The following is a 56,626-nucleotide window of genomic DNA, read 5'->3' on the forward strand; positions in this document are numbered from 1 at the left end:
AATCCGCGGTTGTCGCGGGCGTATTTGGTTTCGTCACAAATTCTGAATCATGCCCCGACAACCGCTCTGAACTGCGCAAACACGCCGCAGCATTCTCACCAACCGCGATCTACGGCTGTAGTACTAGCGGCTCGCTCCTACTCGACCAGCGGTAGAAGGGAGCGCGGCCGGGCGGTGAGAGGAGTGCGGCCGGTCGACCAATGGAATGGATTAGTCAGCCCCGGATGGGTGCCTGCCGGCGGTAGGGACTCACGGCCGCGCGCATGCGCGTGACGATGAGGTCGACGATGCGACGGTCCGCGCCGAGCGGGTCGGCGACGGCGTCGGCGCCGTAGGTGTGCAGTCGCTGATGAAACAGCCCGGGCGCCAACAGGTAGCTGGCGATCACCACCCGGCGGCCGCGGCGCGCGGCACGTTCCACCGCCTCCGGAACCGTCGGGGTAGCCGTCGTGATGAACCCCACCTCGACCCGCCCACCGATGATCGACTCGAGCTGCCGCGCAGCGAGATGAACCTGGCCACAAGCACTCTCGTCGGAGGAACCGGCAGCGGCGAGTACGACGGAGTCACCGGGTTCCCATCCCGCCTCGACCAACCGCAGTCGCGCGACGTCGGCGATCGCCGGGTCCGGCCCGAGCGCACGCGTCACCACCGTGTCGGTACGCCCGGCGGCCTCGACATGGTGCGGGAGATCTTTGCGCACATGGTATCCCGAGGCGAGGAACGCCGGCACCAGCACCGCGGGTCGGTCGACGTCGCCGATGACCTCCGCCGGCGTGGGGCCGAGGACGTCGACGAACGCGGTCCGGGTGGTCCCGACGCGCTCGCCGACCTTCTCGGCGATCTCCGCGATGACGTTGACGCCATGGGGATTCCGGGTCCCGTGTGCAACGAGGACCGGGCTGATGTCACGCAGCCGGTCACCGAACGGCAGGTATTGACGGGCATGACGATGTCTCACTCGCCGTCCTCCTCTCCCTCGTACTCCAGGTCGACCGCGAGCCGGTATCCCCGCTTGACCACGGTCTGGATCATCTTCGGATCACCCAGCGCGTTGCGCAGTCGGGCCACCGCCACTTCCACGGCATGGGTGTCGGAACTGTCGCCGGGCAGTCCGGCCAGCAGTTCCTGGCGCGAGACCACTCGGCCGGGCGACGCCGCCAACGCCTTGAGCATGATCAGGCTGGTCGCCGACAACTCGCGCAGCTCCCCGTCGACGATCACCGCCTGTCCTCGAATCGCGGTGTCGTGGCCGTGGACTCGCAAGTTGTGGCTTCTCCGGGGCAGCTCGTCGGTGATCAGCCGCGCAAGCGCGCCGAGCCGAAACCGTTTCGGGTAGGTGGTGGGGATCTGCAGCGCCTCGAGCGGACCGGCGGTCACCGAGCCCACACACATCACCGGCACCGCGGTACGCATGGCGTGCAGGAACTGCTGCAATTTCCCGAGCTCCTTGGCACGCGTGAGGATCGATGCGGCGGCCGGCGCGCTGGTGAAGGTGATGGCGTCGATGTCACCACGGATCACGGCGCCGATCATCCGGTCGATGCGATCCACGTCGGGATGCATGTTCCAGCGGTACACCGGGATCGGCAGCACCTCGGCGCCTGCGGCGCGCAGCACGGCGCAGAAGTCGGGCAGCGGCTCCCATTCGGTCGTCGCTCCGTGCAACTGCACCGCGATACGCACACCGTCGACTCCCTCTTCCAGGAGACGGTCGAGGACCTCCGACGACGATTCGCTCTCCGGCGACCACTCCTCGCGGAGTCCGGCCGCACGGATCGCGCCCTTCGCCTTGGGCCCGCGCGCGATGAGCCGGCTCTTGCCCAACGCGGTGATCAGCGGCTCGGCACTCCCCCACCCGTCGGCGGCCTCGACCCAACCGCGGAAGCCGATCCCGGTGGTGGCCACCATCAGATCCGGCGGGTCGCCGATGATCGTCTCGGTGACCTCTTCCAGTTCGGTGTCGTCCACCAGCGGCAGGATGCGGATCGTGGGTGCCGCCAGCACCTCTGCGCCGCGGCGGGTGAGCAATGCCGCGAACTCTTCGGCGCGGCGCGCCGCGGTGATCCCGATCGTGAATCCGGCAAGGGGCAGCGTCTCGGCGTCGTCGGCGAGGGCCGAATCTCTCCTGTTGTTCATCGGCGCTGGAAGTACACCTCGACGATGTCGTCGACGACACGTACGGCGTAGCTGGGCACCGACATCGACTCGTCGTCGAGGCAGATACCGGTACGCAGGGAGAACACCTGCTTGCCCAGCGGACTCGCGACGGTCGGTTCGCCGCCGCGATCACCGGCCACCCCGCGCGACAGGACCGCGGCACGGGAGAACGGGTCGATGTTGCCGACGGCGTAGAGCCGGGTCCGTCCGACGACGGCCTCACGGTCGGTCTCCACCGCGGGGATGCGGAACAACGCTGCCTGCTCGAAGTCCGGGCCGAGAACACCCGCCCCTCGCCCGATCGCCAGGTCCGCGATCGCGCACGCGCGCACCCAAGTGCCGGGCACCGCATCGGGGGAGGTCGTCGGGTCTGCGGGCTCGTTCGCCGCCGACTGCTCAGCGACTGTCATGTCGGCACTCCTTCTCGTTCGGTGGCCTCGCGGACGTCGAGCTCCCCGTCGGCGCGGGTGGGCATCGACGGCATGTCGAGCAGGACCGGGATCTTGCGTTCGGTGTCGGCGTCGGTGAACTGGATCGTCGGGTCGACCACCTCCGGTGCGTTCACGAACGAGACGAAGCGCTTGAGCTTCTCCTCGTCCTCGAGTACCGCTGCCCACTCGTCGCGGTAGCCGTCGACATGGCGTTCCATGGCCGCTTCCAGATCGGCCGCGAGACCCAGGCTGTCGTCGCAGACCACCGCCTTCAGATGATCGAGTCCGCCCTCCATCGCCTCCAGCCACGGCGCGGTGCGCTGCAGGCGATCAGCGGTGCGGATGTAGAACATCAGGTACCGATCAATGTAGGCGACCAGCGTCTGGTCATCCACTCCACTGGCCAGCAGCTGGGCGTGCTTCGGGCTCTGCCCACCGTTGCCGGCGACGTAGAGATTCCACCCGTTCTCGGTGGCGATGACACCGACGTCCTTGCCGCGAGCCTCGGCGCATTCGCGGGCGCAGCCCGATACGCCGAACTTCAGTTTGTGCGGCGACCGCAGTCCGCGATACCGCTTCTCCAACAGGACGGCCATGCCCACCGAATCCTGGACGCCGTAGCGGCACCAGGTGGACCCGACGCAGCTCTTCACGGTACGCAGGCTCTTGCCGTAGGCGTGCCCGGATTCCATGCCGGCGTCCACGAGGCGACGCCAGATCTCCGGGAGCTGGTCGACGCGGGCCCCGAACAGGTCGATGCGCTGACCACCGGTGATCTTGGTGTACAGACCGAAGTCGCGGGCGATCTCGCCGATCACGATGAGCTGTTCGGGAGTGACCTCCCCGCCCGGCATGCGCGGGACGACCGAGTAGGAGCCGTTCTTCTGCATGTTGGCGAGGAAGTGGTCGTTGGTGTCCTGCAGGGACGCCTGCTCGCCGTCGAGGATGTGGTCGCTCGACGTGGAGGCCAGGATGGACGCCACCGTCGGCTTGCAGATGTCGCAGCCCTGTCCGGTTCCGTACCGCTCGATGATCTCGGAGAACGTACGGATGCCGGTCACCGACACGATTTCGAACAACTCCGCGCGGGACTGCTCGAAGTGCTCGCACAGGGCCTTGGACAGCTCCACACCCGACGCCGCGAGCAGCGACTTGATGCTCGGCAGGCAGCCGCCGCAGGTGGTGCCGGCGCAGGTGGTCTTCTTGATGTCGGCGATCTCGCAGGCGCCGTCGGCGATGGCCGAGCAGATGGTGCCTTTGGAAACCCCGTTGCACGAGCAGATCTCGGCCTCGTCGGGCAGCGCGTCGACGCCCACCGCGGGACCCGAGGCGGGCGCGATGAGTGCCGCCGGGTCGCCGGGGATCTCGCTACCGACCATCGGCTTGAGCAGTGCGTACGCCGACGCGTCGCCCACCAGGATGCCGCCGAGCAGCGTCTTCGCATCGTCGGAGACGACGACCTTGGCGTACTTGCCGGCGACCGGGTCGTGGTAGACGATCTCCAGCGCGTTCTCGGTGGTCGCCATCGCGTCACCGAAGCTGGCGACGTCCACACCCAGCAACTTCAGCTTCGTCGACATGTCGGCGCCGGGGAACGTGGTCTGCTGGCCGAGGAGTTGGTCGGCGACGACCTCGGCCGTGCTGTATCCCGGCGCGACGAGGCCGTAGCAGCGGCCCTCCACCGCGGCCACCTCGCCGATCGCGTACACGTCGGGATCGTCGGTGCGGCACGAGGTGTCGACAAGCACGCCGCCCCGCTCGGCGACCGCGAGACCCGCATCGCGGGCGACCTGGTCACGCGGACGCACACCCGCCGAGAACACCACCACCGCGGCGTCGAGTTCGGTGTCGTCGGACAGGGTCACGGTGAGACCGCCCGACTCCGAGTCGGCGATGTCCGCCGTGCCGACCCCGGTGTGCACCGTGAGGCCGAGGTCGGTGACGAGGTTCTCGAGCACCGAGCCGCCGCCGTCATCGACCTGCATCGGCATCAGTCGCGGCGCGAACTCCACGACGTGCGGCGACATACCCATCAGCTTCAGGGCGTTCGCCGCCTCCAGACCGAGCAGACCACCGCCGACGACGATGCCGGGTGCGCCCGGGCCGGCGGCGTCGGCCGCCGCCCGGATCGCATCCAGGTCGTCGAGAGTCCGGTACACGAAGCACTTCTCGTTGTCGTGCCCCGGCACCGGCGGGACGAAGGCGTACGAACCGGTCGCGAGCACGAGTGCGTCGTACCCGATCTCGCGGCCGGTCGACGTGATCACCCGACGACCGGCGCGGTCGACATCGGTGACAGCCTCCCCCAGGTGGGTGATCACCTGAGGGTCGCCGACGTAGGTGTTGCCGTCGAGTGCCAGCGAATCCCGCTGCCAGGAACCGACGTACGAGGACAGCCCGACCCGGTCATAGGCGGGATCGGCCTCTTCCGAGACCACCTCGATTCGCCAGGTGTTGTCGGTGTCTCGGGTACGGAGGGTCTGTACGAAACGGTGACCCACCATGCCGTGGCCGACCACGACGACTGTCTTGGATGCGTTGGTCACTGGTAACTCCTTGATGTTTCCGGTCTGGGGCGGCGGTAGCTCAGGCCATCGCCTTGTCGGCGGGTCCCGAACCGTCCTTGGTCTCGGAGGCCGCCGTGTTCTCCGCGGCCACCTGCAGGTCGGTGGTCTCGCTGATGACCATCGGGCGGCGGACGTAGAACAGGTAGGTGATCACACCGGCGAGGACGTAGAAGCCCATGAAGATCCAGAACGCCACGGTGGCCGACTGATTCGACTGATAGCTGGCACGCAGCACCAGGTTGATGCCCACACCGCCGAGTCCACCTGCGGCACCGGCGATTCCGATGAGGGCGCCGGACATGCTGCGTGACCACTTGGTCTTGCCGAGGGCGTTGAGACCGCTCAGCTCCTTGGACTTGTTCTCCCAGATGGTCGGGATGATCTTGTAGACCGAGCCGTTGGAGATGCCGGAGAGCAGGAACAGCAGGATGAAGCCGATGACGAACGCGGTGAGCGTCCCACCGCTGATGGCGCCGTTGCTGTCGGCGATGGTGCCGGCGATCACGAGGATCGACGCAGACAGGGTCATCGCGGCGAAGCACCACAAGGTCACCTTGCCGCCGCCGATGCGGTCGGCGAGCTTGCCTCCGTAGGGCCGGGAGATGGAACCCAGCAGCGGTCCGATCCAGGCGATCTGAGCGGCGGCCAGGGCGGGCTTTTCTGCGCCTGCCTCGGTGAAGCTGATGTTGAGCACCTGGGCGAATGCGAATCCGAAGCCGATGAACGAGCCGAAGGTGCCGATGTAGAGCAGGCAGATCAGCCAGGTGTCCTTGTGCTTCAGGCAGTCGATCATCGCGCGGCCGCTGGAGGTCTGGTGATCCAGGTTGTCCATGTAGATCGCGGCGCCGACGCCGGCGACGGCGAGCGCGACGAGGTAGATGGCACAGACGATCTCGGGCTGGTCGGCGAAGAGCCAGATCACGGCCAGACCGATCAGCTGGACGACCGGCACGCCGATGTTGCCGCCACCCGCGTTGAGGCCCAGGGCCCATCCCTTGAGACGCTGCGGATAGAACGCGTTGATGTTGGTCATCGAGCTGGCGAAGTTGCCGCCACCGAAGCCGGTCATCGCGGCGACGGCCAGGAACCACCCGAAGCCGAACTCGCCCGGATTCATCATCAGCATCATCGTCAGCCCGGTCGGGATGAGCAGCACGATGGCACTGAAGATCGCCCAGTTACGTCCGCCGAAGATCGCGGTCGCCTGGGTATAGGGAATCCGCAGGCAGGAACCGACGAAGGTGGCGGTGGCCGCGATGATGAACTTCTGATCCAGGGAGATGCCGTACTCGGGTCCCATGAACAGGGCCATCACCGAGAACAGCGACCACACCGAGAATCCGACGTGTTCGCAGATGACCGACCAGATCAGGTTGCGCTTGGCGATGGCAGCGTTGCCGTTGTCCCAGGCTTCGCGGTCCTCCGGGTCCCAGTCGGTGATCCGGTGGTCGCGCGCCAACGCGGTCCGCACGGAGGCGGGCAGTACGGGCATGAGTCATCCAATCGTTTGAGTGAGGCTGATTGACCGACGACTCTGTCGGACGATTGGTGACAAAGTTAGGGAGGCTGTGTTGCCGGGATTTTCCCTCGCGTGACCTGAGAGTCACGTTGTGCTCACATCCGGAGCGATCCGATGTGAGAAGGAAGTGGTGGACGCTGACCTGCGACTACAGCATCAGACGGACGAGATCGACCACTCGTTGCAGGCCCGGAAGTGCGCCTGAGGTGGCACGGGGATGTAACGCGTGGACGGCCAGACGAAACATGACGGCGCGCAGCATCATCTGCGACCACTCGGGCTGATCGGCCCAGCGTCGCACGAGATCGTCGTCGGCGCCACCCCATGCCAGGGAGTCGACAACGACCACCGCGGCCGCCCACGAGGCCGGCCGCCAGTACGGAACGATGTCAGTGATCCCGGGCGCCGCGGCCCCGGCGAACAGCACGGTGCCGAACAGGTCTCCGTGCACCACCTGCGACTCGAGAGAGACGTTCTTACGAAGGGTGGCAAGGGTTTTCAGAATCTGAACGCTGTCCTGGCCGTCCGGAGTGGTCGGCTCGCCCAGACCGGCCGCCCGCGCGGTGCGCAGCGGGACGTCCTCCCAGGCCGCCCGGTCCGCGGCGGTGAACACGTCGACGTCGGTGTGCGGCGGCGCCGGCGATTGCAGCAGGAATCGGGGCCGTTCCAGGCCCGCGGTGGCCGCGTGCAGTCGGTCGGCGACGAGGACGACCTCGTCGTGGCGCGGCTCGGGAGCACCGGCGATGTAGGTGTCCGCCCGCCAGCCGGACACCACATAGCGGCCGTCGGTGGCGCGGAAGGGTCGCGCGATGCGCAGGCCTTCGACGTACAGGTTCTCGCGGACCGTCGCCGACCAGGCGGCCCGGGCGTGATCGGGGACCAGCGACAACACGACCTCGCCGACCCGCCACCCGCCGATCCAGGAGTCGCCCATCTGGATCGGCGGATGTGCGGTCAGCCCGAACGTGTTCAGCACGTGTTCGGGTGGCTCGACGGTGTTCACACCTGCAGAGATTACCGAGCGTTGCAGGCGAAATGCGGCAGCGACTCGGTGCGGCGTACACACCCGCTCACGCACGACACCGGAACCTGATGTGATGGACGACACACTCAAGTCACGTCACACCACGGCCGGGCGCGGTGTCATTGGTACGTGTCCGAGGCTTCCGCGACCGACCACGACAGGGTCTTCACCGAGTTGCGTCCACTCCTGTTCACCGTGGCCTACGACATCCTCGGCTCCGCCACCGATGCCGAAGACGTCATCCACGACTGTTACCTGCGCTGGCGCGCCCAGGACGCCGGTCCGATAGCCGATCCGCGTGCCTATCTGGTGACGGCGGTGAGTCGTACCGGACTCAACCACCTGCGCACCCTTCGCCGCAGGCGCGAGACGTATGTGGGCAACTGGCTACCGGAGCCCATCCGGACCGAACCCCATCGGGGCACCGGTGACGCCGCCGACGATGTCGTACTGGCCGAGTCGGTGTCGATGGCCATGCTGCTGGTCCTCGAGACGCTGTCACCGGTCGAGCGGACCGTGTTCGTGCTGCACGAGGTCTTCGACTATCCGCACGATGAGATCGCGGCGATCGTCGACAGGTCGCCGGCCACCGTGCGGCAGATCGCCCATCGGGCGCGTGGACACATCTCAGCCAGACGACCACGCGCGGCGGCGCGCCGGCCCGGCAACCACGATGATCGCGACCGTCAGGAACACGAGCTGGTGGTCCGGTTCCTACACGCCTCCCGCACCGGCGACCTCGGCGAACTGCTGTCGGTGCTCGCCTCGGACGTGGTGCACATGTCCGATGGCGGCGGGCAGGTCACCGCGGCACGGCACGCGTTGTACGGCGCCGACCGGGTGGCCGCCTTCTCCATCGGCCTCGCGCGATCGGCGATGTCGGGCGCCCACGCCGAACTCGCACGATTCAACGAGGCCCCCGCGGCCGTGTTCCGGGTCGACGACGTCGTCGACTCGGTTGCGGTGTTCGACTGCCGCGACGACCACATCGTCGGGGTGTACGCCATCCGCAATCCCGACAAGCTGCACCGTATCGACGACCTCCATCGACTCGACAGAGGAAGGACATCACCATGGAAACCGTGACCGCCGAGCGCATCATCGACGCCCCGATCGAGCGGGTGTTCGACTGGATCAGCAACGCGCACAACTACACCCGCATCCCACTCGTGCTGACCGAACGCCTGGCCACACCGGGCCGCGAGGCGCCGTATGGCACCGGCGCGGTACGCGTCCTCGGTTGGGCGGTCGGCTGGTTCTGGGAGCGGATCACCGCCTACGATCCGCCGCACTCGTTCGACTACGACGTGTACCGCAGCCTTCCACCATCCCGACATCGCGAAGGCCGGGTCACATTCGACAGCGCGACCGGCGACGACGGCGTCGCGGCCACCTGTGTCGTTTGGCGGACGACCTTCGAACTGTCCATCCCGGTGATCGGCGGCTTCCTCACGCGACGCGTCGGCGTCCCGCTGATGACCTACGCGTTCCGCCGGATACTCGACGAGGCCGAGCGCGAACTCGTCACGGAGCGCACCCAGGTGATCGACTAGATCAGTAGACCGGCAGCGTCTTGTCGACCTGGTTGGCCCACGCGGTGACTCCGCCCTGCAGGTGGGTGGCATCCGCGAAGCCGGCACGTTTGAGAGCGGCGAGCGCCTCGGCCGACCGGACGCCGGTCTTGCAGTAGAGCACCGTCGGCCGATCCTGGGGAAGTTTGGCCAGACCGGCGCCCGAGAGGATTTCGTCCTTCGGGATGAGGGTCGCGCCGTCGATGTGGACGATGTCCCACTCCACCGGCTCACGGACGTCGACGATCGCGAGTCGGTCACCCGCGTCGATCTTCTCCTTGAGTTCGGCGGCGGTCAGGGTCGAACCGTCCGCGGCGTCGGCGGCCTCGGTGGACACCACACCGCAGAAGTCGTCGTAGTCGATGAGTTCGGTGACCCGCTCGCCTTCCGGATCCTTGCGGATCTTGATCGTCCGGTAGCTCATGTCGAGCGCGTCGTACACCATCAGTCGTCCGAGGAGGGGGTCACCGATACCGCAGATGAGTTTGATGGCCTCGGTACCCATGATGGAGCCGATCGAGGCACACAGGATGCCCAGCACGCCGCCCTCGGCGCACGACGGCACCATCCCGGGCGGCGGGGCCTGCGGATAGAGGTCGCGGTAGTTGAGTCCCCGTCCGTCCGGGGCGTCCTCCCAGAACACCGACGCCTGGCCCTCGAACCGGAAGATCGATCCCCACACATACGGCTTGTGCGCCAGCACCGCCGCATCGTTCACGAGGTAGCGGGTGGCGAAGTTGTCGGTGCCGTCGAGGATCAGGTCGTACTTCGAGAACAGCTCGATCGCACCTTCGGGCTCCAGACGCTCGTCGTGGATGTTCACGGTGACGAACGGGTTGATCTCGATGATCGAGTCGCGCGCGCTCTCCGCCTTCGGACGCCCGATGTCGGACTGGCCGTGGATCACCTGGCGCTGCAGGTTCGACTCGTCGACCACGTCGAACTCGACGATGCCGATCGTGCCGACACCCGCCGCGGCCAGGTACAGCAGGGTCGGCGAGCCGAGTCCGCCCGCGCCGATGACGAGCACCTTCGCGTTCTTCAGCCTTTTCTGACCGTCCATCCCCACGTCGGGGATGATCAGATGGCGGCTGTAGCGGGCCACCTCTTCGTTGGACAATTCCGCTGCGGGCTCGACCAGCGGTGGCAAGGACGACACAGGCTCCTCCAGTACGTCTGACGATCTTCGGCGATCTCGTTCTGCATGATCTCCACTCGGGCGATCTGCTTCAGGGCGATCTACTGAGTCAACAGCTGCGACCGCACGGTCATTCCGAATCCGCCCGGACCGCTCCGCCGTTCGGGAACGGCCACGGATTCGGCTTACACACCAGACTGCGGTTCGCCTGCATGTCGGGATCGAGCGCCATGATCTCGCTGTTGGCCACCCCGAACGACTGCTGCATCATGACGGGGGCCAGTGCGCCGTCTTCCCGGCAGGGCTCGTGCGCCTCGTAGCCGATTCCGTGACCCGTCTCGTGATTGATGAGGTATTGCCGGTAGGACAGGTCGTCGCCGCTGTAGGACAGCGCGCCGCGCACCCATCGCGCCTCGTTGAGCGTGACCCGCTCTTCCGGCGGGTAGAAACACGACGTCTCGAGTTGGATCTGATAGCCGCACAGCTCCCGGGTGGTGGCCGGCGAGGCCAACGTGATGCGGAGGTCCGGGTCGCCTGCGTCGATTCGCCGGAAGCTGACCTTGCCGTCACCGATCCAACTGCGAGGGTTGGCGAGGGTGGAGTCGACCATCCTCGCGAACGACTGGTCACCGCCGAAGTCACGGGCATTCACGCCGTTCTCCACTTCGACGGTGTAGGTGTACACCTCACCGCCTGTCCCTACTTGTGGGCCGGCGCCGCGAACGACGTGGTAGGTCTCGCGACCCTGCTCGGTGTAGGGCCCACCTGCGGGCAGCGTCCCCGCGGGCAGCGCCTCGGGCTCGATGGTGCCGGTCGGCGCACCGACCGGCGCGGTCTCCTCGCTCACGTCGGTGTTGCGCGACGCCTCATCCGGATTGACGTCGGCAGCGGACACGGAGGCCGAATCGTCTGCCGTGCGGACCGTCACGACGATGAGCACGATGGTCAGGATGACCAAGACCGGGATGGCGTAGGCCCGCCACCCGTAGGTCGCGACGAACTTGCCCAGGGCGCTCTGCTTCTTGCGCTCCGGCTGGGCGTCACGATCCACTCGGGCCCGACCGGTGTCGTCGGTGGGGTCCCAACGCGCCCGCAGCGGCTGATCCGGCCTCGGCCGCGGCCTGGCCGTCTGGGCACCGCCGCCGGTGTCTGTTCGCGGACGCCGCGGACCCACATCTCGAGCGCGCACGCGTCCGTCGCCGACCCCCACACCGCTCGTGCCGGCCGTCCCGGCACCTGCGTTCCCGGAGTTCGACCCGCCTCCTGGGTGACTCACAGGACAACCTTCTCACAGGTCAACGCGCATCCGTGGAGCGGAGTGTCGGGGTGGGAGTGTGCGGCTCCGTCGCCGCCGACGGCCGCGAGTACTCTCAACGCATGTCGACCACCACAAATCCGTCGCACGGTGCCGCGCGCAACACACGGCTGCCGCGCAGCGCCCGCCGCATGCAGCTCCTCGACGCGGCGAGCGAGATCTTTGTGGAGCGCGGCTATCACTCGGCGGGCATGGACGAGATCGCGGTCCACGCCGGTGTCAGCAAACCGGTGCTGTACCAGCACTTCCCGTCCAAGCTCGATCTGTACATCGCCGTGGTCGATTCCCACGCCGAGAAGCTCGTCAGCGACGTCAACAGCGCACTGCTGACGACCACCGACAACAAGCAACGCGTCCGGGCCGCGGTGGAGGCGTTCTTCGATTTCATCGACCAGGACAATTCCGGCTATCGCCTCATCTTCTCGTCGGATGCCAAGGACCCTGCGGTCATCCGCCGGGTCGAAGGGGCCACCGAGGCCTGCGTCGACGCCGTCTACGGACTGGTGATGCACGACTCCGGACTCGATCCGTACCGGTCGCGGATGCTGGCGGCGGGCCTGGTGGGTGCCAGCCAGGTCAACGCGCGCTACTGGCTGGAGGCCAAGCGCCCCGTCGACAAGCGCGCGGCGGTGGACACGACGGTCGCGCTGTTGTGGGGCGGTCTGTCGCACGTGCCGCTGCAGGGCACGTCGCCCGAGGGCGAATCCCCCGCCGAACCAGAGGCCTGACACAGAACAGGCCGGCCGCCGTCGAACATGTCGACGGCGGCCGGTCTGTTGATGCGTGGTTCTGGTGAGTCGTCGGCTCAGGTGGCGACGAAACCGACCCGCCGGTTCTCTGTGCTGCCCACCTCTACATAGGCGATCTTCGTCACCGGCACCAGAAAACGGGCACCCTTGTCGTCGGTCAATGCCAGCAGCGACTGATCGCCCGACAGAGCCGCCTCGATTTCCGCATACGCCTTGTCGCTGGTGAGCGCGGTGTGGATGGACAGCTCACGCGGACTGTCGGTGATACCGATCTTCACTTCAACGGCCATGGCCACCCTTCCCGAGTCTTCGCCGCGGCGCGATGTGACGCCGCGCCCGGCACAACATGTCTGCGGACCCAGGCTAGTTCAGACCGTTTCGCGGGCGACACGGGCTCCGCTCACAGCGGAACGCGACCTATCCGGGACCGGACTACCCGAGACCGACCTAACCGAGACCGAGGTCGCGCATGCGCTTGTCGTGTTCGGCGGTGATCGCGTCGAAGAAGCCCGCTATGCCGTTCAACGACGCCGATCCGGTGAACAACAGGTCGGTGACCTCCTCTTCGGCGGCGAGCACCCATTGGGCATGTGTGACCGCTTCGCCGAGCAGTCGGCGACCCCACAGGGTCAGCGGCGACTTGAGCGATGGGTTCGCGGCAACCGCGGCCGAGACCTGCTCGCGCGCGAAGTGCGAGTTGACGGTTTCGGCCATGACCTCTCGGATCACCGACTGCGCGTCGGCGGGCAGCGCACCGGAGACCTCGGTGTAAAAATCCGCCGCGAGCCCGTCGCCGACATACGCCTTCACCAACGCCTCGTACCAGGTCTTCGGCGTGGTCACCCGGTGATAGCGATCGAAGATCGAGCGGTAGCGCTCCACGGCCTGGGTCGGGTCGATGTCATGCGCGGAGACCTGCTCGGCGAGCGCATCGAAGTGCCGCATCTCCGACGCCGCCATCCGCGCGATGGCCACCTGACTGGCGACGTCCGGCGCCATCCGCGACTCGTCGACGAGCCGGTAGAACGCGGCGTACTCCCCGGCCAGCAATACCGCGAACAACTTGGCCACCGCACCGCCATATTCGCTGGTCACGGCGCTGGTTGGCGGATCGGGAGAAACCCCTGACGGGGGCGGCGCAGTCGACATGGTGGTGATGGTATGCGGGGTCCGGGCGTTCACCAAGTACACTTGACGACGGTGTACTGACGCGATCATGACGATCCGGTGCCGTTTCGTCCGGCGAACGCCGGTCGGACCGATTCGGATCACGCGCGGTCACCGGACAATGTGCGCGCACTCGTCGCCGGGCGTCGACGCCCGAGCGGAGCCACCACACAGTCACCGAAACCGGTTTGCGTGGTCCCTTCCGGACCCCGACGACGCGGTCCGACCAGGACCCTTCCGACGCAGACCGCTCGACCCCACTGTGGTGCCTTTCGTGCGTGCGGGAAATGCAGAAAGGCATACAACCTCACATGAGCGAAACCCCCGGGACCGATTCCCGAGACGACATCCAGACCACGATCGTCGACGAGACCCATACGTCGCCGACCTTCGCCGAACTCGGCGTCGACGACAAGATCGTCGCGGCCCTGACCGCCGACGGCAAGACCCACACCTTCGCGATCCAGGAACTCACCCTTCCGCTGGCGCTCAGCGGCGATGACCTCATCGGTCAGGCACGTACCGGCATGGGCAAGACCTTCGGGTTCGGCGTCCCGATGCTGCATCGGCTCGCGAACGCCGAGGCGTCCGGTCTCCGCGCCCTCGACAACACGCCGCGCGCGTTGGTGATCGTGCCCACCCGCGAGCTGTGCCTGCAGGTGACCGGCGACCTCGAGGTCGCCGCCAAGCAACTCGACGTGACCCTGGCCGACGGCACCACCCGTCCATTGAAGATCAGTTCCATCTACGGCGGCCGTCCCTACGACTCGCAGATCGCCGACCTCAAGTCGGGTGTCGACCTCGTCGTCGGCACGCCCGGCCGCCTGCTCGACCTGGCCCAGCAGGGTCATCTCATCCTCGGCAAGGTGACGATGTTGGTCCTCGACGAGGCCGACGAAATGCTGGACCTCGGCTTCCTCCCCGACATCGAGCGCATCATGGGCGCCCTGCCCACCCCGCGGCAGACGATGCTGTTCTCCGCCACCATGCCGGGCCCGATCGTCACCCTCGCCCGCACCTTCCTGCACCGACCCACGCACATCCGGGCCGAGCACGCCAACGACTCGGCGGTGCACGAGCGCACCACCCAGTACATCTATCGCGCGCACGCCCTGGACAAGGCCGAACTCGTCGCCCGCATCCTGCAGGCCGAGGGCCGCGGCGCCACGATGATCTTCACCCGTACCAAGCGCACCGCTCAGAAGGTCGCCGACGACCTCGGCGAACGCGGGTTCTCGGTGGGCGCGGTCCACGGTGACCTGGGTCAGGTGGCCCGCGAGAAGGCGCTCAAGCGGTTCCGCAACGGCGACATCAATGTGCTCGTCGCCACCGATGTGGCCGCGCGCGGTATCGACGTCGACGACGTCACCCACGTCATCAACTACCAGTGCCCCGAAGACGACAAGACCTACATCCACCGCATCGGTCGCACCGGTCGCGCGGGCCGCACCGGCATCGCCATCACGCTCGTCGACTGGGACGAGCTGCACCGGTGGGAGCTCATCGACAAGGCGCTCGGCCTCGAGGTACCCGAGCCCGTGGAGACCTACTCGACGTCGGAGCATCTGCGAGCCGAGCTCGGAATCCCGGAGTCGGCCACCGGCCGGATCGCCGCACCGAAGCAGTCCGCGGACCGCGAGGAGCGCCGCACCCGGCCCGAGCGGCAGAAGTCCGATCGGGTCCGGCGACGCACCCGGGGCGGCCGAAATGCGGACCCGAACTCGGCGGAGAAGACCGAGAAGACGGCCACGGCCGGATCCGACGGTGACGCCGCCGGCGCCGACTCGGCGGGCGATGGCGGATCCGGTCGCGGCGACCGGCCGCGTCGACGTCGCCGCCGCCGTGGTGGCGCCAAGCACTCGGCGACCTCGACCGACCAGCAGCAGGAGAAGACCGCCACCGTCGCGTCGGCCGAGTGACCGCTTCCGACTCGATCCAGATCGTTCGCGGCGACCGGAGCGCATGTGGCCCGAATCCGACCTGAGCGTCGCACGCCGGTCGACCTCGCGGTGACCGCTGCGATACTCGTCGCGATACTCGTCGCCGGGCTGGTCATCTGGGCCAACAGTCCGGTCCGGCAGTCCGAGAGTGTGCAGGCCGCCGCGCCGGTTCCCGAGGTCGAACCGTCCTCGGCGGTGCCCGCGAACCTCGCCCCCGCGTGGCGTGCACGCTCGTCGGCGACCCAGACCCCCGCGATCGCCGAGGCGACCGTCGTCACCGCCGACGGAGGTGCGGTGGTCGGGCGCGATCCGCAGTCGGGCCGCGAGGTGTGGCAGTACCGCCGCAATCTGGATCTCTGCGCGGTGATCGCCGCGTGGCCGTCGAGCAACAACAAGGTCCTCGCCGCATATCGCAATGCCCGCGGATGCGGAGAGGTCACCGCGCTCGACGCGTCGTCCGGCAGTCGCGCCGGGAGCCGTAGCAGCGACGCCGACGACCGCGTCCACCTGGTGTCGGACTCCGGATACGTTGTCTCCCAAGGCCCCACGCGGCTGGAGACCTGGGGTTCGAACCTGGTGCGAGGCATCGAATACGGTCGCGTCGACGCGCCCGTGAACCCAGGTGTGCAGCCCGGACGACAGGACTGCCTCCTGTACTCCTCGGCCGTGGGCGGCAGCCGGGTCGCGGTGATCGAACGGTGCGGCGACGAACCCGGCTACCGTTTGACGGTTCTCGGCGCCGTTCTCGACGACGACGAGGACGTCGAGCAACACGGGTCGTCGCTCATCACCGACGGCACCGATGGACCACCACCGGTCCTGATCGGAATGAGCAGCTCGGCCATCGCCATCTACGACGGCGGCGCGAACCCACCCATGCCGACGTCGGATGCCCCGGCGCCCGGGGCCCCCGCACCACCCACCCCGACGATCCGTCAGTTCACCACCGACGGGGTGCCCGCCGCCACGAACACCGTCAGCGGCACACCGGATCCGCCCGCCGGCGTCGCCGTCACCTCCGGAGGTCTGACCAGCTATTTCACCGGCGAGGCGACGGTCGTGATGGATGCCGCCAACCTCCGGCCGATCTATCAGGTTCCCGGGGCGATCGGGACCGGGGATGTCATGGCCGGGCAGCTACTGCTGCCGACCCCGGCAGGCGTCAGCGTTCGCGACGCCGCGACGGGCCGCGAACTGCGTGCCATCGCCCTGCCCCGAGACGGTCGCCGCGACGACCAGCCGGTCAGCCTGCGGGTGCTCGGTGCCACCGTCGTCGAACAGTGGGGAACGACCGTCCAGGCCTACCGACCGCAGTAGCGCGACGCGCTGCTGCACATGGGTTCACGCCATGTCGAACGTCGGGACCGGCGTCCCCGCTTCCCAGTGCTTCCACAGGTTCTCGGCCAGCTCGCGATAGGCGTTGGCGCCCTTGTTCTTCCTGCCCCGCATCACCGATGTCCCGGACGCCGACGCCTCCGCGAACCGCACGGTCCGCGGGATCGGCGGGTCGAGCACCGGGAGGTCGTACCGATCCGACACATCCCCGAGCACATCGCGGCTGTGCGTGGTGCGCGCGTCGTAGAGCGTGGCCACCGCGCCCAGGGTGGCCAGTCCGGGATTGGTGATCTGCTGCACCTCGTTGACGGTTCGCAGCAGTTGGCCCACGCCTCGATGTGCCAGCGTCTCGCACTGCAGCGGTACCACCACCTCGTCGGCGGCAGTGAGTCCGTTCAGGGTCAGCACACCGAGCGACGGTGGGCAATCGATCAGGATGACGTCGTAGTCCTCGGCGACCTCGGCGAGCGCACGTTTGAGCGCGTATTCGCGACCCGGCCGCATCAGCAGCAGGGCCTCGGCGCCGGCGAGGTCGATCGTCGCGGGCAGCAGGGTCACGTTGTCGTCGGTGTCGAGCAGGACGTCGGCGATCTCCTCCTCCCCGAGCAGCACGTCGTGAACCGACGACTCCAGTTGGTCTGGGTCGTGTCCGAGCGAAAAGGTAAGACAGCCTTGCGGATCGAGGTCGACGACCAGCACCGACACGTCGAGATCGGCCAATGCCGCGCCGAGCGACGCGACTGTTGTGGTCTTGGCGACCCCGCCTTTTTGATTCGCGATGGCCAGCATCCGGGTCATGGCCTCAACTGTACGGCCGATCACAACCGCAGTAGGTGATACGGACGTTACGACTGTCGCGTCGCGCGCGGGCAGGTCACCGTCGGCGCGACGAGGAGCCAGATCCGGCTGCGGGGTCGTCGGTGGTGTACTCCCCCACGAGCCAGCGCGTCGATGCGGGACTGAAGATCAGCACCAGTACCGCGAGGGCGGCGATCGCCAGCGGGATGCCGAACCACGGTTGGCCGCTGTCGGTGAGCAGGGCGTAGGCGACCGGGAGCAGCAGGATCTGGGCGACCACGGCGATCGCACGACCCCAGCGGCGCCCGGTCAACAGTGCGACCCCACCGATCAGGACGCCACCGCCGATGATGCCGAACCATGCGGCGGTGCCGTAGCCACTGATGAACGCCTCGCGATGCCCGGCGGCCTCCCGGATGGCCAGGACGATCGCGACGATGACGGCCACCAGACCTTCGAGTGCGGTGACCGCGCCGGCGGCCCGGATCGTCGTCGGGGGATTCGGTGTCGGGGGGTTCGGCGTCGCCGGGTCGTGGGACCCGTTCGGCTGCCGCTCGCCCTCGGGCGCCCGAGAGCCGCGTCGCTTCTTGCTCACTGCTCCAGACTATGGGGCCTCGACCAGCCGGGACACGGGCGGGTGCACGTCACACCGCCGCAACCAATATCGTGGGGTCTCGTGCGCATGATGCTCATCGTCAACCCCTTCGCCACGGCGACCACGCCCGCCGGGCGCGACGCGCTCGCGCACACCCTGAGTTCGCGGTTCGCCCTCGACGTCGAACACACCACACACCGCGGCCACGCGCGTGAGCTGGCCGAACGTGCGGTCGCCGAGAGCTTCGACGTCGTCGTGGTCCACGGCGGCGACGGATCGGTGAACGAGGCCGTCAACGGGCTGCTGGGTGCACCGGGCTCCGGCCACGATCCCGCCCGCCCGACGCCGAGGCTCGGTGTGATCCCCGGCGGCAGCGCCAACGTGTTCGCCCGCACGCTCGGCATCGAAGCCGATCCGCTCGCCGCGACGTCGCAGATCATCGGCCTGCTCGAATCCGGTCAGTGTCGCCGCGTCGGCCTCGGCCACACCGCCGACCGGTGGTTCCTGTTCAACACCGGGATGGGCATGGATGCCGTCGTCGTCCATGCGATGGAGCGCAAGCGCCATGCCGGCAAGCCGGCGACCCCGGCACGATACTTCTGGACGACGGTGGCCGCGTTCCTACGCAACGCCATGGACCGCTCGTCGTTCACCGTGGAGGTTCCCGACCACGAGCCCATCACCGGGGTCCGGTTCGGTTTCGTCTCCAACACCAGCCCGTGGACCTATCTCGGGGACTTCGAGATCCGCACGAATCCGACCACCGGCTTCGACAGCCGCCTCGGGCTGTTCGCCGCGACCTCCACCGGGGTGGCCCGCAACCTTCCGCTCGCCGCCCGGCTGCTCACCCATCGCACGCCGAAGGGCCGCCATCTCCACCGCGACGACGATGTGGCGTGGGTGCGGTTCCGGGCGGACGAGCCGATCGATGTCCAGATGGACGGCGACTTCATCGGCGCACATCACTCACTGGAGTTCGGGCATCGAGCCGATGCCCTGGTGGTGGTGGCGCCCGGAACGAACACCAGCGCGACGCCCAGGGCCACATAGGGAATCGCCGCGAGCGCGAACAACATCGTCGGCGGCAGCCACTGCGAACCCAGCGCCCACGATCCGAACGCCATCACCGCGACCACCTCCTCACCGACGCCGACCACCGAGGTGACCGTCGCCCGCACCCTCGACGGCACCCGGTCCTGCATCAACGCCTCCGCCATCACCGAGGACCACCCGAACACCCCGAACGCGAACGCCACCAGCACGATCCCCGCCGGGTGACCCGACGCCGCGCCCGCAGCCAGTGCCACCGCACCGGCCAGGAGCCACGGCGCCAGCCGTCGGGGTGACGGCCGACGCGCCCCGGTCCGTTCGGCCGCGAAACCTCCGCCGATGTCCCCCACGGCCACCACCACCATCAGCAGTGCGACCGCCTCCGCCGTCGAGGCTCCGCCCCACATCGCCTCCGCCAACAGAGGCAGGTACTCGTCGAGCGCCTCGACCCACGTCAGGGCGATCACCAGCACGAACAGTCGACGCAACACACCGTCGCGGCACAGGCGACGAATCATCGTCGACCGACTGATCCGGGAATCTGTGGTGTCGTTGTTGTCGGTGTCGTTGTTGTCGGTGTCGTCGCTGACGCGAGGGTCGGCATCCGCCCCATCAGCACGTCCAGGTGGTGCATGTTCTGGCAACATCCAGGACGCTCCGGCGCAGATGATGCACGCGACCACGCTCGCCGCCCCGGCCGCGTGGTAGCCGCCCCACGCCGCCAGCGGGACGGCGAGCATCGTGCCCAATAGGACGCCCAGCGCCGACATCGCGCGCATCCGCCCCGCCACCTGCGCGTAACGCAACGCCAGGCCGTGCGCGGCGAGGGTGTCGTAGACGAGGGCTTCCATTGTCCCCGAGCGCAGTGCCGAGCCGGCCGACCAGAGCACGAATCCGGCAGCGAATGCCGCGTAGGACGGCCACCATGTCCAGAGCGCGAAGCCCGCCGCGGTCACGAGCGGACCGATCACCAGGAGGGGACGGCGGGGCACCCGGTCGGCGAGGATGCCGGTGGGGATCTCGAACACGAACGAGCACACCGACCACAGGATGAACAGAGATGAGATGGCCGCGGGTGACAAACCGGCTCCGGCGACGTCGCGGTCACCGAACATCACCGCGTAGAGCGGGTACAGAGGGATGGCGTCCTCGGCCAGCGAGGCGATCGACGCCGCCGCGGTCAGTCGACCAGCAGGGTCAGATCGCGCCCGTGGGATCAGCCGGTGTGATGAGGATCAACATCGTCGACGTGGCATGTTTCACAGATTACCGGCACTGACTCGAAGACCACCAGGGATTTCTTACGCAGAGCTACGCAGATCACAGAATCTGCGACCACAACCGGAGTAGAGTAGTACATCGGTGCGCAACCAAGTGCAGGCACCCCCTCACGGGGATGGTCACCCAACAGTGATATTGCACACGTGTTAACGGAACACCATTGACTTCGCCTGGATTCGTGAAAGTATTCACAAGCAACAGTGCGGAAACATTCGGTGTGTCCGCGTGAACTATCGGTTACAGCCACAACAAACCAGACATTGGGAGTTGTCGAGTGGTGCGTCAAGCACCTGAAGGAGAAGGAATGGACTGGCGTCACAAAGCAATCTGTCGCGACGAAGACCCGGAACTGTTCTTCCCGGTGGGAACCAGTGGACCGGCCATCGCACAGATCGCTGATGCGAAGCTCGTCTGCGCCCGGTGCCCCGTCACGGCCGAATGCCTCTCGTGGGCCCTGGAGTCCGGTCAGGACGCAGGCGTCTGGGGAGGAATGAGCGAAGACGAGCGGCGCGCGCTCAAGCGACGCACCGCACGTACGCGGACGCGGAGCAGCGTCTGAGGGGTCCACAGCCCGAGTCGCCATCGCGACATCGAAGAGACCCGGCCCCGGCCGGGTCTCTTCGTCTGTGGGAGTAAAACATCTGATCGGCCGATTGCCGGAGTCGTTGAGCCCGAACCCATCCGCGTCTCAGCGGAGCGGGATCTCCACGCTCACTTCGGTTCCACGCCCCGTCGGGCTCGCACCCATGGTGAGCGTGCCGCCCAGCTCGATCGACACCAGCGTCTGGACGATCTGTAGACCAAGGCGATCGGACGAGCCGACGTCGAATCCGTCCGGAAGTCCGGACCCGTTGTCGCGCACCGCGATCAGCAGTCGGCGAACGTCCCGGTCGGCAACGATCTCGATCTGGGACTCCCCGGCCTCGCGGTTCGCGTCCGAGCCGTCGAAGCCGTGCTCGATGGCATTCTGGATCAGCTCGGTGAGCACCATCACCAACGGCATCGCGAGTTCGGCAGACAACACCCCTAGCCGATCACGATGTCGCACACCGACACTCGTGTCCCCGGACGCGACGTCCACCAGGATCGGGACCAGCCGATCGACCACCTCGTCGAGATCGACCTCCTCATCGACGCTGCCGGAGAGCAGCTCGTGGACGAGCGCGATCGACGCGACCCGTCGTACCGCCTCGGTGAGCGCCCCTCGCGCCTCCGGGTTGGCGGTGCGACGCGCCTGCAACCGCAGCAGGGCAGACACCGACTGCAGATTGTTCTTGACGCGGTGGTGGATCTCGCGGATCGTCGCGTCCTTGCTGATCAGCGCCAGATCCCGGCGTTTCACCTCGGTCACGTCGCGGATCAGGACCACCGCGCCCGTACCGATCCCCCTCGGCCGCAACGGCACTGCGCGGATCAGGACCGTGGCTCGACGGGCATCCGCCTCCATCCGCATCCCGACATCCCGGTACGGCGTCGCCGGGGGCGCCGACACCCCCGCCGCCGCGTCGATGACCGTCGCCACGTCGTCGGACTCGAACGGATCGGTCAGCAACGCGGTGGTGACCTCCGACAACCGCGTGTGCGTGAGCTCGGCGGTCCACCCCATCCGGTGGAATGCGGACAGGGCGTTGGGACTCGCGTAGACCACGATGCCGTTCGCGTCGACGCGGACGAATCCGTCGCCCGCCCGTGGTGTCGACAGCCCTCGTGGATTGCCCTCCTGATGTGGGAACGTCCCGTCCGCGACCATCTGGCACAGGTCGTTCGCGGAGTCCTGGTAGGCCAGCTCCAACGGCGACGGCAACCGCGGATGGGTGAGGTCCACCGCGCGGGTGAGAACCGCGATGGGACCGTCGGCACCCGGGAATCCGACCGGAACCGCCTCACGACGGATCGCGACCGACCCGAACCACTCCGGGTCCTCCTCGCGCAGGACCCGATCTGCGCGGACGGCGCGGTCGAGCTGCGGATCGTCGGCTACCGAGCCCACCTCATCGCTGGGGAACACCGTCGACGCGGTGTTGGGCCGGCACTGCGCAACGGTCACCATGTCGCCGTTCTCGGTCCGCACCGACATCAGAAAGTCGGCGAAAGAGAGATCGGCGAGCAACTGCCACTCGGCGACCAGCCGTTGCAAGTGGGCTGCCGCCGCATCGGACAGCTTGGTGTGTTCGGCGAGAAGATCCGAGAGCGTCGACATGGCCGGCGTTCAGCCACCACGGGCAGTGGTCGCGACGACGATCCCGGCGTCACTCGACGTCGGCATGGTCATCGACGGGTGTTCACTCATAGACGGCGATGATGTCGCCTGCCTGGATGACGTCGCCCACCTTGACCCTCACCTCGGCCAGCGTTCCCGCATCCTCGGCGAGGACGGGGATCTCCATCTTCATCGACTCGAGCAGGACCAGGGTGTCGCCGACATCGACGTGCTGGCCGGCATCCGCGCGTACCTCGAGCACACTTGCCACGATCTCCGCGACGACATCTTCTGCCATGCCCATAACCTAGCCCATGGGCGATTGGGATCAGGGCCCGGCGACATGGGACAATCGACGACGCACATCGTATGAAGGAGGTCCGTCATGGGTAAGCGCGGACGCAAGAAGCGCGCACGCAAGAAGAACGCTGCCAACCACGGCAAGCGTCCTAACTCCTGAGTCGTCGACTCTCGAGGGCTTTGCGTGTCGGGGTCGACTTCACGTCGACAGAACCCGAAAAAACGCCGAGAGCATCCACGTTTGGACTCGGAGAAGCGATTCTCTGAGCTGGGGTGGATGCTCTCGGCGTTTTTTCGGGTTCTGTCGACCGCCGTGGGGCGGGTTGGGAGGGACGGTCGCCGGCGTGGGGTGGGTTGGGAGGTGACCTTGCGTGTCAGTCCGCGGGGCCGGACTCGCGGACGATCACGGTGCGCCGGATCTCCACACGTAGCCGCTCACGCAGCCCCTCGGGGGCGTGGTCGCCGCCGCACTTGCGATTGATCAGCGTCTTGAGCTGCTGCTCGATGCCGTAGTGCGCGAAACACGACGGGCAGCTGTCGAGATGGGTCTGCAGCCGCGACCGCGCACCCGAATCGCACTCGTCGTCGAGGAGGAGCCAGACGTCCGCGAGCACCGCAGAGCAGTCGAGTTCGACGAACTCCGGGTCATCTGCCGCGTCATCCATCCGGGGGTCGTCGGAGCGGTGTGTGCTGCTCATCGCGCCACCCCGCTCTCCGACGCACGGGCTGACCGGTTGAACCCGCGCTCACGCGCGACGTCGGCCAGGAGGTCACGCAGCTGTCGGCGTCCGCGGTGCAGACGCGACATGACGGTACCGATCGGCGTGTCCATGATCTCGGCGATCTCCTTGTACGGCAGCCCTTCGACGTCGGCGTAGTAGACCGCCATCCGGAAATCCTCGGGCAATTCCTGCAGAGCGTTCTTGATGTCGTCGTCCGGCAGCGCCTCGAGCGCTTCCATCTCCGCCGAACGCAGCCCTGTCGACGTGTGCTCGGCCGTCGCCGCGAGCTGCCAGTCGGTGATCTCCTCGGTGGGATACTGCGCGGGCTGACGCTGCTTCTTGCGATAACCGTTGATGTAGGTGTTGGTCAGGATGCGGTAGAGCCACGCCTTGAGGTTCGTGCCCTCCCGGAACGAGGAGAACGCCGAGAACGCCTTGACGTAGGTCTCCTGCACCAGGTCCTCGGCATCTGCGGGATTGCGGGTCATCCGGAGCGCGGCCCCGTACATCTGATCCAGTAACGGCAGCGCATCACGCTCGAACCGCTCCGTCAGCGCCTCCTGCGACTCACCCGGATCCGCGCGGCGCGGGGCCTGCGAACCGGCACCGGCGGCGGGTGAGGAGGTGTCGTCGGCTGCGTCAGCGGGCGCCTGATCCTGCGACTCGGGTTCGACCACTACGATCCCTTCGGTGACGGCCTTGGCGACCGCCGATCCCGGCGCCCGCAACACCCACGGGGTGTCGGTCAAGCTTACCGATGACGTGTCGCCCGCGGGGCGGGGCCGGGACGGTTGCTGCGGGGAGGGGTGCCGAAGGACCGCCGAGGTGGGTTCGAGCAGACCGGTGTGACTCATCTGGCTGTTCGACCTTCCTTCCGAGTCGGGAAACGAGCAGGTGACGATAGGTGCGACGTCGACTACGGGCGTCGTCACATGGCTCAACAGCCGTGGCCCGACAAATGTTCCGGGTGCGAACCAACCGAACGGCAGAACGGAGATCCAGATGGGCGCGACGCCTGCGGTGACCGCGCTGGAGCGCGCGAAGATCACGCACTCCTTACATCGCTATCCTCACGACAAGACCAGCAACGCCTACGGCGAAGAAGCCGTCGCCGCGCTCACCACGACACTCGCCGTCAGCGCCGATCAGGTGTTCAAGACACTCGTCATCGACCTCGGCGGACCGCTCGCCGTCGCCGTCGTGCCCGTGCCCCGACGGTTGTCGCTGAAAGCAGCCGCATCGGCCCTGTCCGCCGTTGCCGGCGCGACCAAGGCCGCGATGGCCGACGAGAAGTCGGTCACCCGGTCCACGGGGTACGTCTTCGGTGGCGTCTCCCCCATCGGCCAGCGCACGCCGCTGCCGACGGTGGTGGACCGGTCCGCGCTGAACTGGCCGACGGTCTTCTGCAGCGCCGGGCGTCGGGGTCTGGAGGTGGAACTCGCGCCCGACGATCTGATCGCGGTCACCGAGGCCGTCGTCGCCGACATCGCGGTCTGACAGACCGCACCACCATCGCGCGCCCACGCCGCGCCCGCTCTGACCACACCGTGTCGGTGCGGCGTGTCAGCATGGAAGCATGTGCGGCAGATATGCGGTGACCACCGACCCGGCGAAGCTCGCCGCCGAGATCGACGCGGTCAACGAGGTCCCCGTTCCGTTGGATCCCGCCGCGAACGCCGCCTCTGGCGACACGAAGGCCGCCAACGATCAGGACGTCGCGCGCAGCGAGACGCCCCGGGCGCCCGGGCCCAACTACAACGTCGCCCCGACGACGACCATCATGACCGTCGTCCGTCGCCACGCACCGGACGATCCCGACGATGACCCGGCCCTGCGCATCCGCGCGATGCGGTGGGGACTGGTGCCGCCCTGGGCCAAGGAGGTCGGCAAGGGCCCGCTGCTGTTCAACGCGCGGGCGGAGAGTGCGGCGGAGAAGAGTTCGTTCCGGACGTCGGTGAAGTCGAAACGCTGCCTCATCCCGATGGACGGGTGGTACGAGTGGAAGAAGGGCCCGGCGGACGCCAAGGGCAAACCCACCAAGATCCCCTTCTTCATGTCACCGCACGACGGAACCCGCCTGTTCATGGCGGGCCTGTGGTCGGTGTGGCGCCCGAAGGACGCGCCGCGCGACGCCGCCGCCCTGCTGAGCTGCTCGATACTCACCACCGACGCGGTCGGCCACCTGCGCGACGTCCACGACCGGATGCCGCTGATCATGCCGTTCGACAACTGGGGACCGTGGCTCGATCCGGATCACACGGCGCCCGACGAGTTGTTCGCACCGCCGAGCGAGGCCGTCGCCGATGCGATCGACGTCCGCGAGGTGCCCCCGCTGGTGAACCGCGTCGCCAACAACGGTCCGGAGCTACTCGAATCGGTGTGAGCGTGTCGACTCCGCGACGTTTACGCACACCCTCCGACCAGACGCGCGGGCAGCAACTGAGCGTGTGGGTGGTGCCTGAGCGTTTCGGGCGCAGGTACCCCGACCGGCCGGGGCCTACCCGTAGATGTAGTCGTCGAGTGGGAAGCGATCCATCTCCCGCAGCGTCGAGAGCGTGGAACTGGGCCGTAGCAACGCCGCCTCACCATGCTGGTTGAAGTAGTAGCTGCGCGCCGAGGAGCAGTCCCCGTTGTAGAACACCGACGAGTCGAGCCGCTCGGTGACGCGGTCGAGGAAGGCGTCGTTGGCCTCCTCGGACACCTCGAAGGTGTCGTCCCCGCGTCGCGTCAGTTCGCCGAACAGGCGTCGGATGTGTTTCATCTGCCCTTCGATCGTCGTGAAGTACGACAGGCCGCTGTAGGAGTACGGACTGTTCAGGGACAGGAGATTGGGGAAGCGTGGCACCGAGATGCCCTCATAGGCCTGGAAACGGTTGTCCCGCCACCACTTCCCCAGGTCGCGGCCATCGCGACCGACGATCCGGAAGGCCGGGAAGTTCACCCCCCACAGATCGAAGCCCGTGGCGAGGACGAGAACGTCGATCTCGATCCGTTCGCCCGCGACGGTGACGATGGCATCCGGCTCGACGTGGTCGATCGAGTCGGTCTGGAGGGTGACGTGCGGGTTGTTGAATGACCGCAGATACGCGTTGGAGAACGTGGGGCGCTTGCACCCGAAGTCGTAGTCGGGCGTGAGCGCCTTGCGTGTCCGTCGATTCCGGACCTGCATGCGCAGGTGCGCCCGGGCGAGGAGTTCGGCTCCGCGATTCCCGGCCTTCGCCTGTTTGAAGTGCAGCACCCCGAACACCATCAGCGCCTCGAGCGCCGCCGTGTTCGCCAGCCGAGCGGCACGCTGAGTGATGGGCAGCCGCGCGAAGATCCGCTGCACGACGTTCGGGATCGGGAAGTCCACCTTGGGCACAACCCAGATCGGCGTCCGCTGAAAGACCGTCAGTTGCCGTGCCTGACGGGCGATCTCGGGGATGAGTTGCACGGCGGTCGCACCGGTGCCGACGACGGCGACACGCTCGGAGGTGAAGTCGTGGCCGTCCTGCCATGCGGTGGTGTGGATGACCCGCCCACGAAACGACTCCATCCCGGCGAAGTCCGGGGTGTGGGGCTGTGAGAGGAATCCGGTGGCGGTCACCAGATAGCGGCACGTTCGCTCGGCGCCGTCGGCGGTGCTGACGTGCCAGACACGTTGTGTGTCATCCCATTCCGCCAGCGTGACGGTGGTGCCGAACTCCATGTGGCGCTTCAGGTCGTAGTGGTCGGCGATGTGTTCGGCGTAGCGCTTGAGCTCTGCGCCCGGGGCGAACAGCCGCGACCAGTACGGGTTCGGCGCGAATGAGTACGAATAGGTCACCGACGCGATGTCGACGGCGAGCCCCGGGTAGTGGTTGACGTGCCACGTACCGCCCAGATCCTGCTCACGTTCGAGGATCGCGATGTTCTCGAACCCGAGTCGCTTGAACTCGATACCGGCACCGAGGCCGCCGAAGCCGGCTCCGACGATCACCACGTCGTGGTCGGGCTGTCGCATTCTCATCGCTCCCCGCGTAGGCACACTTGAGTGTTACTCACTGACACGGTAATCGACGTCCGGTTTCCCGACCAGCCCCTGCCGAACGGGTTTGTGCCGCGCTGGTAATGGTCCGGTAACAGCAGGTCACGAGCATCGTCTGATGGACAAGAACCTCCTCGAACACAGCCTCGCCCTCGTCGACCTACCCGACGACGGTCTCACCGTCCGCTTCTACGAGATCCTGTTCGACCGTCACCCCGAGGTCCGACCCATGTTCGCGCGCGGCATCCGTCAGCAGGCCGGCATGCTGCGCACCGCCGTCATCGCGGTGGTCGATCATGTCGACGATGCCGAATGGCTGCAGTCGACTCTCGGCACCCTCGGTCGGCGCCATGCCGAGTTGGGGGTCACCGAGCCGATGTATGGCGCGGTGGCCGAGTGCATGATCGCCGCGATGTCGGAGATCGGTGGACCGCGGTGGACCACGGAGATGACGGCCGCGTGGTCGGAGGCGTTGACCGCCGTCGCGTCACTGATGCTCGCCGCCTACCCGACCGCCGACGACGCGTCCGGTGCGGCCTGAGCGGGCCCTTCTGCGATGGCGAGGGAATAGCGCCGGGCGCGCCGACGCTGGCACAGACATGCCACAGACCGGGAGCCGTGCCCAGGCGTCTGTCGACCGTCGGCGCCCATCGACCGGGCGGTCGTTCGCCTCGGCGGTACTCGCGTTCGCGGTGGTCATGCTCGGGACGACCCTGCCCACCCCGCTGTACGCGATCTACTCGACGGAACTCGGTTTCGGTGTCGCGACCACCACGGTGATCTTCGCGATCTACGCGGCGGGCGTGATCTTCGCGCTCATCGTGTTCGGCCGCTGGTCCGACGTCGTCGGCCGCCGGCCACTCCTTCTCGCCGGCGCACTGTTGTCCGCGGCGAGTGCGGTGGTGTTCATCACCGCCGGCCCGGTGTGGCAGCTGATGGTCGGGCGCGTGCTCTCCGGACTGTCCGCCGGCATCTACGCCGGCGCCGCAACCGCAGCGGTGATCGAACTGGCGCCGCCGAAGTGGCGTGGCCGTGCCCCCGCGATCGCGACCGCCGCCAACATCGGCGGCCTCGGGCTGGGCCCGCTGATCGCCGGACTCCTCGCCCAGTTCGCCCCCGCACCACTGCATCTGGTGTTCGCCGTCAATCTCGCGATCCTGGTGCCCGTCCTCGTAGGTATCTGGTTCATCAGCGAACCCGTCGACGTCGCGGCGGGCGCACGGCTGTCGGTACAACGGCTCTCGGTTCCCGCCGACGTGCGCGGTGTGTTCGTGCGTGCGGCGATCGCGGCATTCGCCGGCTTCGCCGTGATGGGCACGTTCACCGGTGTGACGCCCTCGTTCGTGTCGCATGTCCTCGGCATCGACAGTCATGCCGTCGCCGGAATCCTCGTCGCGGTCCTGTTCCTGTCGTCGGCGCTCACCCAGATAGCGGGCCGGCCCCAACCGACGGAACGGTCACTGGTGGTGGGGTGCGCGATCCTCGTCGTCGGGATGGTCGTGGTGATCGCCGGACTGCTCGCCGAGTCGCTGGCCATCCTGATCGCCGGTGCGGTGGTCAGCGGTATCGGTCAGGGGCTGTCGTTCAGCAAGGGCCTGGCCGCGGTGGTCGCCGCCAGTCCATCGAACCGTCGCGCCGAGGTGACCTCCACGTACTTCGTGGTCGCCTACGTGGCCATCTCGGTGCCGATCGTCGGTCTGGGCTTCGCCTCGACCCAGTGGGGCCTGCGGACATCCGGCGTCGTCTTCATGGTCGCGGTCGGCGTGCTGGCCCTGATAGCACTGGCACTCACCGTGCTCGCGGTCCGGTCGGAGCGGCGCCAGGAGCAGTCAGGGCACTAGTTCGACCCGACGCCCTGTTCGACGAGGGCCGACACCAGGCTCGCGAACCGTGCGTTGGACGCCAGGTCCTCGACCAGCACCACCTCACCGTTCTCGTCGGCGAGCGGAATGCACCAGTTGGGGTACTGCGACGAATCGGTGCCCGGCTGATTCTGGATGCGCCGCTCCCCGACCGCGTCGACGAGCGCCACCCCCAGCAGGACCGACGGCGTCTGCGCGATCAACCGGTAGAGCGCCTCGACGGTGATCTGATCGGTCAACGGCGCGTCGGGGGCGAGCAGGCCGCGACGTCGCGCGAGTTCCAGGATGGCGTCGCGGTCCTTCTCGTCGCGGGCTCGCTCGGCCTCCTCCCCGGAATCCAGCAGCCCTAGGCGTGACCGCAGCTCGATGTGATCGCCGGCCAGATAGCCCAGCGTGGGCGGCAGGTCGTGGGTCGTCACCGACGTCAGACACAGCTGTCGGTACTCCTCCGGCGGCACCGGGGCGTCGGGCCCGTGCTCGAACCAGAGGATCGAGGTGCCCAGGATGCCGCGCTGCGTCAGCGCCTCCTGCACGTGGCGTTCGAAGACGCCGAGATCTTCACCGATGACCACGGCGCCGGCCCGCTGCGCCTCCAACGCCAGGATGCCGATCAGGGCGTCGTGGTCGTACTGCACATAGGTGCCGTGCGCCGCGCTCTTGCCGTCGGGAATCCACCACAGCCGGAAGAGTCCCAGGATGTGGTCGACCCGGAGGCCACCGGCGTGACGCAACACGGTCCGCAGCATGTCCCGATAGGGCTCGTAGCCGGCCTCGGCGAGTCGTCGGGGGTCCCACGGGGGTTGATCCCAGTTCTGCCCCTGCTGATTGAAGCCGTCGGGTGGAGCGCCGACGGTCGCGCCCCGGGCGAGGACGTCACCGAGCATCCACACGTCCGCGCTGTGCCGGGCCACCCCGACGGCGAGGTCGGCGACGATCCCGATACGCATCCCTGCCGACAACGCCGCGCGCTGCGCCGCGGCCAACTGTTCATCGCAGATCCACTGCAGCCACATGAAGAAGTCGACCCGGGCGGCGAGCTCTTTGCGTTTGGTCTTGACGAATTCCGGGTCCTGCAGCCGAGTGGCCCACTCGGGGCTGTCGGCCCCGTAGTGCTCGGCCAGCGCGCACCAGGTGGCGAACCGTCGCAGACCTTTGCCCTCGCGTCGGCGGAACGCCCGGAAGTCGTAGTCACGCTCCTCCGAACGCGGCTGCCGGTAGATCACCTCCAGCGCACTCATCTTTGCGCGGAATGACTTGTTGCGCTTGATCTTCCTGGTCTTGAGGTTCTCGTCGAAGAACTCCCGCTCCATCGCCTTCAGCTGCTTGCGGACCCGCTTGTCCAGTCCCGCGACCTCCGGGATGTCGCCGACCCGGATGTAGAGCGGGTTCACGAACCGCCGGGTCACGGGCAGATAGGGCGACTGCTCGATGGGCGGTGTCGGCTGGGCGGCGTGCAGCGGATTGACCTGAACGAAGTCCGCACCGTGGCTGCTCGCCGCGGCTTCGCAGATCCCGGCGAGGTCGGCGAAGTCGCCGACGCCCCACGAGGTGGACGAGCGCACCGAGTACAGCTGTACGGCCAGGCCCCACCTGCGCTTGCCGAGGAGGTCGTCCGCGGTGGAGAGGCGTCGTGGGGTGACGATGAGCGGACGGTCGGCGGTCATCTCGGAGACCGGGTCGAAGGCGTGGACCCGGTGGTAGCCCGGCGCGAGGTCGGCGGGGATCTCGAAGGTCGCGCGCCCGACGAGCACGCCGTCGACCTCCCGCGGGTCCACCCGTTCATCGACCTGCTCCGGTGCGACGGTGTCGCCGCTCTCCGTGACGATCCACACGTGTACCGGATTCCAGTGCGGGACATGGACGACGAACCGCGCTGCGGCCGCCTCGACCGCGACCGTCACGTTGGGCAGCATCATGCGCCACGGCTCGTCATCGAGGATGGCGTGCGCCGCCACGATCTCCTCGGGCGTGCCGGCAGACACCCCGAGGCACTCGAGGACCGCGACAATGGTCTCCGAACTCACCTCATGGTCGAGTTCACCCCATCCCACGTAGCGGTCGGCGACGCCACATCGTCGTGCCAATGCCACCAGGTTTCCGCGCGCCCCATCGTCGGTCGTCACGGATGAATCGTCTCAGGATTCCGCCGGTTGCGCGCGACACGAGTCGGCATGAACCGGGTGTGGTCCACCGATCCGGGGTTCCGTCGACGCGATCCAGGGTTCCGTCGGCGCGATCCGAGGTTCCGTCGGCGCCATTCGGGGTTCTGTCGGCGCGATCCGGGGTTCTGTCGGCGAGGCGTCAGCCGAAGATCACGCCCGGGTTGAACCGTCCGTCGGGGTCGAGGGCGGCCTTGATCGCGCGCATCGCGGCCAGGTCGACCTCGCTGCGACCCAATCCGGTCCAGGGCACCTTCGCGCGACCGATCCCGTGTTCGGCGCTGATGCTGCCACCGTTGGCGGCGACGATCCCGAACACCCGGCCGGTCAACTCCTCGACCCGATCCTCGGGCACATCGAGGAGATTGACGTGGATGTTGCCGTCGCCGACGTGCCCGAACAGGATCGGTCGACACGGATGGTCGACCAGGTCGGCGACGGCCCCGAGTTCGGCCAACGCCTCGGGAAGCGCCCGGATGGGCACGGACACATCGAGTTTCACCACGGGAGTGACCGACGACCGCGAGATGGCCTCGGTGTGCTGTTCACGTGACGCCCACAGGTCACGGGCCGGGCCCGGTTCGAGGACACCGTCGACCACGTCGGCCTCGTCGAGCACACCGACGACGACCTCTTCGATGTCGCCGGTGCCCGATACCTCGATGAGGGTGTAGAAGGGTGCGGTTGCCGCCACGGGACGCCGCACTCCGTGGTCGTGCACGAGATCCAGGCCGGCCTCGGTCATGATCTCGGCGGCCTCCACGGTCAGGCCGCGCTCGGCCATCGTGTCCAGGAGCGTGAAGATGTCTTCGACGTGGCGCACCGCGGCCACGGTCACGACCGTCTCGGCGGGTGATGCGACGAGACGGAACAGCACCCGGGTGATCACCGCGAGCGTGCCCTCGCTGCCGGCGAGCAGACCGGGCAGGTCGTATCCCACGTTGTCCTTCACCAGCGAGGTCCAGCGCCGCAGTACCCGCCCGTCGGCGAGTACCGCCTCGATCCCGAGCACCTGACGACGTGTGTTGCCGTGCCGGATCATCCGCACCCCGCCGGCATTGGTCGCGACAACACCTCCGGCCGTCGCCGACTCCCGGGAGGCGAGGTCGACGGGAAACGCCAACCCGCATTCGCCTGCGGCACGGTCGATCTGGTCGATGGTGGCACCGGCCTGCACGCCCACACACCGGCCAACGGTGTCGACCTCGTCGATGTCGACCATGCGAGAGGTGCTCAGCACGACCCGCGGCGCAGGGTTGTCGGCAGCAGCCGGCGGGACCGATCCACCCACCAAACCGGTGTTGCCACCCTGCAGCCACAGGGTGGCCCCCGCATCGGCGCACGCCGAGACGATCGCGGCCACCTCGTCGGTGGTGCGCGGACGGACCACCGCATCCGCGGACCCGGTCCAGCGCCCGGTCCAGTCGGTCAGATACCCGGCCATCGCGTCGTGGTCGGTGAGCACATGGCCGTCGGTGACGACGGAACGCAGCGTCGTCAGCAGCGCGTCGGAACCGGTCATCGTTCGATTGTCGGCGAGATCCGTTCGTATCTCACGCCGACCGCAACAGACAGCTGTAGGAGCTCACGCCAGGGCGTCGCCGATGGGTGTGTCGCCGTCGTTGAACTCGATCCGCTTGCCGGTCGTCGCAGGGTCGGCGAGTACGGCGGCGGCGACCAGCGCCACGTTGTCTCGGCTCACCTGATCGCCGGCCGCCCGGTCGCCGCCCACGGCGATCTGGCCGGTCCCGGGCTCGTCGGTGAGGGCACTAGGCCCCAGGATCGTCCACTGCAGGTCCGAATCCACCAGATGGGAATCGGCGGCCGATTTCGCCTCAGCGTAGGTGAAGAACGAGTTGTCCTCGGGCACACCGTGATCTGGCCGCGCCCCGAAGTACGACACCATCACGTAGCGGTTCGCTCCCGCGGACGCGGCGGCATCCATCGAGCGGATCGCCGCATCGCGATCGACCGCCATGGTGCGCTTGGGGTCACCGCCCCCGGCTCCGGCGGACCAGACGACCGCGTCGTGATCGGCCAGCACCGAAGCGATCTGCGCCGTGTCGAGGTTCTCTACATCGGCCACCACCGGGTCGGCCCCGGTGGCCTCGACGTCGTCGTGGTGTGCCGGGTTGCGAATGATCGCGGAGACCTTGTCACCGCGGTCGGACAGGATCTTCGCCAGTCGCAGAGCGATCTTGCCGTGTCCGCCGATGATCGCGACTCGTGCCATTGCCGACTCCTCTCGTCTGGGTCCTTCCTAGCCAAACGTACCCGCCGGCGCGGGGCCGAAACCCCGGCCGACGGCGTTGGTGGAGCTAGACCTTGGTTCGCCCGCGGACGAGGCCGACGATCCACAACAGCAGGCATGCTCCCGCGATGCAGGTCACGAAGCTGAAGATCAACCCACCACCTTCGACGTCGACGCCGAAGACGCTCAGCAGGAATCCGCCGAGCAACCCGCCCACGATGCCCACCACGATGTTGAGCAGGATTCCCTGCTGCGCGTTGGTCTTCATGATCATGCTGGCGACCCAACCGGCCAGCCCCCCGATGATGATCCACCCGATGATTCCCAGTCCGAGCATGAGCGCCTCCCGTTGTCGACGTTGCGGCGCTCCCCGTCTCGCCCAGGTCGACGAACGCGCCCACCATTGACGCTACGCGCCCGCTACTCGTGGAACTCGTTCTTCGGCAGACGCGGGCGGGCCCCCACCGGACGCCTGCGGCCGGGGACGTGCAGCGTCCAGCGAGCCGGAGCCACCGTGAAGTCCATCCATCGCCCCTCGCCGAGCCACAGCGACCAGAGGCCCTCGTCGGGGAAGTCGCCCATCCGGACATAGATCTGTTGGCCGTCGACGTGCGCGGTCAACCAGCCCTGATCGTCCGGGTCGTCGGTGAAGGACGCCGAGGCCGCCAGCACGCTCTCGAGATCGTCCACCCGGGCATCGCGTCGGACCATGAGACTCCCCCAGCTGTCGAAGTGGTCGGTTGTCGGAAATGCCAGAGTCGGATATGTCAGTCGTCGAACCGGACGGATCCGACCACCGCGGCGATCGCTCGGCGGAACGCCGCACCTTCGCGGGCGGGTGCGGTTCCGGTGGCGTGCAACAGATATGCGACGTTGCCGCGACGGTACGCCGCGTATCTGATCGCGCAGAACCACGTCGCGTCGTCGCCGATGTAGGTGCCCGCCTGCATCGACGAACCCTCGGTCCGGAACCCCGGCTGGGTTCGGGTCGCCTCGCTCTCGTCCCAGGCGGGCAGTGCTCGTGCCTCCACGAACGCATGATCGAGGAGATCGGGCACGATCACGCCGTGGTCGACCAGGAAACGGGTCAGCACGACGGCGACGGTGCCGTCGTGACCGTGCCCGGCGAGGAACAGCCGCAGATAGCCGGGAGCCGTGACGCTGCTCCAGGTTTCGGCGTCGATGTCGACGAGGATCTCGCCGGGGATGGTCTCGAGGTCGGTGACGCGGCTGGCCGAGATCGCCATCTGCGCCAGCCGGTCCAGAATCGGCGACTCGGCGACGTCAGACCGAAGTGGATCAGGTCCACCCGGGGTCGCGCCGACCCGATGGCCGGAGGCGAGGGAAGACAGTGCCGGGGCAAACCGCGGAGGCCGGAGAACGGTGGGCTCGACGCGGGCAGATTCGGAACGATCCGACGCCACGCACAGGTGGGTCGCGTCCCCCCGGTTCTCGGCCACGACCAGAGGATAGTCGCGGATCCGCGAGAAGTGGTGATCAGCGGAGCAGGCGGCGTGTGATGTCCGCGATGGCGTCCGAAAACGCCACGAGCGTAATGGATTCGACAGCCGAATCCGATTCTTTGACAGCACGAATCTGCTGGGCGACGGCGTCGTCGAGGGGCCATCCGTAGGCGCCGCCGGAGATGAGCGGAAATGCTATGGACCCCGCGCCGAGCGCGTTCGCCAACCGCAGGCTGCGCGTGTAGCAGTCCCGCAGGGTCGGTGACCGGTCCTCACTCGATGAGTACACCGGTCCGACTGTGTGGATCACCCACCGCGCGGCGAGGTCGCCGGCAGTGGCGGCGACGGCCGCACCCGGTTCGAGCCCGGACGGCAGCGACGTCTCGCGCAGCAGCCGGCAGTCGCGGAGGATGGCCGGTCCGCCGGCGCGGTGGATCGCACCGTCCACACCGCCACCGCCGAGCAGGGACGAATTCGCCGCGTTCACGATGGCGTCGGCACGGAATGCCGTGATGTCGCCGACGGTGAGATCGATGTCGCTCATGCGTTACGTCGATCGACCGTTCAGAACGTCGCAGGCGGGTTCGGGTTGGAGTTCTTTGCCGACCTCGACTTGTAGAGCGCGTAGCCGCCGTAGATCGCGAGGCCGAACAGCGCGATCCAGAAGAGGCCCTTGAGCAGCGGGCCCACCATGGCCAGCGCGAGCAGCACCACCGCGATGACGCCGAGCACCTTCCAGAAGTTCATGCCGCTGTTGTTGGTTGTCCCGTTGGGATTCGTTGATGTTGTCATGTCTCCACTGTGATGGTTCGGGCGCCGGAAATCATCAGTCAGCCGTCGAAATCGGGGAAAGTTCAGGGGTATCCCTGACCGTCGGCGCGATCTGCGGAGGTGGCCCGCGGCAGGGTGACCGGTCGCTGGTAGTGGCAGCCCAAGTCGTCCGGCGTGGCGAAACGACAACGGTCGCGGAACCAGGTCACGACGATCTCGGCGATCCGTCGACGCGACCGGCTCATCAGGAATCCGTGCGTGCAATCGTCGAAAGTGTCCGCATAGAACCACCTGTCGAGCGAGGACCGCCACACCGTGTCGGAGGTCAGCAGCGGCGGCGCCATCAGTGTCGTCGACAACCGCACCAAGTACGTTCTCGCCCCGAGTACCTGGATCTGCGCGCAGTCGACGTCGGCTCCGTCGTCGATCGGGCTCCCCGATGGACCGATGTCGAGGACCGCGGAGCGGGGCATCACCCCCATCGAGTCCACCAACCACCGCTCCATGCCCTCCCAGTCGACCGGCGAGCGGCGACCGCGCGCCGGATGACCGCATCCCGGCTGTTCATGCCGGTATTCGGGGTGATGATCGGGCTGATGCTCGGTCATGGGCGACACCTCCTGTGACGGGAACCGTGTCAGTGAAACACTCGCCACCGACAGAACGCGGTCCTGCGTGCCCGGCGCCGCGCGGGCAGGATGGACGCCGTGCCGATCCCCGATTTCATCCGCGACCTCCGCAGCCACGTCGGTCACCGCCCGCTGTGGCTGTCGGGCGTCAGCGCGGTCGTCCTCGACGACACCGGACGCATTCTCCTGACCCGGCGAGCCGACACCCGCGAGTGGGCCGTCGTCTCGGGGGTTCTCGAGCCCGGGGAGGAACCTGCCCGCGCCATCGTCCGCGAGATCACCGAGGAGACCGGGGTCCGCGCCGAAGTGGCACGGCTGACGAGTGTCGACGTCACCCCGATGATCACCTATCCCAACGGTGACCAGACGCAGTACCTCGACGTCTGCTTCCTCGCTCGCCACCTCGAGGGTGACCCGCACCCGGCCGACGACGAGAACACCGCGGTCGAGTGGTTCGCGCCCGACCACCTGCCGCCCGATCTGGCCGCGACATCCCGGCTCCGCATCGACAAGGCTCTGCGCGACGAGCCCGCCGCGTGGTTTCGCCGCTGACGCGGTTCAGGACGGTGTGATTCAGGACGGGGACGTGGGCGCGTCGGCGATCGCCCGTTGGATCCGCAGGTAGTACTCCCGCTGTGTCGGGTAGTAGTCGTCGAAATCGATTGCCGCCGGGTCGGTTCCGCTGATCGTCGCGGACAGTCGGTCCAGGTAGTACTCCCAGCCGGGCCCGGTGTTCTCGATGGTCGTCGGATCGTCGATGATCTGACTCAGCACCAGCGTGGTGGTTCCCTGGTTTTCCGCCAGTTCCACGATGAGATCCCACGTCCCGAACTCGTCGGTGGTGTGCACCTGGAGGACCCGCGGCGGTTCACATCGTCGGATGTCGTAGCGCACCGGAACCATGTTGTCCTCGCCCTCGGCGTTCATCGTGAACTGGACGTGGCCTTCCTGTGGGTCACCGCTGTAGAACCCGATCCAGCGGGCGAGCCGATCGGATTCCGTAACCGCGGCCCAGACGTCCTCGATCGACGCGCGATACGTGCGGGTGAACTCCACGGAGTCACCTTCGGGTCGAAGCCGGCGGCGTCCGGTGGGGATGGTGGTCATGCTGTCTCCTCCTCGTGGTCGGCGCGCGCGGTGCGACGTTCACGCCTGGTCCTGTACACCTCTGTGTCGAGTGCGTCGAGCACGCTCGGGCCGACAGGTGCGGGTCGGGCGAGATCCGTTTCGTGAGCGGCCAGCGACGCGACGAAGTCGCTCACCTCGTCCAACGGTGCCGACTCCAGGCGATAGTGGCGTTCCCGCCCCGACTCGGCCACCTGCACCAGTCCGACCTCACCGAGCACCCGGAGGTGCCGGGAGACCGCCGGCCGGGAGATCGGGTGGTCCGCGGCGAGTTCCCGTTGGATGTCGACGACTCGTCGTGGGCCGCCGACGAGCATCCCCAGGATCTGTCGTCGCACCGGATCGGCGATCGCATCGAAGATCGACACCCCTAAATGGTAACCCATAGGTTACCAATTGTCTCGGGTTCGTCGCCATGACCAGCGCGTCCGTGAGCCTCGGAATACTGAGCCCGGACCCGGACCTTGAACCGGGCATGGCCCACACAATCGTCGCGACCGGCTACGGACCGCCCACCGAGGTCCTAAAACTCGTGGAGACGGAGCCAACGCTTCCCGGCCCCGGGCATGTGATCGTCGAGACGAAGGCGATCGGGGTGAACCCCGCCGACGCGAAGATCGTCCGCGGACAGATGGGTGGGGACGAGTCGAAACTGCCGCTCCCGATCGGCTTCGAGGCTGCCGGGGTGATCGCGGCGGTCGGCGACGGCGCGGTGACCCCCGACGGCACCCTCGGTGTCGGGGACCGAGTGATCGTCTACCGAGCACACGGCGCCTACACCGACCGACTGCAAGCCGACCTCACCGCCGTCCACCGCATCCCCGACGATCTCGACTTCGAGCATGCCGCCGGTCTGCTGCTGGTGGGCGTCACCGCCGCCGACACCGTGCAGACCGCGGGCGTCGAAGCCGACGACGTCGTGGTGATCCACGGCGGCTCGGGTGCGGTCGGTGTCATCGCGATCCAGCTGGCCCGCGCGCGGGGCGCGACCGTGATCGCGACGGCCGGCCAACGCAACCACGATCATCTCCGAGCACTCGGGGCCATCCCGGTGGCCTACGGCGATGGACTGCTCGACCGGGTGCGTGACGTCGCGCCCGGACCGATCACGTCGGTGATCGACACCGCCGGCGCCGACGAGGCGATCGACACCTCCCTGGAACTCGTCGACAACCCCGGCAAGATCGTCAGTATCGCCGCGTTCGGTCGCGCGTCCGACGGCATCGTGCTGCTCAACGGCAGCACACCGGAGAGCCGGCGCCACCGGGCCGAAGCGGTCGACGGCCTGATCGCCGACGCCGCCACCGGCGCACTGGTCACCGAGGTGGCCAAGACCTTCCCGCTCGCGGACGCGGCCATCGCGCTCACCGAGCTCGAAACCAGCCATCCGCGAGGGAAATTCGTTCTCGTGCCCTGAGACCACGGGCACGATCGCGCAGCACGGTTCCGCTCGATTCACGAGGAAAGGTGACAGCACCCATGTCTGTACCCACGATCACCCTGAACAACGGCGTCGAGATCCCGCAGCTCGGCTTCGGTGTGTTCCAGATCCCGCCGGAGGACACGAAGGCCGCCACATTGACGGCCCTCGAGGTGGGCTACCGCCACATCGACACCGCCGAGATGTACGGCAACGAGAAGGAGGTCGGTCAGGCAGTCGCCGAATCGGGCATCCCGCGCGACCAGATCTTCATCACGAGCAAGCTCAACAACGGTTTCCACGCGCACGACGACGCACTGCGCGCCACCGACCAGACGCTGGCCGACCTCGGGGTCGACGCGGTCGACCTCTTTCTCATCCACTGGCCGCTGCCCGGCATCGACGTCGACTACGTCGAGACGTGGCGGGCGATGGAGAAGATCCACGCCGAGGGCAAGGCCCGGGCGATCGGCGTCTCCAACTTCCAGCGAGCACACCTCGAGCGGTTGTTCGCCGAGACCGACGTGGTGCCCGCCGTCAATCAGATCGAGGTGCATCCGTACCTCACGCAAAATGCGTTGCGCGCATTCAACTCCGAGCACGGCATCGCCACCGAGGCGTGGTCGCCGATTGCGCAGGGCGATGTGCTCGACGATCCCGTCCTGGCCAAGATCGCCGGCGAGAAGGGGCGCACGCCCGCCCAGGTGACCCTGCGGTGGCATCTGCAGCGCGGCGACATCGTCTTCCCGAAGTCGGTGACCCGGGCTCGTGTGGAGGAGAACTTCGCCCTGTTCGACTTCGAGCTGTCGCCGGAGGACATGGCGGCCGTCGACGGTATGAACAAGGACCGTCGGCGCGGCCCGGATCCGGACGAGTTCAACTACATTCCGTGACGCACCTTCGGTGACCCCTCGGCGCGGTGGGCAGATCCTCGTAGGTGAACAATGACGCCATGAGGTTCTCCCAGCGCGCCGAGGCGGTCACCCCCTTCTATGCGATGGAGTTCGGCAAGCGGGCGGCCGCACTCGAGGCGGCGGGCCATCACGTGGTCAAGCTCAGCATCGGCGAACCCGATTTCGGCGCCCCACCGGCCTTCCTCGCAGCCGTTCGCGACCTGACCGACGGCCGGCCGCTCGCCTACACCGCCGCGCTCGGACTCCCCGAACTACGTTCGGCGATAGCGGATTTCTACTCCCGTCACTTCGACTGCGAGGTGGACGCCGGTCGAGTCGTGGTGACGTCGGGCGCGTCCGCCGCGCTGCTGCTGAGCTGCGCCGCGCTGATCGATCCCGGCGACGAGGTCCTCGTCGCGGACCCGTCGTATCCGTGCAACCGGCGTTTCGCCGAGAGCTACGGCGCCCGCGTCCGCCTGGTCCCCACCACTGCCGCGTCGCGTTTTCAGCTCACCACCGACCTGGTGGCGGACGCGTGGGGACCCGACACCCGCGGCGTCATGGTCGCGACACCATCGAACCCGACAGGCACATCCGTCCCGCACGCCGAGCTGCAACGGCTGTGTGCCGACGTCCGCGAGCGCGGCGGCTGGCGCATCGTCGACGAGATCTACCTCGGCCTCGCCGACGACGTCGACGGCCACGGCCCGCGCAGCATCCTCTCCGCGGACCCGGGCGCGATCGTGATCAACAGCTTCTCCAAGTACTTCGGCATGACGGGCTGGCGACTCGGGTGGTGCATCGTGCCCGACGAGATGGTGGCCGTCATGGAACGCCTGGCCCAGAACTTCTACATCTGCCCACCGACGCCCGCCCAGCATGCGGCACTCGAGTGTTTCACCGAGGAATCCCTGGCCCTCACCGAGGCCCGCCGCGAACAGTTCCGAATCCGACGCGACCTCGTCGTCGACGGACTCGCACGCATCGGTCTGTCGGTACCCGTGCAACCCGATGGGGCGTTCTACGTCTACATTGACGTCGCGTCGACGGGATTGACGTCCGCCGAGTTCTGCGATCGAGCTCTGGCCGAAGCGCACGTGTCACTCACGCCGGGAAAGGACTTCGGCCATCACACGGCCGACGACCACATCCGGTTGTCGTACGCGGCGTCGACGGACGAGCTGACCGAGGGCATCCGCCGCCTCGGCGAGTTCGTGCAGTCACTGCGTGCCTGACCGGGCGGGATCGACGGCCCGCCTAGACTGCGGGCACACGCCACCGACGTCGAGGAGGATGCCGGCGATGAGGAGCACGCGCACCGTGGACGCTGCGGGAATCGCCGCGGCCACCGAATCCGCGGTCGAGTCCGCGACGACCGGATCTTCCCGGGTTCCCGGAGTCGTCGCAGGCGTCACCTCCGAGAACGCACTGCTGTCACTGTCGGCTGCGGGCGTCCGAGCCGTCGACGGCCCCGACTCCAACACCACCGACTCCATGACCACCGACACAGTGTTCGCGTTGTTCTCGACCACCAAGGCGATCACGGCGACCGTCGCGCTCCAACTGGTCGAGGACGGCCGGCTCGACCTCGACGCCCCCGCCGCCGAGTACGCGCCGCGACTTCGTCGGGTGTCGGTCATCGAGGGGTTCGACCACGCCGGGAATCCGCAGCTGCGCGCACCTTCCACACCCATCACGACACGACAATTACTCACGCACACAGCCGGTTTCGGATACGACTTCTTCACCGAAACCTATCGCAGACTCACCCGCGACCACGGCGTGCCCGGTGTCATCAGCGCGACCCGCGAATCGCTGGCGACTCCCCTGCTGTTCGATCCCGGTACCGCATGGGAGTACGGCAGCAACGTCGACTGGGCGGGACTCGTCGTGGAGGGCATCACCGGCCAACGGCTCGGTGACGTCATGTCCGAGCGGGTGTTCTCACCGCTCGGCATGTCCGACACCTCGTTCACACCCACCCGCGACACGGCCGGGCGCCGGGCCGTGATGCATCACCGCACGGCGGACGGCGGTCTGCGGCCGAACCGGAAGTGGGCCATGCCGGCCGAACCAGAGCTCCACATGGGCGGCCAGGGCCTGTACTCGACGGTGCGCGATTACCTGGCATTCATCCGGATGTGGCTCAACGACGGCCTCTCCGATACCGGCGACCAGCTGCTGAGGCCGGAAACGATCGCCGACGCCGAACGCAACCACATCGGCGACCTGCGCGTGCACAGGCTCCCCGGGGTGCTCCCCGCGGTCACCCAGGACGCCGAGTTCTTCCCCGGCGTGTCCAAGACCTGGGGGCTGACCTCCATGCGCCTCGAGGAACCCGCCCCGACCGGCCGGCCGGCCGGCACCCTCGGCTGGGGCGGGCTGGCCAACCTCTACTACTGGATCGACCGACGCAACCGGATCGGCGGATTCTGGGCGGCACAGTTGTTCCCGTTCTTCGATCCGACTGCGATCGCCGCCTACCTGGATTTCGAGAGTTCGGTGTACGACCTCACCGAGGCCTGACACGCTCCTGACCTGCCACGATCACGGCAGATCACGCCCGATCGTCGAGGATGCGACGTATGTGCACCCACCGCGTCCAGCGCTCACGCCCCCAGAAAAATGTGCCCGCTGTCTCACACTGAGACGGGTATGACCTGAATCACACGGTTACATCGGAGGCGCTCCAGCCCAGCAGGCCGGCACCTCGTCGGCCTTCTCACGAGGAGGCGCACATTGAGCAGGCAGAGCTTGACCAAAGCACATGCGAAGATCACCGAGTTGTCGTGGGAGCCCACCTTCGCGACACCGGCGACCCGGTTCGGCACCGACTACACCTTCGAGAAGGCCCCGAAGAAGGACCCTCTCAAGCAGATCATGCGGTCCTACTTCCCGATGGAGGAGGAGAAGGACAATCGCGTCTACGGCGCCATGGACGGCGCGATCCGCGGCAACATGTTCCGGCAGGTCCAGGAGCGGTGGCTGGAATGGCAGAAGTTGTTCCTGTCGATCATCCCGTTTCCCGAGATCTCCGCAGCCCGCGCGATGCCGATGGCCATCGACGCGGTCCCCAACCCGGAGATTCACAACGGTCTCGCCGTCCAGATGATCGACGAGGTTCGTCATTCGACGATCCAGATGAACCTCAAGAAGCTGTACATGAACAACTACATCGATCCGGCCGGCTTCGACATCACCGAGAAGGCGTTCGCCAACAACTACGCCGGCACCATCGGCCGACAGTTCGGCGAGGGGTTCATCACCGGTGATGCCATCACCGCCGCCAACATCTACCTGACGGTCGTCGCCGAGACGGCATTCACCAACACACTGTTCGTCGCCATGCCCGACGAGGCCGCCGCCAACGGTGACTACCTACTGCCCACCGTGTTCCACTCGGTCCAGTCCGACGAGTCGCGGCACATCTCCAACGGCTACTCGATCCTGTTGATGGCATTGGCCGACGAGCGCAATCGCCCACTGCTCGAACGCGACCTGCGGTACGCCTGGTGGAACAACCACTGCGTCGTCGACGCCGCCATCGGCACGTTCATCGAGTACGGCACCAAGGACCGCCGCAAGGACCGCGAGAGCTACGCGGAGATGTGGCGGCGCTGGATCTACGACGACTACTACCGCAGTTATCTTCTGCCGCTGGAGAAGTACGGTCTCACGATCCCGCACGATCTGGTCGAGGAGGCGTGGAAGCGCATCGTCGACAAGCACTACGTGCACGAGGTGGCACGGTTCTTCGCCACCGGCTGGCCGGTCAATTACTGGCGCATCGACGCCATGACCGACAAGGACTTCGAGTGGTTCGAGGAGAAGTACCCCGGCTGGTACAACAAGTTCGGCAAGTGGTGGGAGAACTACAACCGTCTCGCCTACCCGGGTCGTAACAATCCGATCGCCTTCGAGGATGTCGACTACGAGTACCCGCACCGCTGCTGGACCTGTATGGTGCCGTGCCTGATCCGTGAGGACATGGTCACCGACAAGGTCGACGGCCAGTGGCGCACCTACTGCTCGGAAACCTGCGCGTGGACCGACACCACCGCATTCCGCGGCGAGTACGAGGGCCGTGAGACACCGAACATGGGTCGCCTCACCGGTTTCCGCGAATGGGAGACGCTGCACCACGGCAAGGACCTCGCCGACATCATCAAGGACCTCGGCTACGTCCGCGACGACGGCAAGACGCTCATCCCGCAACCGCATCTGGATCTCGATCCGAAGAAGATGTGGACGCTGGACGACGTCCGCGGCAACACCTTCCAGAGTCCGAATGTGTTGCTGAACGAGATGTCGGACGCCGATCGTGACGCCCACGTCGCGGCCTACCGGGCCAACCGCAACGGGGCCGTTCCCGCCTGAGGTCGCGGGTTGCTGCCCTTCGTGACGCTCGCAAGCTCGCTCCTCAGGGACCAGACTTCTGATCCCTGAGTAGACGACCGCCAGGCGACCCCATCGCCGGTCGAGTAGTCCGAGCCGCTAGGCGAGGACGTTATCGAGACCACCGCACCAGGTCTCGATACGCCACTCACTCCGTTCGCGGCTACTCGACCAGCGAACTGGGGTCCACCAGCCCAACCGCCGTTCGCGGCTACTCGACCAGCGAACCGGGCCCCAACCAGCCACTCACACAGGAGAACCCGTGGCCGACACCCACCGCATCAACTTCGAACCCGTCGACATCGAGATGGAGGTCACCGAGGACGAGACGATTCTCGACGCCGCGTTCCGACAGGGCATCCACCTCATGCACGGATGTCGTGAAGGTCGGTGCTCGGCATGCAAGTCGTACATGCTCGACGGGGACGTCCAGATGGACGACTACTCGACGTTCGCGTGCAACGACGCCGAAGAGGCCGAGGGGTACGTACTCCTCTGCCGGACATACGCATACAGCGACTGCGACATCGAGCTGCTCAACTTCGACGAGGACGAGTTGCTCGGCGGCGCACCGATCCAGGATGTCCGCACCCGGGTCACCGCGATCGAACCGCTGACCCGCGACATCGTGTCCTTGCGGCTCGACGTCGTGGAACCCGCGGCATTCGAGTTCAAGTCCGGCCAGTACGTCGACCTCTTCGTCCCGGGCACCGACGAGAAGCGGTCGTTCTCCATCGCGACCACCCAGCAGACGCCGGACAAGCTCGAGTTCGTCATCAAGAAGTACGCAGGGGGCCTCTTCGCCGGCATGTTGGAGGAGGGACTCTCCGTCGGCGACGAGATCATGGTCAACGGCCCGTACGGGTCATGCACGCTGCGCAGCGGCCATGTGCTCCCGATCGTGGCCATCGGCGGCGGGGCCGGCATGGCCCCCCTGCTCTCGCTGCTGCGCCACATCAGCGAGAACGAGATCAACCGTCCGGTGCGCTTCTACTACGGGGCGCGGACGGCCGCTGATCTCTTCTATCTCGACGAGATCGCCTCTCTCGGTGCGAAGATCGCCGACTTCTCGTTCACCGCGTGCCTGTCGGAATCCATGGCCGACGTCGGTGACGGCGTGCACGTGGCCGAAGGAAACGTCACCGACATCGTCAAGGGATGCGAACCCGACCTAGCCCGAACGGAGGTGTATTTCTGCGGGCCGCCCCCGATGGTCGACGCCGCCTTGGCCCTCGCCGAGACGGCCGGAGTGCCCAGGGACCAGATCTTCTACGACAAGTTCACCAGCCCGGCTTTCGACTAGAAGCCCGAACGACAGGAACGAAAGGTATGTCCGCACCAACCGAACCGCGGGAACGCAGCTTCCCCTCCATCGAGTTCACCGACGCCGAGGCCGGCGCCAAGGAATTCCCGAGCAGCAAGAGCCGCAAGTACAACTACTATCAGCCGGCCAAGAAGCGTGCGACCACCTATGAGGACGTCACCGTCGACGTCCAGCCGGATCCGGAACGTCACCTGACACAAGGGTGGATCTACGGGTTCGGCGACGGACCGGGCGGTTACCCACAGGAATGGACGGCCGCGAAATCCAGCAACTGGCATGCCTTTCTCGATCCCAACGAGGAATGGGATCAGACGATCTACCGCAACAACTCGGCGGTCGTACACCAGGTGGACCTGTGCCTGCAGAACGCCAAACGCGCCCGCGCCTATGACGTGTGGAACAAGCCGTGGCTGAAGTTCATCGAACGCAACCTCGGTGCCTGGATGCACGCGGAGAACGGCCTCGCGCTCCATGTGTTCACCTCCATCCAGCGGTCCGGGCCGACCAACATGATCAACACCGCCGTCGCGGTCAATGCGGCCCACAAGATGCGATTCGCACAGGACCTGGCCCTGTTCAACCTCGACCTCGCCGAGGCGGAGGACGATTTCGACGGCAGCGCGCATCGTGATGTGTGGATGAACGCGCCCGAGTGGCAACCCGTGCGGGAGACGGTGGAGCGACTGACGGCGGTCGGCGACTGGTGCCAACTGCTGTTCGCGACCAACATCGTCTTCGAGCAACTGGTGGGTTCGCTGTTCCGTTCCGAACTCGTCATGCAGGTGGCCGCGGGCAACGGCGATTACATCACCCCCACCATCGTGGGCACCGGAGAGTACGACTACGACCGCGATCTCGCCTACACCCGCAACCTCTTCCGCATCCTCACCCGCGACGAGACCTACGGCGAGTCCAACAAGGCCCTGCTGAACGAGTGGATGGCCGTGTGGGTCCCACGTTGTCTGGACGCGGCCCGGGCACTGCAACCGATCTGGTCGCAGCCGGCCGACAAGCCGGTCACCTTCGCCGCCAGCCTCGACGCCGCGATCGCCAAGTTCCGCAGCGTCCTCGAATCCATCGACGCCGACGTCCCCGAGGAGTTGAACCAGTGAGCACCAGTATGCAATTCGGAGCCGAGACCGAGTTCTCCAACATGTGCGGTGTGACGCTCATGAACACGCCGATCGGCCGCGTCGTCGCCGACGTCATGGGCGCCAAGGACGGCGTGGAACTGACCGAGTACCCGTCGATGATCCGTGTCGACGGCGTCAACCGTCTCGATTTCGACTACGACGAACTGACCGACGCCCTCGGTCAGGACTTCGACGGATCGATCTTCGAGGAGATCAGCTCGACGCACTACGGACGCATGGTCCACCTCGACGACCGCACGATGCTGTTCGCCAGCCCGGAGGACGCCGCCGAGTTCATCGGTTTCGACCTGACCGCGTCCTCGTGAACCTCACCGCCCGGGGGTGACTCCCACATCCCCGGGCGGTGATTTCCACCCCGACCTGTTCCAGCCCAACAGAGAGAGCGAGTGAGAAGCATGTACGAGAAGAACGGCGACAAGTACTTCATCGTCGACGCCCACGTCCACCTGTGGGACGGTCGTGAATCCAATCAGCGCAACATCCACGGCAAGCAGTTCATCGACTGTTTCTACGACTATCACAAGAATCTCAGCCCCGAGGAGCAGGTGTGGGACTACGACACCTATTGCTACTACGGAGCAGACCGGCTGTGGAACGACCTGTTCGTCGACGGCCCGGTCGACCACGCCATCTTCCAGGCCACCATCCTGCGCGAGTTCTATGTGAACGGATTCGCCCAGGTCGACGACTCACTCAAACTGGCACAGGACAATCCGGGAAAACTGACCTACAACCACGCCTACGATCCGCGGGACGGCGAGCAGGGCCTGGTCCAACTCCGGCGCGACGCCGAGACCATGCAGCTGCAGGGCGTCAAACTCTACACCGCCGAATGGCACGGCGACTCACGCGGATACAAACTCGATGATCCGTGGTCGCGACGGTACCTCGAAGAATGTATCAACCTGGGTATCAAGAACATCCACGTGCACAAGGGGCCGACCATCCGGCCGCTGGACCGCGACGCCTTCGACGTCGCCGACGTCGACAAGGTGGCCACCGACTACCTCGACCTGAACTTCATCATCGAACACGTGGGTCTCCCCCGGTTGGAGGACTTCTGCTGGATCGCCACCCAGGAGTCGAACGTGTATGGCGGTCTTGCCGTGGCCATCCCGTTCATCCACACCCGCCCGCGCTACTTCGCCCAGATCATCGGCGAACTCCTGTACTGGATCGGCGAGGACAAGATCTTGTTCGCCTCCGACTACGCGCTGTGGACCCCGCAGTGGCTGGTGGAGCGATTCGTCGACTTTCAGATCCCCGAGGACATGACGGAGTACGCGCCCATCACCGTCGACCAGAAGAAGAAGATCCTGGGCCTCAACGCGGCCGCGTTGTATCCCAACATCGAAGTCCCAGAGGAGTTGCGAATCCCCACCGATGCCGCCGATCCGGGTGTGGAGGTCGCGGCCGGCGCCAAAGATGCGGTGAGCGCATGACCGCGGTGGCCGACGGGCCGGTGACCACCGCCGTCACCGACGCCGTCCTCGCCGCCCTGGGCACGGTGGTCGATCCCGAGCTCGACGAACCGATCACCGACCTCAACTTCGTCCGCTCCATCCTGATCGACGACGACGGCGTCACCGTGCATCTGCGGCTTCCCACGTCGTTCTGCTCACCGAATTTCGCCTATCTGATGGCCTCCGACGCGCAGGACGCGCTACATCAGATCGACGACATCGGTTTGGTCCGTGTGCTTCTCGACGACCACCACGACAGCGACAAGATCAACGCCGGTCTGGCCGCGGAGGCGGGCTATGTGGGCACTTTCGGAGCCGAGGCCGACGACAGCCTCGACGAGCTACGGGAGATCTTCGTCCGCAAGGCGCACACCGCTGCCATGGAGCGCTGCGTGTCCGCGCTGCTGGCATCCGGCGAGATCACGATCGCCGACCTGGGGCACCTCACGGTGCGGGATCTGCCGCCGGGGCCGGCGAAGGCCGCGCTGCTGCGCCGTCGGGTGAACGCGGGACTGAGCCTGTGCCCCAACAGTCTTGTCCTCGTCGACGACGACGGCCATCCCGTCGCACGCGACGACATCGCCATGGCCCTGCGCTTTGCCCGATCGGTCCGGATCTCCATCGAGGGCAACGGGCATTTCTGCCGTGGCCTGTTGGCCACCCGATACGCCGACGACGCCGACTGCGATGGCCGCAGCGGCCCGGTCATCACCGACCTGCGATCGCCGAGGAGAACATCATGAAAGCCGTCCAGGTGGTCGGATACCACGACAAGCTGCAGCTCACCGACATCCCAGATCCGCAGATCACCGGTCCCCTCGATGTGATCGTGAAGATCGGCGGGGCCGGGGTGTGCCGCACCGATCTGCACATCCTCGAAGGCCAGTGGGCCGAGAAGAGTCAGGTCACGTTGCCGTACACGATCGGCCACGAGAACGCCGGTTGGGTGCACGCGGTCGGTGATGCCGTCACCAATGTGGCCGTCGGCGACACCGTCATCCTGCATCCGCTGATCACCTGCGGGTTGTGTCCCGCCTGCCGCGATGGCGACGACGTGCATTGTGAGAACAGCGATTTCCCCGGAATCGACACCGACGGCGGGTACGCCGAGTATCTGAAGACCACCGCACGCAGCGTCGTACGCATCGACGACTCGTTGCAACCGTCGGATGTGGCCGCCCTGGCCGATGCCGGCCTCACCGCATATCACGCCGCGGCGAAGGTCGCGCGCATGACCCGGCCCGGCGACACCTGTGTGGTGATCGGCGCGGGCGGTCTTGGCCACATCGGCATCCAGGTGCTCGACGCCATCTCGGGAGTCACCATCGTCGTCGTCGACCGCAACCCGGCCGCAGTGGAATTGGCGGTCGAGGTCGGAGCGCATCACGGCATCGTCGCCGACGGCACACATGTGCAGCAGATCCTCGAGATGACCGGCGGTCACGGCGCCGAAGCGGTGCTGGACTTCGTCGGCGAGGGCGGCGCCACCGCGGAAGGCATCGCGATGTTACGTCGGGCCGGCAACTACTTCGTCGTCGGATACGGCGAGAACATCGACGTCCCCACCATCGACGTCATCTCCACGGAGATCAACTTCATCGGCAATCTCGTCGGGTCCTACAACGACCTGACAGAACTGATGACCCTGGCCGCCCAGGGCAAGGTCACGTTGCACACGACCAAATATGCCCTCGACGACTATCAGCAGGCGATCGACGACCTCGACGCCGGCCGAGTGCGTGGTCGCGCCATCCTCATCCCCTGATCCCCAACACAATTCACGAAAGGCAGTGACACCATGGCCAAAGAGTTGCGCTACAACGCCGAAGCGCGGCTACGGCTGGAACGGGGCGTCAACGCCCTGGCAGACGCAGTCAAGGTGACCCTCGGACCGAAGGGCCGCAACGCGGTCCTCGAGAAGCTCACCGGCCCACCCACCATCACCAACGACGGGGTCACCATCGCCCGGGAGATCCAACTGCGAGATCCCTTCGCCAACATGGGCGCCCAGTTGGTCAAAGAAGTCGCCATGAAGACCAACGGGGTGGTCGGCGACGGCACCACCACCGCCACGGTGCTGGCGCAGGCCATGGTCCGCGAAGGGCTGCGTGCCGTCGACCAGGGTGCCAATCCGATGCGCGTCCGCCGCGGTATCGAACGGGCGGTCGCCGCCGTCATCGACGCACTGACCGACCAGGCCGTGCAGATCGGCGGCCGGGCCGATCTCGAACGAATCGCCAGCCTGGCCGCCAGCGACGACGAGGTCATCGGCGCGGTGATCGCCTCCGCGGTCGAACATGTCGGCCGCACCGGTGTGATCACCACCGAGGAGAGCGACACCCTTGGACTGTCGGTCGACGTGGTCGACGGGATCGAGTTCGACCACGGCTACATCTCCGGCTACATGGTCACCGACCACGAACGCATGGAGGCGGTGCTCGACAACCCGGTCGTGCTGTTGACGAACAAGAAGATCACCTCGGTGCAGGAGATCATGCCGGCGATCGAGTCGGCCAAACGCGCCGACCGGCCGCTGCTGGTGCTCGCCGAGGACGTCGACGGTCCCGCCCTGCAGTTGCTCGTGGGCGGCAACATGCACAAGACGATGCAGTCGGTGGTGGTACGCGCGCCGGGCTTCGGGCACCGGCGAGTCGCCGAACTCGAGGATCTCGCCGTGGCGCTCGGTGGCCACGTGATCGCCAAGGACACCGGGCTCGACCTGTCCGAGGTCTCGGTCGAACACCTGGGCACCTGCGATCGGGTGACGGTGACCGAGAACGAGACCACCATCGTCGGCGCCCACGGGGATCAGGCACTGGTGGATGCCCGGGTCGCCCAACTCGAGGCACAACTGAGCCGAGCTCGGATCGACGCCGACCGCGACAGTCTGGAGCTCCGGGTCGCCCGGCTCACCGGTCGAGTCGCGGTGATCCGGGTCGGGGGCGTCACCAGCGTCGAACTCAAGGAACGCATGCTCCGCGTCGAGGACGCGCTGGCCGCGACGCGCGCGGCCGTCGAGGCCGGGATCGTGTCCGGCGGCGGCACCGCGCTCGCCCAGGCGCACCGGGCACTCGAATCCCTCACCGCCGACGGTGACGACGCCATGAGGGACGACGCGGTGGGCATCGACGTGGTGCGACGGTCACTCGCCGAGCCACTGTTCTGGATCGCGACGAACGCCGGATTCGACGGTGACGAGGTCGTCAAGGTCGTGACGGGTCTGCCGATCGGGCACGGGTTCAACGCCCTCACCGGTGGATACGGCGACATGTTCGACGAAGGGGTGATCGATCCGTGCAAGGTGACGCGGGCCGCACTGGAGAGTGCCGCGTCGATCGCCGCCCTGCTGATCACCACCGAGACAGCGGTGGTCGAGGAGGTTCTCGGCAATCCCGGTGCGATCGACGCGCCCGGTTTCGGCGATCTCGCGGAGGGGATGGTGAGGCCCTCGAACATCTACTGATCCGCTGTTCCCCGATGAGCTGGGCCGGTCGTGATCCGAACGACAGCGTTCGCGGCGTTGATCGCGACCGGCCCTTCCGGGCCGCCGAGCTCGGTTAGACTCGTGACCGATGTGAGATCCACATCACAAGGGAGTTCGTTTTCTGTGAGTTCTCAGCCCACTTCACAGTCCGGCACGCCCACCGCGATGGCGACGGCGCGTGAACGCTTCCTGTCCGACGACAACATCGCCGCCGGAGTACGCGACAGCATCTCCACCTCGTGGCGCCGATCCCGGGCCTTCAACGTGCATGCCGACCGCCTCGAGTTGCCGTTCGTCCGCGAGCCCAATCTCGAGAGTCCGCTCGTCACCGCGGCAAGGCCGGTCATCCGGCAGCTGGCCGATGACCTGAGTGCGGAGCCGGTCAGCATCATCCTGACATCGCCCGACGGGGTCGTGCTCTCGCGAGCGACCGCGCACCGGCCGCTGGGACGAATGCTCGACGACGTCAGTCTGGCTCCCGGTTACAGCTACAGCGAGGAACACGCCGGCACCAACGGCATCGGAACCGCACTGGAGAATCGCCAGGCCACTCTGGTCCGCGGGTCCGAACACTACGCCGGGGTCCTCGCCGACCTGTCTTGTGCGGGCGTGCCGATCGTGCACCCGGTGTCCGGGGCATGCGTCGGCGCTCTCGACCTCACCGGGCTGGCCGACGACGGCGGTCCGTTGTTGCTGTCGCTGGCGAAGTCGGCGACCGCGCAGATCGAGCAACGCATGCTGTCTCAGGCAAGCGAACGCGAGTCACGGCTGCTCAACGCCTACTTGGCCACCTGTCGGCGCGCTCCGCAGATGATGGTGCTGGCCATCGCGGGCGAGGTCGTCCTGATGAATCAGCGGTTGCGGCTGGCCATCGACCCGCAGGATCAGATCTCCTTACTCGAGCACGCCGTCGATCAGACCGTCGACGCAACGATGTCCCGACGGGTGGGCACGATGGCCAGCGGCCGCGTCGCTCGGCTCTCCCCGGTGCCGGAGTACTGGGATGCCTCCGCGGGCATGGCGATCTTCCACGTTCACCTCATCGACGGCCACGACCGATTCGAACCGGCGGCGACGCCGCGGCGACGTGGTTCGGCGCTCCCCGGCGTCGTCGGCCGGAGCTCCTCGTGGCGGCAGTCCTGCGATCGCGTGGTCCGCTACACCCGAGACGGCGAGTGGATCGCGGCATCCGGCGAGACCGGCACCGGACGGTCCACCGTGCTGCGGGCCGGCGCGGCGCTCACCCGAGGCAATGTCCGGGTGTTCACGGGTGCGGATCTGCGGGTACCGGAATCGCTCGATGCGCTCGACGCGGAACTGGACCGCGACGACTTCAGTGTCGTCCTGCGCGACATCGACACCCTCGACGGGGCGACGCTGGCACACATCGCGGACATGCTCCAAGGCCGCGAAGGCGCGGGCTGGGTGGGCGTGACGGTCGGCGAGGTGACCGTGGATGCGCTCCACGACGCCGACGCGGCAGCGATCCTGTTGCCGTTCTTCACTCATACCGTCCCGATTCCGCCGTTGCGGCACCGGATCGAAGACCTCCACGACCTGATCCCGACACTGCTGCGTCAGCTGACGCGCGGACGCGAACTCACCGTCTCGTCGGCGGCCATGCGTCAGCTCAGCAAGTACAGCTGGCCCGGGAACATCGCCGAACTCCGACAGATCCTGCGGGAGATCGTGAGTCATCAACGCTCCGGCGTGATCGACGTCAACCAGCTCCCGCCGTCGTGTCGCACGCTGAGCCGCCATACCCTCACGCGGATCGAGGCACTCGAGCGCGACGCCATCGTTCGCAGTCTGGAGGAGAACGGCGGCAACAAGCCGACCGCCGCGGCCGCGCTGGGTATCTCACGGGCGACGATCTACCGGAAGATCAAGGAGTTCGGCATCGACGTGTGACCCCGTGATCACGACATGGCGTTCTGTGGCAACGGCTTTCGCCACGCCGTGATCCGCACGACGAGCGGATCGAAGCGCGACCCCGACCATTCGACGTCCAGGTCATGTTTGCGCAGCACCTCCACGATCTGTTCGGCCAGCAACGTCTCCGTCTGTTCGTAGGCGAGGTGCTCGGCGTCCGCGTCGCCGTCGGACATCGCGTCGAGCACCGCGGCCGGCAGCGATTCGTGCGGCCGGAACCCGTTGTAGGTGAGATGCAGGCGGGGCTCGTCGTCGGCGAGGTGTTCGGCGTCCTGTTCGTCGAAGAACACATACGCCCACTCGCGGAACTTGTACCAGTCGGCCCGCTCCGGCGCAGGCGTGCGTTCCTCGTCGATCCGCGCGTTGGCGCAGCGCGCACAGCAGGCGAAGTTCATCCGGGCGAGGACACCGATGCCGTCGAGGTCGTCGAACGCCGCGCGCAGCCGCCCATAATCCCCGGCGTCCGGCCAGTCCCTCTCCTCGGCGGCGCGGACCGCCCACATGTCCTGCACCGCGGCCACGGCGTCGTCGGGTGAACCGTCGGTGTCCTCGGCCCAATCACGCGCGTCCGATTCCAGGTCCCCGAGTTCACTGAAACCCGCCACCAGGCGCGGCATGATCATCTGGCGTAGGTCTGTGAGATTCGCTGCTCGCATGACGCTCCCATCCGTGTGCCCTCAACGGAATTAGGACGCACCTGACCGCACGGCGGTTCCACGATCGTCGGAGTTCGTTCGTTCGGACGACCGCGAGCACGGTGCCGGGCTGCACCGCCACCACCTCGCGGGCACCCGGTGTGCCGTACGCTCACGACGTGCGGTTCACCGACGAGCGAACGGATCTGGCGGCTGCGGCGCACCGATTGGATCGCGCCGGGATGACCCACGGGACCGGCGGAAACCTCTCGGTCCGTACCGGCGACCACGTCATCCTGACACCGTCGGGTTCCCGGCTCGCCGACGTCACGCCCGAACAGATGGTCGTGGTCGATCTCGACGGCGTGATCGTCGAGGACACCGAGTACGCCCCGACCTCTGAACTTCGCATCCACCTCGACGTCTACCGACACACCGCCGCGACGGCCGTGGCGCACGCCCATCCCGTCGCGTCGATCGCGGTCGCCAACATCGTCGACGAACTGCCCGTCGTCCACTACACCGCGGCGATGCTCGGCGGGACGATACGGGTGGCGCCCTACGCTGTGTTCGGCAGCGACGAGCTGCGCGACGGTGTCACCGCAGCGCTGTCGGAGCGCACCGCCGCGCTGATGCGCAACCACGGCTCGGTGGCGTTCGGAGACGACATCGAGATGGCCTGCGAACGCATCGAACTCGTCGACTGGCTGGCGGAGGTGTACTTGCGGTCCGCGGCTCTCGCACCGCCGGCGACGCTGACCCACGACGACATCGTCGAGGTGATCGTGACCGCGACACAACGCCAGTACTCGCCGTTCCCCAGGAGGAAAGCATGAGAGTCGCCACCTTCGGTGCCCACGTCCTCGACGTGCTCGCACAACCCGTCGACGAGATCCCCGACGGGCAGGGCGCGGCCCTCGTCCAGAGCATGCGGATGTCGGCGGCCGGACCTGCCGGCGGCACCGCGCTGACCCTGGCCAAGCTCGGCGTCGACACCCACACGGTCGGCGCGATCGGTGCCGACGATCCCGGCGATCTGCTCGTCACGATGCTCGCCCGATTCGGGGTCGACACCAGCCATCTGGTGCGAGTCGGACAGCCGACGTCGATGAGCATGCTGCCCATCCGCAGCAACGGTGACCGACCGGCGCTGCACCAGCCGGGCGCCAACCTCGCCTACCCACTCGGTGACGCCCCGCTCGAGCTGCTGACCGGGATGGATCACGTCCACATCGGCGCCCCGGAACTCCTCAATCCGCCGGAGCTGGCGCCGCTGCTCGCCGACATCCGGGCCGCCGGCGTCACGATCTCCGCCGACATCCTCGCCGACGGCGATCCCGGCCTGCTGGCCTGGATCGAACCGGTTCTGCCCCACCTCGACTATCTGCTCCCCAACGACGACCAGGTACGCGGATTCAGCGGCGAGGACGACCTCATCACGGGTTGTCGACGGCTCATCGACCGTGGCGTCGCCTGCGTGGCACCGACCGCCGGCGCCGACGGCGCGTACGTCGTGACCGCCGACGACGCCGAGCACGCCGCTGCCCGTGAGGTCGTCGTCGTCGACACCAGCGGGTGCGGGGACGCGTTCTCGGCGGGCTTCATCGCCGCGCGAGGTCATGACCGGAGCCTGCTCGAGTCAGCCGAAATCGGTTGTGCGGTAGCCGGAATCGTCGCCACCGGGCTCGGCTCCGACCACGGCGACATCACCTGGGAGGGTGTCACCGCCCGCTGATCGGGGCGCGGCCCAGATCTGACGTCGGACCCACCCCCAGAATTCTGGGTGCCGAAGTTCCCG

At 67.2% G+C, this 56,626-nt stretch carries 58 protein-coding genes; 28 read left to right on the top strand and 30 right to left on the bottom strand.

What is annotated here, in order from left to right; genetic code table 11:
• Positions 1 to 214: 214 nt before the first annotated feature.
• The 6 genes from VZC37_RS10895 to VZC37_RS10920 all read right to left on the bottom strand — a co-directional run bounded on the left by VZC37_RS10895 (position 215) and on the right by VZC37_RS10920 (position 7,680).
• Positions 215 to 961 carry a sirohydrochlorin chelatase gene (locus VZC37_RS10895; protein WP_330432526.1) on the bottom strand — a complete coding sequence of 249 codons (747 nt, stop codon included), beginning with the start codon at positions 959 to 961 and terminating at the stop codon, positions 215 to 217.
• Entirely contained in the window at positions 958 to 2,139 is a 1,182-nt protein-coding gene (locus VZC37_RS10900) for a uroporphyrinogen-III synthase (protein WP_330432527.1), read from the bottom strand. The genes VZC37_RS10895 and VZC37_RS10900 overlap by 4 nt, the downstream gene beginning before the upstream one ends.
• Positions 2,136 to 2,570, bottom strand: coding sequence for a nitrite reductase small subunit NirD (gene nirD / locus VZC37_RS10905; protein ID WP_330432528.1), 435 nt, complete (start codon positions 2,568 to 2,570; stop codon positions 2,136 to 2,138). Before nirD ends, VZC37_RS10900 begins: the two co-directional genes overlap by 4 nt.
• The gene (nirB, locus tag VZC37_RS10910; protein WP_431309402.1) at positions 2,567 to 5,095 is read right to left on the bottom strand and encodes a nitrite reductase large subunit NirB; all 2,529 of its coding nucleotides are present in this window, start codon (positions 5,093 to 5,095) and stop codon (positions 2,567 to 2,569) included. Before nirB ends, nirD begins: the two co-directional genes overlap by 4 nt.
• Positions 5,096 to 5,177: 82 nt before the next feature.
• Entirely contained in the window at positions 5,178 to 6,650 is a 1,473-nt protein-coding gene (locus tag VZC37_RS10915; RefSeq protein ID WP_330432530.1) for a nitrate/nitrite transporter, read from the bottom strand.
• Between the two features lie 175 nt (positions 6,651 to 6,825).
• Entirely contained in the window at positions 6,826 to 7,680 is an 855-nt protein-coding gene (locus tag VZC37_RS10920) for a TIGR02569 family protein (RefSeq protein WP_330432531.1), read from the bottom strand.
• A 150-nt stretch (positions 7,681 to 7,830) separates the two neighbouring features.
• On the opposite strand from VZC37_RS10920, the gene sigJ reads away from it, so the two are divergent.
• Both sigJ and VZC37_RS10930 read left to right on the top strand, forming a co-directional pair.
• The gene (gene sigJ, locus VZC37_RS10925) at positions 7,831 to 8,787 is read left to right on the top strand and encodes an RNA polymerase sigma factor SigJ (RefSeq protein WP_330432532.1); all 957 of its coding nucleotides are present in this window, start codon (positions 7,831 to 7,833) and stop codon (positions 8,785 to 8,787) included.
• Positions 8,775 to 9,254 carry an SRPBCC family protein gene (locus VZC37_RS10930; protein ID WP_330432534.1) on the top strand — a complete coding sequence of 160 codons (480 nt, stop codon included), beginning with the start codon at positions 8,775 to 8,777 and terminating at the stop codon, positions 9,252 to 9,254. Before sigJ ends, VZC37_RS10930 begins: the two co-directional genes overlap by 13 nt.
• Position 9,255: 1 nt before the next feature.
• On the opposite strand, the gene moeZ is transcribed toward VZC37_RS10930, so the two are convergent.
• Positions 9,256 to 10,431, bottom strand: coding sequence for an adenylyltransferase/sulfurtransferase MoeZ (moeZ, locus tag VZC37_RS10935; RefSeq protein WP_330432536.1), 1,176 nt, complete (start codon positions 10,429 to 10,431; stop codon positions 9,256 to 9,258).
• 109 nt (positions 10,432 to 10,540) lie between these two features.
• Positions 10,541 to 11,620, bottom strand: coding sequence for a DUF3152 domain-containing protein (locus VZC37_RS10940; RefSeq protein ID WP_431309403.1), 1,080 nt, complete (start codon positions 11,618 to 11,620; stop codon positions 10,541 to 10,543).
• Between the two features lie 167 nt (positions 11,621 to 11,787).
• Here VZC37_RS10940 and fasR point away from each other — a divergent pair, with 167 nt between their 5' ends.
• Positions 11,788 to 12,453, top strand: a complete 666-nt coding sequence (gene fasR, locus VZC37_RS10945; protein WP_330432537.1) for an HTH-type transcriptional activator FasR — start codon at positions 11,788 to 11,790, stop codon at positions 12,451 to 12,453.
• A gap of 77 nt (positions 12,454 to 12,530) precedes the next feature.
• Here fasR and VZC37_RS10950 read toward each other — a convergent pair whose 3' ends face one another.
• Positions 12,531 to 12,764 (bottom strand): DUF3107 domain-containing protein, encoded by a 234-nt coding sequence (locus tag VZC37_RS10950; RefSeq protein ID WP_330432538.1) that lies wholly within the window; start codon positions 12,762 to 12,764, stop codon positions 12,531 to 12,533.
• A gap of 157 nt (positions 12,765 to 12,921) precedes the next feature.
• Positions 12,922 to 13,623 carry a ferritin-like fold-containing protein gene (locus VZC37_RS10955; RefSeq protein ID WP_330432539.1) on the bottom strand — a complete coding sequence of 234 codons (702 nt, stop codon included), beginning with the start codon at positions 13,621 to 13,623 and terminating at the stop codon, positions 12,922 to 12,924.
• Positions 13,624 to 13,952: 329 nt separating this feature from the next.
• Between VZC37_RS10955 and VZC37_RS10960 the strand changes: the two genes are divergently transcribed.
• Together VZC37_RS10960 and VZC37_RS10965 are read left to right on the top strand one after the other, a co-directional pair.
• Positions 13,953 to 15,560: a DEAD/DEAH box helicase gene (locus VZC37_RS10960; RefSeq protein ID WP_330432540.1), complete on the top strand. Its 1,608-nt coding sequence runs from the start codon at positions 13,953 to 13,955 to the stop codon at positions 15,558 to 15,560.
• A gap of 45 nt (positions 15,561 to 15,605) precedes the next feature.
• Complete coding sequence (locus tag VZC37_RS10965) at positions 15,606 to 16,898, top strand: Rv3212 family protein (protein ID WP_330432541.1); 1,293 nt, start codon at positions 15,606 to 15,608, stop codon at positions 16,896 to 16,898.
• A gap of 24 nt (positions 16,899 to 16,922) precedes the next feature.
• Here VZC37_RS10965 and VZC37_RS10970 read toward each other — a convergent pair whose 3' ends face one another.
• Both VZC37_RS10970 and VZC37_RS10975 read right to left on the bottom strand, forming a co-directional pair.
• Positions 16,923 to 17,714: a ParA family protein gene (locus VZC37_RS10970; protein ID WP_330432542.1), complete on the bottom strand. Its 792-nt coding sequence runs from the start codon at positions 17,712 to 17,714 to the stop codon at positions 16,923 to 16,925.
• Positions 17,715 to 17,790: 76 nt separating this feature from the next.
• Positions 17,791 to 18,201, bottom strand: coding sequence for a hypothetical protein (locus VZC37_RS10975; protein ID WP_330433119.1), 411 nt, complete (start codon positions 18,199 to 18,201; stop codon positions 17,791 to 17,793).
• Positions 18,202 to 18,390: 189 nt separating this feature from the next.
• Between VZC37_RS10975 and VZC37_RS10980 the strand changes: the two genes are divergently transcribed.
• The gene (locus VZC37_RS10980; protein ID WP_330432543.1) at positions 18,391 to 19,359 is read left to right on the top strand and encodes a diacylglycerol/lipid kinase family protein; all 969 of its coding nucleotides are present in this window, start codon (positions 18,391 to 18,393) and stop codon (positions 19,357 to 19,359) included.
• Here VZC37_RS10980 and VZC37_RS10985 read toward each other — a convergent pair.
• Positions 19,272 to 20,579, bottom strand: a complete 1,308-nt coding sequence (locus tag VZC37_RS10985) for an MFS transporter (RefSeq protein ID WP_330433120.1) — start codon at positions 20,577 to 20,579, stop codon at positions 19,272 to 19,274. The two genes, VZC37_RS10980 and VZC37_RS10985, sit on opposite strands and share 88 nt — an antisense overlap.
• Before the next feature lie 365 nt (positions 20,580 to 20,944).
• Between VZC37_RS10985 and VZC37_RS10990 the strand changes: the two genes are divergently transcribed.
• A complete protein-coding gene (locus VZC37_RS10990) occupies positions 20,945 to 21,199 on the top strand; it encodes a WhiB family transcriptional regulator (RefSeq protein ID WP_005170735.1) in 255 nt (84 codons plus the stop codon).
• Positions 21,200 to 21,328: 129 nt separating this feature from the next.
• Here VZC37_RS10990 and VZC37_RS10995 read toward each other — a convergent pair whose 3' ends face one another.
• Positions 21,329 to 22,840 carry a sensor histidine kinase gene (locus tag VZC37_RS10995; RefSeq protein ID WP_330432544.1) on the bottom strand — a complete coding sequence of 504 codons (1,512 nt, stop codon included), beginning with the start codon at positions 22,838 to 22,840 and terminating at the stop codon, positions 21,329 to 21,331.
• Positions 22,841 to 22,922: 82 nt separating this feature from the next.
• Complete coding sequence (locus VZC37_RS11000; RefSeq protein WP_330432545.1) at positions 22,923 to 23,138, bottom strand: biotin/lipoyl-binding carrier protein; 216 nt, start codon at positions 23,136 to 23,138, stop codon at positions 22,923 to 22,925.
• 87 nt (positions 23,139 to 23,225) lie between these two features.
• On the opposite strand from VZC37_RS11000, the gene VZC37_RS24700 reads away from it, so the two are divergent.
• A complete protein-coding gene (locus VZC37_RS24700; RefSeq protein ID WP_370452957.1) occupies positions 23,226 to 23,300 on the top strand; it encodes a 50S ribosomal protein bL37 in 75 nt (24 codons plus the stop codon).
• Positions 23,301 to 23,514: 214 nt separating this feature from the next.
• Here the strand turns inward: VZC37_RS24700 and rsrA are convergent, their stop codons facing one another.
• Positions 23,515 to 23,838, bottom strand: a complete 324-nt coding sequence (rsrA, locus tag VZC37_RS11005; RefSeq protein WP_330432546.1) for a mycothiol system anti-sigma-R factor — start codon at positions 23,836 to 23,838, stop codon at positions 23,515 to 23,517.
• On the bottom strand, positions 23,835 to 24,716 hold the full coding sequence (locus VZC37_RS11010) for a sigma-70 family RNA polymerase sigma factor (protein WP_431309388.1): 882 nt from the start codon (positions 24,714 to 24,716) through the stop codon (positions 23,835 to 23,837). The genes rsrA and VZC37_RS11010 overlap by 4 nt, the downstream gene beginning before the upstream one ends.
• A gap of 148 nt (positions 24,717 to 24,864) precedes the next feature.
• On the opposite strand from VZC37_RS11010, the gene VZC37_RS11015 reads away from it, so the two are divergent.
• Both VZC37_RS11015 and VZC37_RS11020 read left to right on the top strand, forming a co-directional pair.
• Positions 24,865 to 25,359 carry an aminoacyl-tRNA deacylase gene (locus tag VZC37_RS11015; RefSeq protein WP_330432547.1) on the top strand — a complete coding sequence of 165 codons (495 nt, stop codon included), beginning with the start codon at positions 24,865 to 24,867 and terminating at the stop codon, positions 25,357 to 25,359.
• A 79-nt stretch (positions 25,360 to 25,438) separates the two neighbouring features.
• Complete coding sequence (locus tag VZC37_RS11020; RefSeq protein ID WP_330432548.1) at positions 25,439 to 26,245, top strand: SOS response-associated peptidase; 807 nt, start codon at positions 25,439 to 25,441, stop codon at positions 26,243 to 26,245.
• Between the two features lie 114 nt (positions 26,246 to 26,359).
• Here the strand turns inward: VZC37_RS11020 and VZC37_RS11025 are convergent, their stop codons facing one another.
• Complete coding sequence (locus VZC37_RS11025) at positions 26,360 to 27,850, bottom strand: flavin-containing monooxygenase (RefSeq protein ID WP_330432549.1); 1,491 nt, start codon at positions 27,848 to 27,850, stop codon at positions 26,360 to 26,362.
• Between the two features lie 136 nt (positions 27,851 to 27,986).
• Here VZC37_RS11025 and VZC37_RS11030 point away from each other — a divergent pair, with 136 nt between their 5' ends.
• On the top strand, positions 27,987 to 28,409 hold the full coding sequence (locus VZC37_RS11030; RefSeq protein WP_330432550.1) for a globin domain-containing protein: 423 nt from the start codon (positions 27,987 to 27,989) through the stop codon (positions 28,407 to 28,409).
• 58 nt (positions 28,410 to 28,467) lie between these two features.
• Positions 28,468 to 29,709 (top strand): MFS transporter, encoded by a 1,242-nt coding sequence (locus VZC37_RS11035; RefSeq protein WP_330432551.1) that lies wholly within the window; start codon positions 28,468 to 28,470, stop codon positions 29,707 to 29,709.
• On the opposite strand, the gene malQ is transcribed toward VZC37_RS11035, so the two are convergent.
• From malQ to VZC37_RS11080, 9 genes are all read right to left on the bottom strand, one after another.
• Positions 29,706 to 31,853, bottom strand: coding sequence for a 4-alpha-glucanotransferase (malQ, locus tag VZC37_RS11040; protein WP_330432552.1), 2,148 nt, complete (start codon positions 31,851 to 31,853; stop codon positions 29,706 to 29,708). The genes VZC37_RS11035 and malQ overlap by 4 nt on opposite strands.
• A gap of 178 nt (positions 31,854 to 32,031) precedes the next feature.
• Positions 32,032 to 33,411 (bottom strand): FAD-binding oxidoreductase, encoded by a 1,380-nt coding sequence (locus tag VZC37_RS11045; protein WP_330432553.1) that lies wholly within the window; start codon positions 33,409 to 33,411, stop codon positions 32,032 to 32,034.
• A 63-nt stretch (positions 33,412 to 33,474) separates the two neighbouring features.
• A complete protein-coding gene (locus tag VZC37_RS11050; RefSeq protein WP_330432554.1) occupies positions 33,475 to 34,122 on the bottom strand; it encodes an SDR family oxidoreductase in 648 nt (215 codons plus the stop codon).
• An 85-nt stretch (positions 34,123 to 34,207) separates the two neighbouring features.
• Positions 34,208 to 34,477 carry a GlsB/YeaQ/YmgE family stress response membrane protein gene (locus VZC37_RS11055; RefSeq protein ID WP_330432555.1) on the bottom strand — a complete coding sequence of 90 codons (270 nt, stop codon included), beginning with the start codon at positions 34,475 to 34,477 and terminating at the stop codon, positions 34,208 to 34,210.
• Between the two features lie 83 nt (positions 34,478 to 34,560).
• Entirely contained in the window at positions 34,561 to 34,851 is a 291-nt protein-coding gene (locus VZC37_RS11060) for a hypothetical protein (RefSeq protein ID WP_330432556.1), read from the bottom strand.
• Between the two features lie 56 nt (positions 34,852 to 34,907).
• Complete coding sequence (locus VZC37_RS11065) at positions 34,908 to 35,600, bottom strand: LpqN/LpqT family lipoprotein (protein WP_330432557.1); 693 nt, start codon at positions 35,598 to 35,600, stop codon at positions 34,908 to 34,910.
• Positions 35,601 to 35,637: 37 nt separating this feature from the next.
• A complete protein-coding gene (locus VZC37_RS11070; protein ID WP_330432558.1) occupies positions 35,638 to 36,147 on the bottom strand; it encodes an O-acetyl-ADP-ribose deacetylase in 510 nt (169 codons plus the stop codon).
• A 20-nt stretch (positions 36,148 to 36,167) separates the two neighbouring features.
• On the bottom strand, positions 36,168 to 36,395 hold the full coding sequence (locus VZC37_RS11075) for a hypothetical protein (protein WP_330432559.1): 228 nt from the start codon (positions 36,393 to 36,395) through the stop codon (positions 36,168 to 36,170).
• Between the two features lie 62 nt (positions 36,396 to 36,457).
• Entirely contained in the window at positions 36,458 to 36,982 is a 525-nt protein-coding gene (locus tag VZC37_RS11080) for a hypothetical protein (protein WP_330432560.1), read from the bottom strand.
• A 99-nt stretch (positions 36,983 to 37,081) separates the two neighbouring features.
• Here VZC37_RS11080 and VZC37_RS11085 point away from each other — a divergent pair, with 99 nt between their 5' ends.
• Positions 37,082 to 37,555, top strand: coding sequence for an NUDIX hydrolase (locus VZC37_RS11085; protein WP_330432561.1), 474 nt, complete (start codon positions 37,082 to 37,084; stop codon positions 37,553 to 37,555).
• A gap of 21 nt (positions 37,556 to 37,576) precedes the next feature.
• Here the strand turns inward: VZC37_RS11085 and VZC37_RS11090 are convergent, their stop codons facing one another.
• Positions 37,577 to 38,110 (bottom strand): SRPBCC family protein, encoded by a 534-nt coding sequence (locus VZC37_RS11090; protein WP_330432562.1) that lies wholly within the window; start codon positions 38,108 to 38,110, stop codon positions 37,577 to 37,579.
• Complete coding sequence (locus tag VZC37_RS11095; RefSeq protein ID WP_330432563.1) at positions 38,107 to 38,496, bottom strand: ArsR/SmtB family transcription factor; 390 nt, start codon at positions 38,494 to 38,496, stop codon at positions 38,107 to 38,109. Before VZC37_RS11095 ends, VZC37_RS11090 begins: the two co-directional genes overlap by 4 nt.
• A gap of 107 nt (positions 38,497 to 38,603) precedes the next feature.
• Between VZC37_RS11095 and VZC37_RS11100 the strand changes: the two genes are divergently transcribed.
• From VZC37_RS11100 to VZC37_RS11160, 13 genes are all read left to right on the top strand, one after another.
• Positions 38,604 to 39,545, top strand: a complete 942-nt coding sequence (locus tag VZC37_RS11100) for a quinone oxidoreductase family protein (RefSeq protein ID WP_330433122.1) — start codon at positions 38,604 to 38,606, stop codon at positions 39,543 to 39,545.
• A gap of 62 nt (positions 39,546 to 39,607) precedes the next feature.
• On the top strand, positions 39,608 to 40,441 hold the full coding sequence (locus VZC37_RS11105; RefSeq protein ID WP_330432564.1) for an aldo/keto reductase: 834 nt from the start codon (positions 39,608 to 39,610) through the stop codon (positions 40,439 to 40,441).
• A gap of 59 nt (positions 40,442 to 40,500) precedes the next feature.
• Complete coding sequence (locus VZC37_RS11110; RefSeq protein WP_330432565.1) at positions 40,501 to 41,676, top strand: pyridoxal phosphate-dependent aminotransferase; 1,176 nt, start codon at positions 40,501 to 40,503, stop codon at positions 41,674 to 41,676.
• Positions 41,677 to 41,743: 67 nt separating this feature from the next.
• Entirely contained in the window at positions 41,744 to 42,967 is a 1,224-nt protein-coding gene (acmB, locus tag VZC37_RS11115) for a methyl acetate hydrolase AcmB (protein ID WP_330432566.1), read from the top strand.
• 213 nt (positions 42,968 to 43,180) lie between these two features.
• Positions 43,181 to 44,818: an aromatic/alkene/methane monooxygenase hydroxylase/oxygenase subunit alpha gene (locus tag VZC37_RS11120; RefSeq protein ID WP_330432567.1), complete on the top strand. Its 1,638-nt coding sequence runs from the start codon at positions 43,181 to 43,183 to the stop codon at positions 44,816 to 44,818.
• A 280-nt stretch (positions 44,819 to 45,098) separates the two neighbouring features.
• Positions 45,099 to 46,139 (top strand): 2Fe-2S iron-sulfur cluster-binding protein, encoded by a 1,041-nt coding sequence (locus VZC37_RS11125; RefSeq protein WP_330432568.1) that lies wholly within the window; start codon positions 45,099 to 45,101, stop codon positions 46,137 to 46,139.
• A gap of 26 nt (positions 46,140 to 46,165) precedes the next feature.
• On the top strand, positions 46,166 to 47,272 hold the full coding sequence (locus VZC37_RS11130) for an aromatic/alkene monooxygenase hydroxylase subunit beta (RefSeq protein ID WP_330432569.1): 1,107 nt from the start codon (positions 46,166 to 46,168) through the stop codon (positions 47,270 to 47,272).
• An 8-nt stretch (positions 47,273 to 47,280) separates the two neighbouring features.
• On the top strand, positions 47,281 to 47,619 hold the full coding sequence (gene mimD / locus VZC37_RS11135) for a propane 2-monooxygenase effector subunit MimD (protein WP_330432570.1): 339 nt from the start codon (positions 47,281 to 47,283) through the stop codon (positions 47,617 to 47,619).
• A gap of 90 nt (positions 47,620 to 47,709) precedes the next feature.
• Positions 47,710 to 48,756 carry an amidohydrolase family protein gene (locus VZC37_RS11140; RefSeq protein ID WP_330432571.1) on the top strand — a complete coding sequence of 349 codons (1,047 nt, stop codon included), beginning with the start codon at positions 47,710 to 47,712 and terminating at the stop codon, positions 48,754 to 48,756.
• Positions 48,753 to 49,520, top strand: a complete 768-nt coding sequence (locus VZC37_RS11145) for an iron-sulfur cluster assembly protein (protein ID WP_330432572.1) — start codon at positions 48,753 to 48,755, stop codon at positions 49,518 to 49,520. The genes VZC37_RS11140 and VZC37_RS11145 overlap by 4 nt, the downstream gene beginning before the upstream one ends.
• Positions 49,517 to 50,542, top strand: a complete 1,026-nt coding sequence (locus VZC37_RS11150) for an NAD(P)-dependent alcohol dehydrogenase (RefSeq protein WP_330432573.1) — start codon at positions 49,517 to 49,519, stop codon at positions 50,540 to 50,542. Before VZC37_RS11145 ends, VZC37_RS11150 begins: the two co-directional genes overlap by 4 nt.
• Before the next feature lie 33 nt (positions 50,543 to 50,575).
• Complete coding sequence (gene groL / locus VZC37_RS11155) at positions 50,576 to 52,240, top strand: chaperonin GroEL (RefSeq protein ID WP_330432574.1); 1,665 nt, start codon at positions 50,576 to 50,578, stop codon at positions 52,238 to 52,240.
• 186 nt (positions 52,241 to 52,426) lie between these two features.
• Complete coding sequence (locus VZC37_RS11160; RefSeq protein ID WP_330433123.1) at positions 52,427 to 54,172, top strand: sigma-54-dependent Fis family transcriptional regulator; 1,746 nt, start codon at positions 52,427 to 52,429, stop codon at positions 54,170 to 54,172.
• 8 nt (positions 54,173 to 54,180) lie between these two features.
• On the opposite strand, the gene VZC37_RS11165 is transcribed toward VZC37_RS11160, so the two are convergent.
• Entirely contained in the window at positions 54,181 to 54,849 is a 669-nt protein-coding gene (locus tag VZC37_RS11165; RefSeq protein WP_330432575.1) for a DUF6891 domain-containing protein, read from the bottom strand.
• Positions 54,850 to 55,007: 158 nt separating this feature from the next.
• Here VZC37_RS11165 and VZC37_RS11170 point away from each other — a divergent pair, with 158 nt between their 5' ends.
• Positions 55,008 to 55,664, top strand: coding sequence for a class II aldolase/adducin family protein (locus VZC37_RS11170; RefSeq protein WP_330432576.1), 657 nt, complete (start codon positions 55,008 to 55,010; stop codon positions 55,662 to 55,664).
• Complete coding sequence (locus tag VZC37_RS11175; RefSeq protein ID WP_330432577.1) at positions 55,661 to 56,563, top strand: carbohydrate kinase family protein; 903 nt, start codon at positions 55,661 to 55,663, stop codon at positions 56,561 to 56,563. Before VZC37_RS11170 ends, VZC37_RS11175 begins: the two co-directional genes overlap by 4 nt.
• Positions 56,564 to 56,626 lie beyond the last annotated feature (63 nt).

It is taken from the genome of Gordonia sesuvii (assembly GCF_036350415.1).
Taxonomy (GTDB): Bacteria; Actinomycetota; Actinomycetes; order Mycobacteriales; family Mycobacteriaceae; genus Gordonia; species Gordonia sesuvii.

Bases quoted from the DNA above. Each gene is read 5' to 3' on its own strand.
- VZC37_RS11000 (WP_330432545.1), bottom strand. From the start codon at position 23,138: ATGGCAGAAGATGTCGTCGCGGAGATCGTGGCAAGTGTGCTCGAGGTA.
- VZC37_RS11055 (WP_330432555.1), bottom strand. From the start codon at position 34,477: ATGCTCGGACTGGGAATCATCGGGTGGATCATCATCGGGGGGCTGGCC.
- nirB (WP_431309402.1), bottom strand. From the start codon at position 5,095: ATGGTGGGTCACCGTTTCGTACAGACCCTCCGTACCCGAGACACCGAC.
- VZC37_RS11010 (WP_431309388.1), bottom strand. From the start codon at position 24,716: ATGAGTCACACCGGTCTGCTCGAACCCACCTCGGCGGTCCTTCGGCAC.
- VZC37_RS11080 (WP_330432560.1), bottom strand. From the start codon at position 36,982: ATGACCGAGCATCAGCCCGATCATCACCCCGAATACCGGCATGAACAG.
- VZC37_RS11160 (WP_330433123.1), top strand. From the start codon at position 52,427: ATGGCGACGGCGCGTGAACGCTTCCTGTCCGACGACAACATCGCCGCC.
- nirD (WP_330432528.1), bottom strand. From the start codon at position 2,570: ATGACAGTCGCTGAGCAGTCGGCGGCGAACGAGCCCGCAGACCCGACG.
- VZC37_RS11060 (WP_330432556.1), bottom strand. From the start codon at position 34,851: ATGGTCCGACGCGATGCCCGGGTGGACGATCTCGAGAGCGTGCTGGCG.
- VZC37_RS11140 (WP_330432571.1), top strand. From the start codon at position 47,710: ATGTACGAGAAGAACGGCGACAAGTACTTCATCGTCGACGCCCACGTC.
- VZC37_RS10990 (WP_005170735.1), top strand. From the start codon at position 20,945: ATGGACTGGCGTCACAAAGCAATCTGTCGCGACGAAGACCCGGAACTG.
- rsrA (WP_330432546.1), bottom strand. From the start codon at position 23,838: ATGAGCAGCACACACCGCTCCGACGACCCCCGGATGGATGACGCGGCA.
- VZC37_RS11175 (WP_330432577.1), top strand. From the start codon at position 55,661: ATGAGAGTCGCCACCTTCGGTGCCCACGTCCTCGACGTGCTCGCACAA.
- mimD (WP_330432570.1), top strand. From the start codon at position 47,281: ATGCAATTCGGAGCCGAGACCGAGTTCTCCAACATGTGCGGTGTGACG.
- VZC37_RS11090 (WP_330432562.1), bottom strand. From the start codon at position 38,110: ATGACCACCATCCCCACCGGACGCCGCCGGCTTCGACCCGAAGGTGAC.
- VZC37_RS11110 (WP_330432565.1), top strand. From the start codon at position 40,501: ATGAGGTTCTCCCAGCGCGCCGAGGCGGTCACCCCCTTCTATGCGATG.
- VZC37_RS11020 (WP_330432548.1), top strand. From the start codon at position 25,439: ATGTGCGGCAGATATGCGGTGACCACCGACCCGGCGAAGCTCGCCGCC.
- VZC37_RS10915 (WP_330432530.1), bottom strand. From the start codon at position 6,650: ATGCCCGTACTGCCCGCCTCCGTGCGGACCGCGTTGGCGCGCGACCAC.
- VZC37_RS10995 (WP_330432544.1), bottom strand. From the start codon at position 22,840: ATGTCGACGCTCTCGGATCTTCTCGCCGAACACACCAAGCTGTCCGAT.
- VZC37_RS11130 (WP_330432569.1), top strand. From the start codon at position 46,166: ATGTCCGCACCAACCGAACCGCGGGAACGCAGCTTCCCCTCCATCGAG.
- VZC37_RS10955 (WP_330432539.1), bottom strand. From the start codon at position 13,623: ATGTCGACTGCGCCGCCCCCGTCAGGGGTTTCTCCCGATCCGCCAACC.
- VZC37_RS11035 (WP_330432551.1), top strand. From the start codon at position 28,468: ATGCCACAGACCGGGAGCCGTGCCCAGGCGTCTGTCGACCGTCGGCGC.
- VZC37_RS11100 (WP_330433122.1), top strand. From the start codon at position 38,604: ATGGCCCACACAATCGTCGCGACCGGCTACGGACCGCCCACCGAGGTC.
- VZC37_RS10950 (WP_330432538.1), bottom strand. From the start codon at position 12,764: ATGGCCGTTGAAGTGAAGATCGGTATCACCGACAGTCCGCGTGAGCTG.
- VZC37_RS10970 (WP_330432542.1), bottom strand. From the start codon at position 17,714: ATGACCCGGATGCTGGCCATCGCGAATCAAAAAGGCGGGGTCGCCAAG.
- VZC37_RS11015 (WP_330432547.1), top strand. From the start codon at position 24,865: ATGGGCGCGACGCCTGCGGTGACCGCGCTGGAGCGCGCGAAGATCACG.
- fasR (WP_330432537.1), top strand. From the start codon at position 11,788: ATGTCGACCACCACAAATCCGTCGCACGGTGCCGCGCGCAACACACGG.
- VZC37_RS10930 (WP_330432534.1), top strand. From the start codon at position 8,775: ATGGAAACCGTGACCGCCGAGCGCATCATCGACGCCCCGATCGAGCGG.
- VZC37_RS11145 (WP_330432572.1), top strand. From the start codon at position 48,753: ATGACCGCGGTGGCCGACGGGCCGGTGACCACCGCCGTCACCGACGCC.
- VZC37_RS11050 (WP_330432554.1), bottom strand. From the start codon at position 34,122: ATGGCACGAGTCGCGATCATCGGCGGACACGGCAAGATCGCTCTGCGA.
- VZC37_RS11025 (WP_330432549.1), bottom strand. From the start codon at position 27,850: ATGAGAATGCGACAGCCCGACCACGACGTGGTGATCGTCGGAGCCGGC.
- VZC37_RS11070 (WP_330432558.1), bottom strand. From the start codon at position 36,147: ATGAGCGACATCGATCTCACCGTCGGCGACATCACGGCATTCCGTGCC.
- VZC37_RS11150 (WP_330432573.1), top strand. From the start codon at position 49,517: ATGAAAGCCGTCCAGGTGGTCGGATACCACGACAAGCTGCAGCTCACC.
- VZC37_RS10960 (WP_330432540.1), top strand. From the start codon at position 13,953: ATGAGCGAAACCCCCGGGACCGATTCCCGAGACGACATCCAGACCACG.
- VZC37_RS11030 (WP_330432550.1), top strand. From the start codon at position 27,987: ATGGACAAGAACCTCCTCGAACACAGCCTCGCCCTCGTCGACCTACCC.
- acmB (WP_330432566.1), top strand. From the start codon at position 41,744: ATGAGGAGCACGCGCACCGTGGACGCTGCGGGAATCGCCGCGGCCACC.
- VZC37_RS11165 (WP_330432575.1), bottom strand. From the start codon at position 54,849: ATGCGAGCAGCGAATCTCACAGACCTACGCCAGATGATCATGCCGCGC.
- VZC37_RS11045 (WP_330432553.1), bottom strand. From the start codon at position 33,411: ATGACCGGTTCCGACGCGCTGCTGACGACGCTGCGTTCCGTCGTCACC.
- VZC37_RS11105 (WP_330432564.1), top strand. From the start codon at position 39,608: ATGTCTGTACCCACGATCACCCTGAACAACGGCGTCGAGATCCCGCAG.
- groL (WP_330432574.1), top strand. From the start codon at position 50,576: ATGGCCAAAGAGTTGCGCTACAACGCCGAAGCGCGGCTACGGCTGGAA.
- VZC37_RS11075 (WP_330432559.1), bottom strand. From the start codon at position 36,395: ATGACAACATCAACGAATCCCAACGGGACAACCAACAACAGCGGCATG.
- VZC37_RS10900 (WP_330432527.1), bottom strand. From the start codon at position 2,139: ATGAACAACAGGAGAGATTCGGCCCTCGCCGACGACGCCGAGACGCTG.